This is a genomic window from Pantoea sp. BS_8, assembly GCF_041954965.1.
Lineage (GTDB): Bacteria > Pseudomonadota > Gammaproteobacteria > Enterobacterales > Enterobacteriaceae > Pantoea > Pantoea stewartii.
The window spans coordinates 400,241-457,911 of record NZ_JAVAXU010000001.1; the positions used below are offsets into that span (position 1 = coordinate 400,241).

Sequence of the window (57,671 nt, forward strand, 5' to 3'; positions counted from 1 at the left end):
AAAATCCTAACGTCAAATTAACAAACGAAGTCTGTACGCCCTGGCATTAACGTTGGGTCATCCGCGTGCTCACTTACAGAGCTTTACACAGCACGCTTTCTGCAGCAGGGTTTTTAAAGTGATGCATCAATGCATTGATATAAATGATTTTTATCCGTTACGCTGAAAGCGATGGTCAGACAGGGGGGAAACAGAGGGGGATTTTCTTCATAAAACTGTCACACGTCGCCGTAATACTGCGCAGCCATCAATGTTACAAACAGACATTGTTTGACATGGGTTGAAACCTGGCTTGTCTGTCAGGGGCTTGCCGCAATAATAGGGAGAGTTTTATGTCACGCAAACCACGTCTTTACCGTACCGCTGCCGCGTTTTCTCTGGGTAAACTCAGTCTGCTTATGCTGGCAATGGGCGGTATGACCGTCAGCTCTGCCGTGCTGGCGGCAGAAGTGAAAGCCAAAAATGTGATTATCATGATTAATGACGGGGCAGGCTGGGGCACCTGGGATGCAACAGCCTACTGGCAGTATGGCAGCCGTGAAAGTACGCCGTATGCTGCGTTTCCGGCAAAATATGCCATGACAACCTATCCCCTGAATGCCTCAAAAAAAGCCACGCACAATAATGTCTCTCTGGTTAATTACGATCCGCAGAAAGCCTGGGATACAACCCGAACAGATAACAAGGATCTGCCGTTCAGGGGTTACGACTATCTGGCGGTGAATCCAACGGACAGCGCCGCCGCCGGCACAGCGCTGGCGTCAGGAATTAAAACCTATAACAATGCCATCAACGTCGATAACAACGGACAACCGGTTGATTTTGTCACACTAACGGCGAAAGCCATGGGCAAAGCGACAGGCGTCGTCACCAGCGTGCCATTCTCTCACGCCACGCCCGCCGCCTTTGGCGCACAAAACGCGTCGCGTAACGATTATCACGCGATTGCGAAACAAATGCTGACGTCAGGGAAACTGGATCTGATTATGGGAACCGGTTTGCCGGGCTTTAACGCCAACGGCACCGACTGTCAGCATCTGGCTTCAAACGAAACCACCGTGGGGTGCGGAGAAGATGCGCACCGTTACCTGTCTGAAGCTGACTGGACATTGCTCAATGCTGGCAAGCTGGCCCCTGCGGGTGGTCAGCCGTGGAAAGTGGTGCGCAGTACTGAGGCGTTTGCCCGCCTCGCCAGTGGCGCGCTGGTTCATAGCGGCCCGTTACTGGGATCGCCGAACGTTGCCCCCAACGGCACGTTGCAGCAGGGCCGTCAGGCCGCCATTGTTGGTAAAGATGCGGCGAATCCGTCCGGGGATGCGTTTATTGCCACGGTACCGACCCTGAATACGATGACCCGGGGAGCCATTCAGCACCTGAGTAAAAACCCCGACGGCTTTTTTATGATGGTCGAAGGCGGTGCGACTGACTGGTCCGCGCATACCAGCAATGCATGCAGTGAAAAAGGCGATTGGGGGAATTCCTACAACCCCAACTGCGTCGGCGTGGAATATGGTCGCCTGATTGAAGAAAGTGCAGACTTCAACAACGCTGTTGCCTCCGTGATTGAATGGGTAGAGAAAAACAGTAACTGGAACGAGACGCTATTGATCGTGACGACCGATCACGACAACGGCATGCCAATGGGACCCGATGCGCAGAACATCCCTTTCCAGGCCGTCATTAATAAAGGGAAAGGCATGGTGCCCGGCATCTCATTCCGTCCAACCGGCAACCATTCCAACGCGCTTGTGCCGCTGTGGGCAAAAGGCGTTGGGGCCGATGCCTTTGCGGAGCGCGTGCGTGGCATCGATGCGGGCTATGCTAAGCATGTAGGCTACAACCAGGGCGACTATATTGATAACACCGACGTTTTTACCGTTGTAAAGGCGGTGCTTGAAGGCAGGGCGGTCGAAAAAGTGACGCCTGACCACGTAAGTAAATCATGATGTGACGTTGTCACCATGAGCGGGATTTTCGGTCCCGTGGTTTTTACCTCTTGCCCGTTGCCGGTCGGCCTGTGCTGATCGGCAGCGCGGTTTATGCCAGACCTGACCGCCACCTTCCACACTCAACAAATTTTTTTTAACGAGCCAGCAATATTTTGCGGGCTCATTCGTCTACCTCATCATGTTAATCACTGCTGAGGTCATACAACTATGAGAAATGTCGATAATCACCCGTTTCACCCTTCTCGCGGCATGGGCAGGCACCGCCTGCCAAAGGCGTTCATTGTCGGGGCCGTGTTAATTGTCGTGCTGTGTCTGCTGGTCATGACACTATGGAATGCCATACTGCCTGCCATCACAGGCGTTAAAACAATTGGTTTTTGGCAGGCCGCCGGACTGCTGCTGCTGTGCCGGATTCTGTTTGGCGGCCTGGGCATCAGACCGGGGATGTTTGGCAAGGCGCGGCGGCGCATGCATGAGCGCTGGATGCAGATGACACCGGAAGAACGGGATGAATTTATGAAGCAACGGCGTGAAGGGTTCGGCCATCGTGCTCACCACCGTCGGGACAGATGCCGGGAAGAGCAGCAACCGTCTGCGGACACTCACTCTGACACCCGGACAGAGTAATGACGATGAAGGCCAGCGCATTGCAAACCGCATCACTGGTAAAAGCGCTTGAACGCTGCAAAACAAAACTCCACGCTTTTATCCGGGGTCGCATCGCCGTTCGCGATGAGGCTGAGGATATTTTGCAGGAAGTGACCTGTCAGCTGATCGGGGTAGAACAACCTGTAGAGAATATCTCGGCGTGGTTGTTTCGGGCGGCGCGTAATGAAATGACCGACCGGGCGCGTAAGAAACGAGAACTGCCGCTTTTTCCTTATGAGCAGGATGATGAGGAGGAGGAGGCGGTAGACGTCGAACTGGCGGAAACCCTGTTTGGCACGCCGCAAACGCCCGAAGACGATTATCTCCGGGGGCTGCTTTGGGAAGCCCTGGAAGCGGCACTGTCTGAACTGCCGCCAGCGCAGTTTGAGGTGTTCGATAAAACAGAGCTGCAGGGCATAAGTTACAAAGCACTGTCTCACGCCACCGGCGTAAGCGTTCAGACTCTGTTGTCGCGCAAGCACAAAGCCGTGCTGTATCTGCGTATGCGCCTGCGTGCCGTTTATGACGATCTGACAGACGACAATTAAAAAAGGCGGCCAGTGGCCGCCAACACGAGCACAGCAGTGGCAAATGATGAAGCCGTCAGCCTTTAACGCCACCGGCGGTCAGGCCATTAACCAGCCAGCGTTGCGCCAGCAAAAACACCAGGGTAATCGGAATGGCAGAGAGCACGGCAGCGGCAGCAAAATCCCCCCACAGATAATTTTGCGGATTGAGGTACTGCTGCATCCCGACGGCCAGCGTATAGCTGTTCACGTCGCGCAGCAGTAAAGACGCTACCGGCACTTCCGTCACGGCGGCAATAAAAGCCAGAATAAACACGACGGCTAAAATGGGCATGGACAGCGGCAGCAGCACCAGACGAAATGCCTGCCACGGCGTGGCACCGTCAAGGGCAGCGGCCTCCTCCAGTGATCGGTCAATCGTTTCGAAATAGCCCTTAATCGTCCAGACATGCAGCGCAATACCTCCCAGATAGGCGAAAATCACACCGCCGTGAGTATTCAGGCCGATAAACGGCACGTATTGTCCAATGCGATCAAACAGGGCATAGAGCGCCACCAGGGACAGTACCGCCGGGAACATCTGAAAAATCAGCATGCCTTTCAACAGACTGGCGCGGCCTTTAAAGCGCATACGGGCAAAGGCATAGGCGCAGGTGGTGGACAACGCCACAATGCCCAGTGCGCTGATCGCGGCAATTTTCACGGAGTTCCAGAGCCACAACAGCACCGGAAAGGGCGGCGGCGTAACGGGACCGTCGGCGTGCTGGACGCTGAACCCCAGCGCCAGTCGCCAGTGCTCCCAGGAGATCTGATCGGGGATCAGGCTGCCGGTGGCAAAGTTACCGGCGCGCAGCGAGATGGCCACGACCATCAGCAGCGGAAAGACGATTGCCGCGATAAACGTCAGCAGCAGCAGATGCGTCAGAAGCAGACGCAACCGTTGCGATTTGGGTTGCACCATAGCCATAACGTCTCCTTAATCAAATTTCATTCGGACAGCTTTCAGATTCAGCACCGCCAGAGCGCCAACCAACAGGAAAATCAGGGTCGCAATCGCGGCCGCCAGACCAAAATCCTGCCCGCCGCCGCCTTCAAACGCGATGCGCCATGTGTAGTTCACCAGCAGGTCGGTGTAACCGGCCGGTGTGGTCGTGCCGAGTCGGTCAGGTGCGCCATTGGTCAGCAACTGAACCAGTACAAAGTTATTAAAGTTAAAGGCAAAACTGGCAATCATCAGCGGCGTTAACGGCTTCAGCAGCAGCGGCACCGTAATTAAAAAGAAATTTTGCAGCGGGCCCGCACCGTCCATCGCAGAGGCTTCATACAAATCCTCTGGGATCGCTTTCAGCAGTCCCATGCACAGGATCATCATGTAGGGGTAACCCAGCCAGGTATTCACAATGATCAGCATCGTGCGGGCCAGCGTCGGATCGCTAAACCATGCCGGTTTGATCCCAAACAGCGTACTGAGCAGCACATTGATTTCGCCGAAGCTCTGATTAAACAGCCCTTTGAAAATCAGGATGGAGATAAACGCAGGCACGGCATACGGCAGAATCAGCAGGACGCGATAAATCGCTTTGCCTTTCAGCGCCTCCCATTGCACCAGACAGGCCAGCACCATGCCGACAGCGACCGTCAACACCACCGTCAGTAAGGAAAAGATCATCGTCCAGCCGAAAATCGCCAGGAAGGGCTTTTGAATCCCCTCATCGGTAAACACCCGCACAAAGTTTTTCCAGCCCGCGCTTACGGTGAAGCCGGGACTTAACTGTTCATTTCCCCATTGCCCCTGCGCAGTGATCGCCTGGTAGAACCCCGTTTCGGGGTTTGCCCGATAGCGAAGGCCGCTTTGCTGATTTTTCAGCGTGTCACGATCCACCACCTGATACAGCGGACGTGTGCCGGAAAACTGACGCAGCGAACTCATCACCAGTTCACGCCCATCCGGCATTTCAGCGCGGATCTTCCCCAGGGCCTGGCGATGCGTCGTAATGACACGGAGCGACGCGCGCGTTCCTTCTGGAATCGGCCCACTGACCATCTTCAGGTTTCCGACCGCCGCAAACGAAAAGGGCGCGGAAACCCAGGACTGATTATCTGCGCTGTTCGTCAGGACCAGCTGCCAGCGATCGTTTACCGCAAACAGCGAAAAATTCAGACCTGCGCCGTCCTGATAGTGTCGGCTGAGTAAAACCTGCTCCGCCCGTTCCTGACTCAGCTGATGGGTGCTGCTGTAGTTGGTGAAAGCAATGCCCACCGTGCAGGCTAGGGGAAACAACACAAACAGTGTCATTCCGGCCAGGCCCGGATAAACATAGCGCCAGGCGTAAGCCCGGCGCTGGCTGTAAATCCCGAGCCCCAGTCCGCTGATCACCAGCGTGAGCAGGGCGAACAGATATTCCCCCTGGGCGTACATCAGCACTAACAGGTAGCCGACCAGCAGGCAGCACATGCCCACCACCAGACCTTTCAACAAAGAACGATGCCGTCCCGCTTGCGGTTTTTCTGACATGACCCGATTTCCTCAACGGCAAGAGGCGGACCCGTTTTACCGGCCCGCTTTATAAGGTTTATTTATTCAGACGTGACTGCGCATCCTTCAGCGCGGCATCGACGGTTTGCCGACCGCTGAGGGCGTTAAGCGTGGCGGTGCGCATGGCGTACCAGAAGGCCGCCATCTGCGGAATATTGGGCATAATCTCGCCGTTTTGCGCATTGTTCATGGTAGCGGCGATACGGGTGTCTTTTTCCAGTTTTTGCTGAAAAGACTTCAGCGCCACCGCGCCCAGGGGTTTGTCTTTGTTGACGGTTTCCAGACCCGCATCCGTCAGCAGGTAGTTTTCCAGAAATTCTTTTGCCAGCTCTTTATTCGGGCTGGCCGCATTGATGCCGGCGCTCAGCACGCCAACGAAAGGTTTAGACGGTTTACCGTTTAACGTTGGCAATGCCGCAACGCCGTAGTGAATACCGCTTTTATCAATATTGCTCCAGGCCCAGGGGCCGTTAATCGTCATGGCCGTCTGGCCTTTATTAAAGGCGGCTTCAGCAATGGAATAGTCGGTATCCGCATTCAGGACCTTTGCCTTGACCTGATCGACCAGAAACTGCAAACCGGCTTTCGCCCCGGCACTGTCGACGCCCGTGTTGTTGACATCGTAATGGCCCGCGTTTCCTTGATAGGCATAAGCGCCACCGGCGGCCAGCAGAGGCCAGGTGAAATAGGGTTCCTGCAAATTAAACATGATGGCGCTTTTGCCTTTTGCGCGCAGTTGCTTATCCAGCGCGGCCATCTCTTCCCATGTTTTCGGCGGCGTTGGCAACAGATCTTTGTTATAAATCAGCGACAGTGATTCCACCGAGACCGGATAGCCGATCAATTTGCCATTGTAGCGAACCGCATCCCAGGTGAAGGGGAAGATCGTTTGCTGAAAGGTCGCGTCCGGCGTGACTTCGGCTAATAAACCCGACTGGGCATAGCCGCCAAAGCGATCGTGCGCCCAGAAAATAATATCCGGGCCATCACCCGTTGCGGCAACCTGGGGGAATTTTTCTTCCATCTTATCCGGATGTTCGACGGTGACGTGAATACCGGTTTCCTGCTCAAACTTTTTCCCCACCTCGGCCAGGCCGTTATAGCCTTTGTCACCGTTGATCCAGATGACCAGTTTGCCTTCTTCAATTTTTGCCATGGCTGAGGCCGAGTACAGCACAGCCGCAAGGGCTGACAGAGTCAAAATCTTTGCGCCGGTTTTCATCTTTAACACTCCATCCTGTTAGCGGAAACACATCTGTTACCTGCGCCACATTGTGGGTGTTCTGTCGGGCTTCTCATCCTCCTGCGGTCTACGCCTGCGCCAGCCGGGCCGTGATCGCCGTAGCAAAATAAGCGCGTTATCACGGTACAGCTCACACAATGGCTCCCACCAGACTGCGTTATCCATCACAAAAAACGGCGCGGCGGCACGCAGTTCGTCAAGGTCGCCATGTTCTCCTCCTCCCGGCTCCTCCCCCAGCAAAAGCGCGTTTGCGGAGGATGTGACGGGGTAAGGCTCTGCGCATAGTAAACGCCAGAATTTTCCGCTGCCGTGCAGGCCGCATTTGTGAGTGAGAGGAAAGCACTATGGCAAGCGTCGTATTACGCAATGTCACCAAAGCCTGGGGCGACACGGTGGTGTCGAAGAACATTAACCTGGAGATGGCTGAAGGGGAGTTCGTGGTCTTTGTCGGGCCGTCGGGGTGCGGCAAATCCACACTGTTACGCATGATCGCCGGGCTGGAAACCATCACCAGTGGAGAATTGTTGATCGGAGATCGGCGAATGAATGATGTCCCACCCGCTGAACGCGGGATCGGGATGGTGTTTCAGTCCTATGCGCTTTATCCCCATCTCTCTGTCGCTGAAAACATGTCTTTCGGCCTGAAGCTTGCGGGCGTGAAGAAAGCGGACATTGAACAGCGCGTGACGCAGGTCGCCGAAGTGCTGCAACTGGCACATCTGCTTGACCGCCGCCCCAAAGCGCTCTCCGGCGGGCAACGTCAACGTGTGGCCATTGGCCGCACTCTGGTGGCAGAGCCGCGCGTCTTTTTGCTGGATGAACCGCTCTCTAATCTGGATGCCGCGCTGCGGGTGCAGATGCGCATCGAGATCGCCCGTCTGCATAAGCGCCTCGGACGCACGATGATTTATGTCACCCACGATCAAATCGAAGCGATGACGCTGGCCGACAAGATCGTCGTGCTGGACGCCGGACGCGTCGCACAGGTTGGCCGACCGCTGGAGCTGTATCACTATCCGGCCAACCGCTTTGTCGCAGGGTTTATCGGCTCGCCCAAAATGAACTTTCTGCCCGTCAAGGTCACGGCGACCGCCATTGAGCAGGTGCAGGTGCGCCTGCCCAATAACCAATTTGTATGGCTGCCGGTCGACAGCACCGGTGTGCAGGTCGGCAGCAACATGTCTCTGGGCATCCGTCCCGAACACCTTCTCTCCAGCGAGATCGCCGACGTTACGCTGGAAGGTGAAGTCCAGGTTGTCGAGCAACTGGGACATGAAACGCAGATCCACATCCAAATCCCCGCCATCCGTCAAAACCTGGTGTACCGCCAGGAGGACGTGGTGTTGGTAAAAGAGGGCACCACGATGGGTATTGGCTTGCCGCCCGAGCGTTGTCACCTGTTCCGCGAGGACGGAAGCGCGTGCCGCAGGCTGCATCAGGAACCCGGTGTTGAGCCCGCCAAATACAAAAAGCAATAACCTCAGGAGATCGAAAATGTTAACTCTGCGCAAGCTTTCCCTCGCCGTGGCCGTGGCGACAGGCACGCTGTCTGCGCCGCTTATGGCGGTGGATTTTTCCGGTTATGCGCGCTCCGGCATCGGCTGGACCGGTAGCGGCGGCGAGCAGCAATGCTTTCAGGCAACCGGTGCACAAAGTAAATACCGCCTCGGCAACGAATGCGAAACCTACGCGGAACTGAAGCTGGGTCAGGAAGTGTGGAAAGAGGGCGATAAGAGCTTCTATTTTGACACCAACGTGGCGTACTCGGTTTCTCAGCAAAATGACTGGGAATCCACCTCACCGGCGTTTCGTGAGGCCAATGTCAAAGGCAAGAACCTGATTGATGCGCTGCCGGGTTCTACGATCTGGGCCGGTAAGCGTTTTTATCAACGCCACGATGTACACATGATCGACTTCTACTACTGGGATATTTCGGGACCGGGGGCGGGCCTGGAAGATGTCGATCTGGGATTTGGAAAGCTTTCTTTTGCGGCAACCCGTTCCTCAGAAGCGGGCGGTTCGTATACCTTCTCCAGCGATCGAATCCGCAATTACGCCACCAGCACAGCTGACGATGTCTTTGACGTGCGGCTGGCCGGACTGGAAACCAACCCCAATGGCGTGCTTGAGCTGGGCGTGGACTATGGTCGTGCCAATGCCCGTGACGGTTATCGCCTGGACGAGGGCGCCTCAAAAGATGGCTGGCTGTTCACCGCAGAACATACCCAGAGCATGCTGAAGGGCTACAACAAGTTTGTGCTCCAGTACGCCACGGACGCGCTGACGTCACAGGGCAAAGGGTTAGCGCAGGGCAGCAATATCAATAACAACGGCCGGCTGTACCGGATCCTGGATCACGGCGCGATCTCGCTGGCAGAGCGCTGGGACATGATGTACGTCGCGATGTACCAGAACACCGACCTCGATAACAACCGGGGCAACGAGTGGTACACCGTGGGCGTGCGGCCAATGTACAAATGGACACCGATCATGAGCACCCTGCTGGAAGTCGGCTATGACAACGTGAAGTCTCAGGAGGTCGGCGAGCGCAATGGCCAGTACAAAATCACGCTTGCCCAGCAATGGCAGGCAGGTGACAGCATCTGGTCGCGCCCGGCGCTGCGTCTGTTTGCGACCTATGCCAAATGGGACGAGAAGTGGGGCTACAGCAAAGATGCGGCGGGCGATCTCACTACGCTGGCCGCACGTGACAGCAGTGGCAACGGCCTGTTCACCAACAGTCGTGGCAACAATGACGAGTGGACCTTTGGCGCCCAGATGGAAATCTGGTGGTAAGGCGATCCCCGGTTAACGTTCTCTAACCGCATTCTTTTTTTCTGGTAGCGGCTGCTATTGCCTGGCGGTGCCGCTGCCGGTTATGCGAGGTTCACAATGAAAATGCATAAAGTCGGATTAGCGCTGAGCCTGAGCGCAATGCTGCTGGCAGGGCACAGCGCTACAGTCCGCGCCGAAATCAATCTGATGCCGCAGGATGTCTCTGCCGCACCACACTTTTCACAAACCAGTCTGCAAAGCCTGACCTGGCAGCCGCTGGATACTTCACGCGCTCAGGTGACAGTGCTTGATGGCAGCCATTCACGATGGAATGTCCCGGGGATGACGGGCCCGGTCGCGGCTTACAGCCTGCCTGCGACGCTGGGAGAGCTGACCATTACCCTGAGCAGCGAGGTGCAGGATAACCAGGTATTTGCCCCCAATGTGCTTGTCCTGGATGAACATCTCCGTCCGGCCGCCTGGTTTCCGAGCCGCTGGTTTACCTATCAGCAACCCGGCGTAATGGCCGCTGACCGGCTTGAAGGCGTAATGAAACTGACGCCCGTGCCGGGGCAGCAGAAAATCTATCTGTTAGTGTTCACCACAGAAAAGGATCTGACACAAACCACTACGCTGTTGGATCCGGCAAAAGCCTATGCCAGGGGAACCGGCCACGCGGTGCCGGATATTCCCGATCCCGTTGCCCGCCATAGCCTCTCAGGCAGGCTAAAAATCAACGTCAGCACCAGTTCCGCCTCCTCAATACTGGTCGGGCCGCTGTTTGGCGCTTCCCGTTCAACGCCCGTGACGGTCGGACAAACACAACCTGCCGTGCAGGCCGCGCAACCCACTGCTGCGCCTGACACAAAATCGCAGCCCCTTGTCACCGATACCGAAAGCTATTTTAACCAGAGCATCAGGCAGGCAGTGGCCCAGGGCAATATTGATAAAGCGCTTAAACTGCTCGACGAAGCAGAGCGGCTCGGTTCACCTTCCGCACGAAAAACATTTATCAGCAGTGTTAAAGGCAAGGAGTAATCACTCCACAGTGCTGATTTGCTCCACCTGGTGCGCTGAGGCGCACCTTTTTTTGTCAGTCAGAGAAGTAAATACGAATGTCGGCCGGAAAATTGAACGACTATTCGAAATGATGACATGTTAAGCCATGCTGAAATACTCTCGATGTGTTGTCTTTTTCTGAGGCGGGCCTGCAACTTTCACAATAACTTTGAAGACCTTGAGGATTATTTATCGTTTCACGCGCGGGTGTGGTTCCAAAGTGATTAGGCGTCTGAAAGTAAATATGCTGCCGTCCGTGTGTCACAGAGCATTTCGGGCAACTTTTATATTCAACGTTGTTTTTGACTTTGGGAAGCCCCCTGTTTAAAGCAAGACCGCAACACTCACAGCAACCGATCATCGCACCCTCTCAATATATTAATAAATCTGATTAATATCTTTGCCAGTGTGCAAGTTTCGGTCCAAAGGTAAATTGAACCCGGCCACAGAAATGACATATGAAGCGTAGCCAACACCCAAATTCATTTAACAGTCCATATCGGCATTGTATTTTGGTTGATATGGACCGCATTATTTTCTTATCCGCGCTTCTGCGTCATGGTCGCCAGCAGCCCGTTAATCCGCGCATCGGCAAACATCGCCTCCAGCGGCAGGCTGAGCTTACGTCGCCAGTTCGGATAGGTCTCCACCGTGCCGGGTACATTGACCGGAGAAGCCATATCCAGCCAGTCTTCGGGCTGCAAGCCCAGCAGGGCGCTGTTGCAGTCAGCCAGATAGCAATGAAGCGCGGTATTCAACACCAGACTCATGCGCGGGCTGTTGGCCTGCACCAGTGCGCCGTTCTTCAGATAACCCTGGCGCTGCAGGCTCTGCAACAGCGCCGCGCGGGCTGTCCTGCGCTGGCGATGGAGCCCGGCCAGCACCGCGTTGTCAGGATAGAGCCCCAACTGGCTGCCGAGCGTCAGATCGTCGTGTTGCCACCAGCCGCGCAGCGTTGGCATATCATGGGTGGTGGCTACCGCCATGGCCTGCGCAGGCCATGCGGCAGGCGGACGAAAGGCGCGTTCAGCGGTTCGTTCAAAGTAGAGCACTTTGTAGGAGTAAACGCCGGCATCACGCAGTTTCGCCACGATGGTGTCCGGTACTGTACCCAGATCTTCTCCGATCACCATGCAGCGGTGACGCTGGCTTTCCAGCGCCAGAATGGCCAGCAAATCGTCGACAGGATAGGTCACATAGGCACCTTCCGCTGCCGTTTCACCCGCCGGAATCCACCACAGACGCAGTAACGCCATCACATGGTCAATACGCAGTGCGCCACAGTCACGCATATTCGCACGCAGCAGGGTTATCCAGGGTTCGTATGCCCGGTCATACAATTCCCCGGGATGCAGCGGCGGTAATCCCCAGTTCTGGCCGAGCGGTCCCAGAACATCCGGCGGCGCGCCCACGCTGGCCGCCAGGCAATACAAGGCGCGCTGGCTCCAGGTTTCAGCCCCATTCGCGGCCACGCCGACGGCGAGATCCCGATAAAGTCCCAACGTCATCTGTAGCCGCTGGCTGTCCTGCCAGCACGCCGCAAACTGTCGGGCGGCAAGCCATTGTAACCACTGATAAAAACGGATCTCATCGCCGTGTTCGATGCGAAAGGCGTGCACGGCGGCGCTGTCCGGCTGTTGATACGCAGCGGGCCAGGTATCCCAGCCGTGACAGGTTGGATCCTGACCCACAACCCAGGCCTGTAAGGCATCGAAAATGCCCTGATGCAGCAGGCTTTCACCACCCTGAAGGACAAACGCATCGAATGCGACAACCTCACTGTCCTCTTTATCACGCTGCAAAAACTGCGCCCACGCAAACCGCAGTGCGGTGAGCTTGAGCGACGCGACAGCGGGATAATCCACCCACTGTGCCGCGCGGGCGCGCTGGAGAACGTCCTGTGTTTCTGCCGTGAGCCACCAGGCCTGTGCGGCGGCGCTCAGCGTAAAATCAGCCACATCGGGCACGCTGATATACAACACATTCAGCCAGCGCCGGGAAGAGGGACTGTAAGGACTGACCTGATCGGGCAGCGCGGGGAACAGCGCATGTAACGGATTCAGGCCGATAAAGGCGCCGCCTCGCTGACCGGTCTCGTTCACCAGTTGCCGCAGATCGGCAAAGTCGCCTATGCCCCAGTTGCCCGCTGAGCGCAACGAATAGAGCTGCACACAGGTTCCCCAGCGCCTGCGCCCCTTAAGCAACGCCTCCGGCGCATAGCAACGTGACGGCGTCACAATTATCTGGCAGATAACCCGTTGCGTGCCTTGCGTCAGGCGCAATTGATGGTAGCCGTCAGGCAGTTCCGGTAAGCACAACGGTTTATCCGGCTCACATTGCCCCGACCAGTGCTGCCCGTATTCGCTCGTTAACTGCCAGCGCGTGGGACCGGTCAGCACAGGCGTTAACACTATCGGTTTGCCCTGCGCGATAACCCATGCGGGGGGCAATGGTGTGGATGGGGCCGACTCGCGCGCCATCGCCGTCAGCAAACGCTGACGCGTCAGGGCAGAAACCGTCTGCACCGTTCCATGCGCATCCACATATTCCGTTGCAATGCGGCCCGTCTCCTGAGGTGGGTGAAAAGGCGTCATTGTAATTATCCTTTACGCTGCCAGATGCGCTGCTGGTAATGGCGAATCGCACGGTCCGCGCTGAACATTCCGCAGCGGGCGGTATTCAGGATGGCTGCGCGCGTCCACGCCTGCTTATCGGCCCATAAGGCTTCGGCACGTTGCTGAGCATTCAGATAGTGACGGAAGTCAGCCAGCACCCGCCAGGGATCGCCGTTCTCAGGACCGAGACTGTTTAACAGCAGGTCAAACGTGTGCGTATCGCCCGCGCTAAAGGTGCCGTTTTCCAGCGCCTGTAAGGCCTGGTCGAGTTGGACGTCGTTGGTGCGCCACTGAACAGGATCGTAATGCCCGGCCTTCAGCGCCTGCACCTGCTCCACGGTGTGGCCAAAGATAAAGATATTGTCTTCACCGACCTGTTCGGCAATTTCGACGTTGGCACCATCGAGCGTACCTATCGTAAGCGCGCCGTTCAGGGCCAGCTTCATATTGCCGGTGCCGGACGCTTCTTTGCCCGCCGTTGATATCTGCTCTGACAGGTCCGCGGCAGGGATCAGCCGTTCAGCAACAGAAACGTTATAGTCCGGAATAAACACCACTTTCAGGCGATCGGCCACGCGCGGATCGTGATTTATGACCTCAGCAACCTGATTAATGGCGTAAATGATGTTTTTGGCCAGCGCATAACCGGGTGCCGCTTTGGCCCCGAAGATCACCACGCGCGGACACAGGTTCGCCTGCGGATCGCGACACAGCATCTGCCAGAGGGCGATGATATGCAGCAGCGTCAGATGCTGCCGTTTGTATTCATGCAGTCGCTTGATTTGCACATCGAACATCGCCGCGGGATTAACGACAATGTCGGTCCGCTCAGCAATCCACGCGGCCAAATCCTGCTTGTTTTGCTGCTTGATCTGCTGATAGTCGGCACAAAAACCGGCGTCATCCACCCAGTTTTCCAGAGAGGCGAGCGCGTCCAGATCGTTGATCCACGGCCGCTTCAGCGTGTGGCTTATCAGGCGGGCAAGGCGGGGATTACACTGGTTGATCCAGCGGCGTGGTGTAATGCCGTTAGTGACGTTATGAAACTTATCAGGCCATAGTGCCACGTATTCCGGGAACAGCTCCTCTTTGACGAGTCGGGAGTGCAGCGCGGCGACGCCGTTTACGGCAAAGCAACTCACTACACACAGGTTAGCCATGCGGAGTTGCTTATGATGTACGATAGCCAGTCGGGCCCAGACCGCGTCATCGCCCGGCCAGCGTGCATCCACTTCTGCCTTTAGCTGGGCATTGAGGCGGTGGATGATCAGCATATGGCGCGGCAGCAGGGCGCGGACGATGCCGGTATCCCAGCACTCCAGCGCTTCAGGCAACAAAGTATGGTTGGTATAGGCAAATGTGCGCTGGGTGAGGGCCCAGGCGCTGTCCCAGCTGAATTGGTGCTCATCGATCAGCAGTCGCATCAGTTCGGGGATCGCCAGCGTGGGATGCGTGTCGTTTAGCTGAATCACTTCGAAATCGGTTAGGCTGTCGAGCGAACGGCCCGCCTGCAGGTGGCGGCGAAGGATATCAGCCAGCGAACAGGCGCACTGAAAATACTGCTGCATCAGGCGGAGTTTTTTGCCGGCCTGATGATGGTCGTTAGGGTAAAGGACTTTCGTCAGCTTCGCCGCATCCATGCCCTGTTTTTCAGCCCGCATAAACGCCCCGTTGTTGAAGGTTTGCAGGTCAAATGGCTGCGCATGCGTGGCCTGCCACAGCCGCAACGGCTGCGTCACGCCGTTTTCAAAGCCCACCACCGGCAGATCCCAGGCTTCGCCCTTGAGGTAAAACGCGGGCTGCCAGCGGATTGTGCCGTTTTCGTTGCTGACTCTGCCGCCTAAGCCCACCTGGACATCCCGCCGGGCATTGTACGTAAACCAGGGATAACGCTCGCGCTGCCAGTCGTCGGGTTGTTCATCCTGCGCGCCGTCGACAAAACGCTGACGAAACAGACCGTACTGGTAATTGAGGCCATAGCCGGTAGCGGGCTGACCGACAGTGGCCATCGCGTCCAGAAAGCAGGCTGCCAGACGCCCTAAACCGCCATTACCCAGCGCCGGATCGCGCTCGTTTTCCAGTACGTCACTGAGTGACACATCCCATTGCGATAAGGCGGCAGTGACGGCGTTATACCAGCCCAGGTTGAGGAGGTTATTGCCGGTCAGTCGTCCGGTCAGAAACTCCATCGACAGATAATTGACATGGCGTTGATCGCCGGAAGCGGGCCGGGCAGGGAGCGCGCGCAGCATTTCAGCCAGCGCACCACTCAGTGCGTGCCACCACTGATGCGGCGTCATCTCGTGTGCCTCTTGCAGGCCAAACTGTTGCCACTGGCGCGCCAGCGCAGCGTTAAAAAGCGATTGATCAAAGGGATGCTGTGTCATAGCCGAAAATCCTGTTTTAAGGAGAAAAGGGAATAACCCACAGTGTGCTTTTGCGTTTCGGCGCGCGCCTCCTCCCGGCAGAATTTCGCGCAGGCGGAGCCGCAGGGTGGAGAGCCTGAGGGAAGTCCGAAAGTTTTACTTAAGTGTGATTAGATTCGCTTTTGTGAAGATTCACTTAAGCGTCTGCTTGCTTTATCAGGAGGGATAGCTGAACGTGTGAAGAATAATTACGAAGCGTAAAAAAATGATGCGCCGAAGCAAATGGAGAAGCGTGCGTCTATGTTAATTCCCTCAAAACTCAGCCGTCCTGTCCGGCATGAAACCACGGTGAAACGCGAGCGACTGATACGAAAATTATCCGCCGCCGGTAACTATCGCCTGGTGCTGGTGACCAGCCCCGCTGGCTACGGTAAAACCACCTTGATCTCCCACTGGGCAGCCGATAAAGCCGAGCTGGGCTGGTATTCCCTGGATGAAAGCGACAACCAGACGGAGCGCTTTGCGGATTATCTGGTGGCGGCCCTGCAGCAGGCCACGCAGGGATGCTGCCGCCGTAGTGAAGTGCTGGCGCAGAAGCGGCAGTACGTCAACCTTAACGCACTCTTTACCCAACTCTTTAACGATTTGCAGGAATGGCATAAGCCGCTGTGGCTGATCATTGATGATTACCATCACATCACCAATCCGGCGATTCATGATGCCATGCGCTTCTTTCTACGCCATCAACCTGAAAACGTCACTCTGGTCGTGCTCTCGCGTAATCTGCCGCAGTTAGGCATTGCCAATCTGCGCGTGCGCGAACAGCTGCTGGAACTCAGCAGCCAGCAACTGGCCTTTACCCATCAGGAAGCGCAGGCGTTTTTTGCTGCCCGGTTGCCCGCACCGCTGGCGTCCGACGAAACCGGGCGCCTGTGCGATGACGTCGCAGGCTGGGCAACGGCTCTGCAGCTGATCGCCCTGTCGGCCCGGCAGGGCGCAGGCGCGGCGCAGCATTCGGCCCGACGTCTGTCGGGTATTAATGCCAGTCACTTAAACGACTATCTGGTCGAGGAAGTGCTGGATAACGTGACGTTGCCCACCCGCCATTTCCTGTTAAAAAGCGCGCTGCTACGTTCGCTCAATGCGGCGCTGATCGCCGAAGTCACCGGTGAGGAGAACGGCCAACACTGGCTGGAGGAGATTGAGCGCCAGGGGCTGTTTCTGCAACGCATGGATGATTCCGGCCAGTGGTTCAGCTATCACCCGTTATTTGGCAGCTTCCTGCAACAGCGCTGCCAGTGGGAGCTGGCTGCAGAGCTTCCCGCCCTGCATCGTGCGGCGGCAACCAACTGGATGGCGCAGGGCTTTCCGGGTGAAGCCATTCATCATGCGCGCGCCTCAGGCGATGCTGAGATGCTGCGGGACGTGCTCATTGAGCACGCCTGGTCTCTGTTTAACCAGAGCGAGCTGCCGTTACTGGAATCGTCGTTGAAAGCACTGCCCTGGAGTATGCTGCTGGCGCATCCCAACCTGGTGTTATTGCAGGCCTGGCTGATGCAGAGCCAGCACCGCTTCACAGAGGTGAACAGCCTGTTGGCCCGGTTTGAGCAGGAGAGCCGTTGCGAAATCGATGCGGTCCTGCGCGGCGAGTTTAACGCGCTGCTGGCGCAGGTGGCGATCAATGACGGTAATGCGGATGAGGCCGAGCGTCTGGCGATGCTGGCGCTGGACGCACTGCCTGAAAGCCGCCACTACAGCCGGATTGTCGCGACCTCGGTGCACGGTGAAATTCTGCATTGTAAAGGCGAACTCAGTAACTCGCTGGCGCTGATGCGCCAGACGGAGCATATGGCTCGCCGGGAAGATGCCTGGCACTATGTGCTGTGGAGCCTGATTCAGCAAAGCGAGATTCTGTTTGCCCAGGGCTTTCTGCAAACCGCGTATGAAACCCAGGAGCGGGCCTTCGCGCTGGTAAAGGCACAGCATTTGTCTCACTTCCCGTTGCATGAGTTTCTGCTGCGCATCCGCGCCCAACTGTTATGGGCCTGGGGACGGCTGGATGAGGCGGAGCAGGCCGCGCGCGACGGCATGAAAGTCTTACAGGGTTTTCAGCCGCAGCAGCAGATCCAGTGCCTGGGTTTACTGGTGCAGAGCGCCATCGCCCGTGGCAACCTTGATAACGCGCGCACCTTATTAAATCGCCTGGAGAACCTGCTGAACAACGGCCGCTGGCATCATGACTGGCTGGCCAATGCAGATAAAGTGCGGGTGCTGTACTGGCAGATGACCGGCGACTTGCAAAGCGCGCGTGACTGGCTGCGTCAGACGCCAAAACCGGCCAGTGCCAGTAACCATTTTTTACAGGGCCAGTGGCGTAACGTGGCGCGGGCGCAGATTCTGCTGGGGCAGTACACTCAGGCCGAGGTGATTCTGGACGAGCTGAATGACAACGCCCGGGCGTTGCAGCTAATGAGCGATCTCAACCGCAATTTGCTGTTGCTGAATCAGATCTACTGGGAAACGGATCAGCGCGCAAGGGCGCAGCAGGCTTTACTCAGTGCGCTCAATCTGGCACGCAGCACCGGCTTTATCAGCCATTTCGTTGTGCAGGGTGAAACCATGGCGCAGCAGCTCCGTCAGCTGTTACAGCTGAATACACTTGATGAGCTGGATCACCATCGGGCGCGGCGCATCCTGAACGAGATCAATAAATACCACCGCCACAAGTTTGCGCATTTTGATGAAGGCTTTGTCAGCCGGTTGCTGAACCATCCGGACGTACCGGAGCTGATCCGCACCAGCCCACTGACGCAACGTGAATGGCAGGTGCTGGGATTAATCTATTCCGGCTACAGCAACGAGCAGATCGCGGCTGAGCTGGATGTGGCCGCCACCACCATCAAAACCCATATCCGCAACCTGTATCAAAAACTGGGCATCACCCATCGGGCGGAAGCGATGACGCAGGCGCAGTCGATGCTGAAAATGATGGGGTACGTGTAGGGAAAGCAACAGGCAGCCGGGTGCTGCCTGGGCGTTTTACGCTTTTTTGTTTCGCGTGTCAGGCATCAGTAAGGTCACAAAGCCAAGCAGCGGTAAAAAGCCACAGGCGTTGTATACCGTGGTAATACCGTACCAGTCCGCAAATTTCCCCAGTGCGGCCGCGGCGATACCGCCAATCCCAAACATCGTGCCAAACATGATCCCGGCCACCATGCCCGTGCGGCCCGGCAGCACCTCCTGGGCATAGACGACCAGCGCGGCAAACGCCGATGAAAACACCAGGCCAATGCAAACGGTTAACACCGCGGTCCAGAACAGGTTGGCGTGCGGCATCAGGAGCGAGAAGGGAATGACGCCCAGGAAAGAGATCCAGACCACCGCCTTACGTCCGATACGATCGCCCACCGGGCCGCCAACCAGCGTCCCAATCGCCACCGCGGCCAGAAAGGTAAACAGGTAAATCTGGGCTTCCGGCACCGGTAACTGGAAGCGCTCGACCAGATAAAAAATGTAGTAGTTGCTGATCGAGGCGATATAGGTGAATTTAGCCAGTAACAGCACGCCCACAACGGACAGCGCCAGCTTCACATCGCGCGACGACAGGGCGCGCAGTGACCGCTGGTTGTGCTTTTTCATGTGGGCATGGCCGTGCTTCACCGTCCAGCGGCTGATACCTGACAGAATGATGACCGCAAACAGCGCGATCAGCATCAGCCAGCCCACCGCCAGCTGTCCGTGCGGGATGATCAGCATCGCGGCGACCAGCGGCGCAAAAGCGGTACCGACATAGCCGCCGACCTGGAAGGTTGATTGTGCCGTCCCAAATTGCCCGCCCGAAGCCATCCGTGCCACACGCGACGCTTCCGGATGAAACGTGGCTGAACCTACGCCGATAAGCGCCGATGCCATCAACACCACTGAGAAATGCGGCGCGATGGCCAGCAGCCCGATGCCGATGAGCGTCGCAACCATACCGGACGGCAGCAGCCAGGGCTTGGGATGTTTGTCGGTATACAGGCCAATCCACGGCTGCAGCAGCGAGGCGGTCATCTGATAAATCAGCGTGATCAACCCAATCTGGGCGTAGCTGAGCGCGAAGTTGGTTTTCAGCAGCGGATAAATGGACGGCAGCATGGCCTGGATAAAGTCATTACAGCAGTGGGAAAAGGCCACTGCGCCCAGTATCGACATCACAATTTTCTGACTGTCATCAACGTTGGCGGCCAGTCCGGGCTGACTGGTTTTCACTTCACTTGAGTATTGAGACATGCGCATTTCCGTGTGGGAGGACTTTACGTTTATTCACGTATATTACGCCACGCAGCGAATGCGGTGCTGACAAAAGTGCTATTTTGGGCTGAACAGTAAAATATTTGTTAATGATTTGCGTCAGAGGGCTTTGATCAGACACACAGAAGCGGGCTTATCGACATAAGCGCCGTAAGGTGCGGTTTCCTGAAAATGGCAACGATGATAAAACGCCACTGCGCGGGTATTCACCCGGCGCGTTGAGCACCGCAGCGCGCGATAGCCGCGCGCGCGGGCAATCTGCTCAAGCGCGGCCAGCACGGCCGCGCCCGTACCGGGGATATCGCGGGTGGAAAACATGCGCTTCAGTTCGGCTGTCTCAGGAGAGACATGCACCAGCGCCCCACAGCCAATTGCCTTGCCCTGGCTGTCACGGGCCAGCACCCAGGTCGCCGCCTCAGGCGCGCTGAAGTGCTGTGTCCCGGCATCGCCAGTAAGGGCAGACAGTTCCGCTGACAGCCGTGCCGTCAGGACCTGTAACGCCGGGGTTGCTGCCTCGACAACCGCCACGGTTATCACGGCTGTTGCCCCCAGCGGCTGCGCAGGTAATTCACTGCTGGCTGCGTTTGTGGCTGATTCAGGTAGTCTTCCCGGAACAAAATCGTGCCGCTGACCTGCGGCAGGGAGGCGTTAAGGTCAAGCTGACGTTTCAGTTCCGGTACGCCGCCCTGAATCGTCCATTCCGGCTCGTTTTTGGCGGGCACCCCGACTTTGTATAAGGCGATACCGATATACAGACGCGTTTTAGTCGGCTTAACAACGTTAGCCCACCAGTTCGCCAGCACATCGTAACGGGCGGCGCTGCGTGAGAAGGGCCAGTAAATCTGGGGCGCAATATAATCCAGTAAGCCGTCCTGTACCCAGCGGCGCGTATCCGCATAGGACTCATCGTAGGCCGCCGCGCCGCGCGTATCTGAGCCGGCAGCATCGTGCGAACGGTTACGCCAGACGCCCGCCGGGCTGACGCCAAACTCCACCTGCGGCTTGAGCTGCTTGATCGTGTGAGAAACCTGCTCGATCAACAACTGTGTATTATGCCTGCGCCAGTCTGCCTTCGAGGCAAAGCCCTGACCGTATCGAATAAACGTCTGACTGTCGTTCAGGGGCGAGCCGGGCGACTCGGCGTAGAAGTAATCATCAAACTGCACGCCATCGATATCGTAGTGTTTTACAACTTCAGCCACGATGCTGGTTATCCAGTCACGCACATCCGGAATGCCGGGATCGAGCACGTAACGATTCCCCGACGTGCGAATCCAGTCACGATGCAGAACAAAGACGCTGGCAGGCTGCTGTGACAGGGTGCGGTTCAGCTCGGCGACCGTTGAGGGTTTGGTATTCACGGAAACGCGGTAGGGATTAAACCAGGCATGCACGCGCATACCGCGCTTATGGGCTTCATCCAGCATAAACTGCAGCGGATCAAAGCCTGGGTTCTGACCTGTTTCGCCTGTCATCATGTCTGACCAGGGCAGGATCTTCGATGCCCACAGTGCGGTGCCATCCGGTTTGACCTGAAAGAACACCGTATTGATTCCCAGGCTTTTCAGCTTGTCGAGTTTATCGGTCAGCGCACGCTTTTGCTGACTGACGCGCAGCGCCTCATCGCGGATATTCACCGAGGCGATCGGTGGCCAGTCGAGACGGGAAACCGTCGTCAGCCAGACGCCGCGTACAGGCACATTCTCCCGCACCGGTTGGCTGGTTACCGGCGGTTTACTGACGGTCGGAAAGGGCGTGACCAGCGATTTTGGCGGTTCCGACGAACAGCTGGCTAATAACAAAGCCGAGGCGGCGAACAGGCCGGCTCGGCGTCCCGTACGGGCGCGATAAACGTCGCGAAAAGTGGCGATGATAAACTCCGTGTCGCGTAGTCCTTAACTGGAACAGTATTCTGATCCTATTTGGCGTAAAGTCAATCAACCCGGCCTGTCTATACTTATCACCTGATGACAGGAGGCAGACGATGCACACTTTTAAAGGAAATAAACAGGCGCTTCCGGTGCGCTACTGCAGGCAGTGCCATAAACCCATGACCTGGCGTAAAAAGTGGGCAAAATGCTGGGATCAGGTACTGTACTGCTCTGAACGTTGCAGGCGACAGCGTCGAAATACCGCTGACGGAGCATAACATTTTCGCGCGCCGCCTGGCTTTGCCGCCTCGGTGAAACATTTAGCAAAAGTTAACCTGAATTTTACACGACTGTTCTCACGCGCCGTTGCGATTACTGTACCAGGCTTAATAAAAACAAAAACAGTCAGTCTGGAGCAGCAATGAAAGAGCAAAACAGGACGGAAGGTGTGAAACCCTATGATGGCGCAGCGGGCGGCTGGGGTGCCCTGAAAGCGGTAGCAGGGGCGATTCGTGGTCAGATGGCCGTGAAACAGGACGTGATTGCCTTATTTAAAGTTAACCAGCCTGAAGGCTTTGACTGTCCCGGCTGTGCCTGGCCCGATCCCAAACACACGTCCTCCTTTGAGTTCTGTGAAAACGGCGCGAAAGCGGTGTCATGGGAAGCCACCAGTAAACGCACAACACCTGAGTTTTTCGCGGCCCATCCGGTCAGCGAATTGTGGCAGCGCAGCGCTTACGAGCTTGAAGGCGAAGGCAGGCTGACGCATCCAATGAAATACGATCCGGTAACGGATACCTATCAGCCCATCGAGTGGCAAACCGCCTTCAATGAAATTGGTGAGCGGCTGCGCAGTTATCACAATCCCGACAGCGTGGAATTTTATACCTCAGGACGTGCTTCCAACGAGGCCGCCTTTCTGTGGCAGCTGTTTGCCCGCGAATTTGGCACCAATAACTTCCCCGACTGTTCCAATATGTGCCACGAGCCAACCAGCGTCGGCTTACCTGAATCGATTGGCATCGGCAAAGGCACGGTAGAGCTGGATGATTTTGACCATTGCGATCTGGTGATCTGTATCGGTCATAACCCCGGTACAAACCATCCGCGCATGCTGGCCACGTTGCAGGAGGTGTCGAAACGCGGTGCGAAAATCGTCGCGATCAATCCGTTGCGCGAACGGGGACTTGAGCGTTTTACCGCCCCGCAAAATCCGGTACAGATGGTGACGCTGAGTTCAACGGAACTGGCGTCAACCTATTACAAAATCCGGGTTGGCGGTGATGCAGCCATGCTTAAAGGCGTGATGAAGTGCCTGATGGCGATGGATGAAGAGGCCAAAACCCGCGGCAATCCTGGCGTGTTTGACGCCGCGTTTATCGCTGAACATACGCAGGGCCTGGATGCCTTAAAAGCCGACCTTGAGGCGACGGACTGGGCGCATATTCTTAACGTTTCGGGTATGTCACGCGAACAGATTGAGCATATCGCGCAGCTTTACGCTAATGCTGAACGCACGATCATTTGCTATGGCATGGGAATTACTCAGCATCAGTATGGCACGCAGAACGTGCAACAAATTGCGAATCTGCTGCTGTTACGCGGCAATATGGGCAAGAAGGGCGCGGGCATTTGTCCGTTACGCGGTCACTCGAATGTGCAGGGCGATCGTACCGTTGGCATCACCGAAGTTCCCTCCGAAAGCCTGCTGAAGCGTATCGAAGCGGTCTTTGGTTTCACACCACCAACAAAACACGGACACAGTGCCGTTAAGGCCGTTCAGGCCATTCGCGATGGTGAGATAAACGCACTGCTGTGCCTGGGCGGTAATCTGGCCGAAGCCATGTCGGATCCACAGCAAACCTTTGCTGCGATGCGCAAGCTGGATATGGTGGTGCACATGGCCACCAAACTGAACCGCTCGCATTTGTTGCTGGCAAAACACAGCTATCTGTTCCCGGTGCTTGGCCGCACCGAGATTGACCAGCAACAGTCTGGTGCACAGAGCGTGACGGTTGAAGATTCCATGTCGATGGTACACGCCTCACGCGGCACGCTCGATCCGGCGTCGCCTCATCTGAAATCCGAACCCGCGCTCATCGCGGGCCTGGCCAAAGCCACGTTGCCGGACACGGTCGTGGACTGGGACACGTTGACAGGCGACTACAGCCTGATTCGTGACGCCATCGAAGCGGTGATTCCGGGTTTTGACAACTTCAACGAACGTATTCAGCAGCCGGGCGGGTTCCGTTTACCGAATGGCGCGTCTGAACGTGTCTGGCATACGCCATCGGGCAAAGCACAATTCCTGGTGATGGAGGGCATCAATGAAGATCCGCGCTCGTTGAAATGTCATGATCTCGTTCTGACGACACTGCGCAGTCACGATCAGTACAACACCACGCTCTACGGGCTGGATGACCGCTATCGCGGCGTTTCAGGCCGCCGCGACATTCTGTTTATCAGTGAAAACGAGGCGGAGAAAAAGGGTGTTCGCATGGGCGATCAGGTTAACATCATTGCGCTGGACCCGGACGGCAATCCCACTCATCGCCGTCTCGATAATCTGACCATCGCAGTGCATGATATGGCCGAAGGATCGGTAGCGGCCTATTATCCTGAAGCTAACGTGTTGATTCCTCTAGACAGTTACGACACAAAAAGCGGTATTCCCTCCTATAAAAGCACACCGGTGAGGATGGAGCTGGCCCGCGCCGACGTGCCGGTTGAGGCGTCCGCAACGCGCCGTTAAACGTCCGTCCAGCTAAACCAATCCTGAACGAAGCGCCATCTGAGTGGAAATCCGCCCTCAGATGGCTATACAATCGCCGCGAATTTTACGCAAGAGGCAACCTACATTGGACACAAGTCCCGAACGATTACACCAGGCTTCTGCAGTAAGATAGTTTTGGCTGTCTTAACTGCACGTTAAGATGGCGGCTGTATCAACATCCTTCCCTGACGTGATGCGCTTTGCATCAACGCCCGCTGTGATCCATTTTATTCATCTTTGTTTTTCCGTACTGCGCCAGCTGCGCGGCGGAGAGAGGTTTATCATGGACTGGAAAATCTTTTTACTGCGCGTATCGGCCGCGCTGATTCTGGGTGCGCTCATCGGTAGCGAACGTCAGCTGCGTCAACGCATGACCGGTTTACGTACTAACGCGCTGGTCAGCACCGGCGCCTGTCTGTTCGTTCTGATGACGCAGTGTGTTCCCGGCATTGCCACCGACGCCACTCGCGTTGCCGCCTATGTGGTTTCCGGTATCGGCTTCCTGGGTGGCGGTGTGATTATGCGCGACGGATTAAACGTTCGCGGCCTGAATACCGCCGCCACCTTGTGGTGTACCGCGGCCGTCGGCGTCCTGTGTAGCATGGGGTTGTTACTCGAAGCCGCGATAGGTTGCATGGTGATTCTCTGTGCCAACATTCTGTTGCGTGAACTGGCGCTGGGCATTAATCGCCAGTCCATCGTGTCGGCCGACGAGGCAGTACAACATTACAAAGTGCAGATCGTCTGTCTGGCGCAGGATGAAGTTCAGGTGCGCAGTTTGATGCTGCATAGCCTGGGCAACAGCGGCCTGCGCCTGCAATCGCTCCACAGTGAAGATTTGGATCCGCCACATCGCATGGAAGTGAATGCCGAAGTGATGGGCCAACCCAGCATGACCGGACAGCTGGAAAGTCTGGTAAGCCGCATTAGCCTGGAGAAAGGGGTCAGTTCGGTGCGCTGGCAGGTATGCGGTCTGGATGCGAGCGAAAACGGATAGCACAAAAAACAGGCGCCGCTACGTGAATTCTGATAAAAGAGCAGGGGAGTTATGCGTCAGATTTCGCGTAGCGTTGTTATTTATTCGCGAAAATCCATTTCCAGGTGCGCTTTTTTACGCTATATAAAGAGAGCCTGCCGTTTGAGTGTAAGGTTAAGTAAAGCAGAGCGTAGATATTTCTATAAGCGATTGAATGGGTTATAAAAGCCCTTAGCGTTGCTCACCTTGTTATCTTTACTGTGCGGATTATTCGATGAAGCGTAAAACCTCATTCTTTTTTCTTTCCGGCCTTATGCTCCTGCTTTCTGGTTGCAGTCATCATCATTCAGATGAACCCAAGGACACCACCGCCGCTGACGCATCGCAAAACCCGGATTTGATTCCTATCGTCGCGGCGTTGCATGACCAAATGCACACCTGGCATGATACGCCGTACCAATGGGGCGGCACACAGCTGTCTGGCGTGGATTGCTCGGGCTACGTCTGGCGAACCTTGCACGATCGTTTCAATCTGCCAATGGACCGCGTCACCACAGCCGATCTGCTACATATGGGCGTTCGTGTCACACCGGAACATCTGCAACCAGGCGATCTGGTGTTTTTCCGCATTGGTGGCGGCATGCACGTTGGCTTCTACGATACGGATAATCAGTTTATTCACGCGTCGGCCAGCAAGGGCGTGATTCGCTCATCACTGAACAACCCATACTGGAAATCGGTTTATTACCAGGCGCGTCGTCTGACGCGAGAATACGGGGCGCAGGTAACACTGAACAGAGCCAGCTAAACGTGAATTATACCAGGCAACGCTACGTGAAATCTGCCAATCCAGCACAGGGATAAGCGCCAGTTTTTTTCGTAGCGTTGTTGTGATTTATGGGTACAGAAGCGGACAAAAAGAAGCGGTGAGGCAGGAAAGGCGTAAACGGGCTGGCTGAGTGCGTAACCGGATATCTTATTTAACATAATATACATTATGCGTACTTTTATACATCAGGATTCGATATGGGTTGTTCTGCGTCTTTTCCGGTTTTGCACCATTTTCTCTGCTTTTTCGCTTTGTCTTCGCTTCGCCTGTTTATGTGCTCTCATATCTCGTCTTCAGGCCACATCAAAATCTGATGCCGTGCGCGTTGCCAGTTTAAGCAGATAACCGAGTCACCACTGCAACTCATGTCTATCACCCGAAACGCGCATCAGCCGTTCTTGATGACAACTCACCTGATGTTGAGAAAACATCTTACAGGCAGTGAATACCGAAAAGCGGCGACGTGATGTTTTGCCTGGTTCCATCGCTGAGGCTGATCAGCCACGAACTGACGTCTGCAACCTGAACTGACGCGGCTACGTAAAAATTAGCGTACTGAGGTACCGAAATCCCCACAACATTCACCCATATCGATTAATACGAAACGCTGTCTGATATCGGTACCCACAGATCTATGATGCCTGATGAAGGATATTAAAAGCCAACCCAGGGCCCGGCCCCGAATTTAGCAGTTTGCAAGGTGCTCACGTTGACTATTAACTTCCCCATTGGCCTTCCAGGCAATGAATATTTAAGGATGTTTGAAAATTTGCGTCACATAAAACTGCGCGGATAATTGCGAGACGGGTTGCGGCAAAAGCGGATCAAAAAACAGACCATCGTGGTAAGCAATCCAGTGACGTGTCCCGGTTTTAACGTTATTCCAGCGACCATGAAAGATACCACAATCCGTCGGTACGCTGGCCCCGTTGTGTCTTTTATACGATACGTTCTCTAATCCCTTATAACCCAGAAATCTTTTCATTTGCGCGAGATTGACACGTTTCTTCTTGTCGCAGAAGCCATTTTCCATAGCAATTGACAACATCTCATCATAACTTTTTTGATGTAATCGGGCCATAACCGCGATACCACATCCTTCGTCGTCTGATGGCTGTTTAATATGCAAATACGTCATTTTAGGTTCTCCTTAACGCAATAGCTGATGTGAATTAACTAATATCGGCTTCTAAAGACGTTTCTTGAAAAAAATAACGATGCCGCGGTGTAATCACAACGCGCGTTATCAAAATATGGCGTGCCTCGAAAAAAGACCGCCCTTTTCTTTTTTATTCTGCTTTTAATGAGCCTGGAGAGTGATGGTCGGTCTCAATTAACGTTACCTGACAAAGCAAGTGCCTGTTTAAGGCCGATGCACGCTGTTCTCAAATATCGCCAGGTTTTCCTTCGCTTCCGCGTACTGATAAGACGTCAGTTCAATCTGATTTCCGTCAGGATCGGAAAAATAAACGGACATCGACACCTGATGATCGCTGACTGTATAAGGTATGGATTGCGCGACCAGGATGCGTAATAACTGACAGAAACACGTGGCATCCAGGCTAAATGCCACGGTGTTACCCGGCGGCTGATGGGTTCTTAAAAACAGCGATATTACGGCAGCATTATTTTTCAGCACCAGTGGACCGCCCTGCGTAAACCAAAACAGCAACGATTCATCGCGTGAAAAACCCAGCACCCGTTTATACCAGTGTTCTGCTTTCTTCAGGTCATGCACATAAATATGGACGTGGTCGATCTTGAGTAAGTTCACTTTCACCTCTTTGGTCAGGCGTAAAGAGAACCAGCATTAAACAGATTATGCCGTGATGCAAAAGCACGCGCACATAATAGCCTGCTATTTAACATAAATCAGAATTGCAAAAAAAACGAGGCGAATTAATCAGAGCCGGTCAGAATGCATTCAGGTATATTGCAGAGGCAATAGGCTCATAATATTGGCGGGATAAACCGTTTCGGTTGTTTCACTGAGTGCTTTGACGGTCCACCAGCGCGAACTGGCAATGACTGATTTCTCATTTTCACTCCAGCCCAGTGTGTTAATTTCGTTCCCTGCGGCAGTAACAATAAAGAACCGCTCATGTGCCTGCACGATCTCGCCCGAAGGCAGCGTCATGGCAAAGCATCGCTCACCGACAGACGGACCCACATCGGCACGGTGAATGCCAGTTTCTTCATACAGTTCCCTGACCGCCGCCTGCTCAAAAGATTCGCCCTGCTCTACGCCGCCGCCGGGCGTTGCCCAGTATGCGCTGCCCGCCAGCGCATCCTGCGAATGCACAAAACGAAACAGCAACACCTCATGGGAAGCATTCAGGATCAGTAACCGGGCCGAGCGGCGCGTGCGCATATTCTCTTCCTTTTATTGGGGGCGTGCTCACGGATAAAGATTTTTCAACGGGGCCGCAAAAAATCCTGCCAGCGGCGCGTCAGATAGTTATGTTCATCCATCACGGCGTTCCAGACGGCAATGTGGCTCATCCGTTGCTCGTAACTTCCGCCATCGCGCACTTCCCCCTGGGGAATCAGCGGTGCGCCCCAGGCATCCAGCAGCACTTCGCGTGCGGGTTGACCACCGTACCAGAAATCCCATTCCGCTGCCGACAGATGCGTCCGGCTGCGTTCCGCGTTAGAAATGTAATAACCCTGCCGCGCCATGACCGCACCGGGCCAGCCAGACTGCCACCAGTTAAGGTAGTCGTAGGCCGCCTCTTTGATTTTGCCGGTCGCACAGCGTGAAAGCGACATGCCGCCGTACCACGCACGGTAGCCTTCACGTGGTCGCGCCATTTTATAGCCGCGCTGATGGAAATGATGACGAAAATAGATGGGTGCCCAGAGACTTTGTACTTCAACCTGCTGATTGGCAATCAGGTCGCATGCCTCATCCTGCGATGCCCAGAAGGCCGCAAAATGGCCGTTACGGTGAAGGCGCGCCAGCTGTTGTGTTAACAGGTCGATCTCATCAAGCGTCAGATTACCTATATTCGCAAAGCGTGCCAGCCCGGCCCCCTGCATGGCCAGCGCCGCATCAATACCGCCCATGGCCGCATCTTCCTGTAGCGCCACCTGCCCCGTCAGCGAAGGATGTACCAGCCAGCCCCAGCTCTCTTCCTGCTGTTGCAGCACCGCAGGCAGCCGGTCTGCATGATAGGCAAAACTGTCCACGTTATGGGTAAGCGGCAACATGCTGATATGGTCACTCGCGTGGCTGCCTAAATGCATATCGCGCTGAACATACAGTCGCTCCGAAGGTACACTGCCATCGGCTAACGGCAGATCGGGACCTAGCCTGCCGGTTTTGGCCAGCGGCGTAATCTCGTCCCAGTATTTCAGTCGCTTGATTTCCAGCGGCTGGATTGCCCGGGCAGGCCAGACAAAATCGATATTGTGAAACCACTGATCGTAAAGGTCATAACTTTCCGGATGCATGACCGCAATGCGCTGGGCATCTTCCACGCTGTGCAGCAGATACTCGATGCGAATGCCCAGATCGCTTTCCGCACGGACACGCAACATTTCAAGCAGCGTGACCGAGGTGCCCAGTACGCGCAATGTCAGTTGATCGTTAACTTTCGCCGCAGCGTTCATTGTTTTACTTATCCTTTACCGCCTGCTGAAAACGGCTGAATCCCTGTTTCAGTCGCTCGGGATCCAGTCCGCGCAGAATAAACACCAGTTTTGAGGTATCAACATCGCCGGGCCAGTCATTCAGGTGAACGGGCGGATGTAACGTATGCTGCACGCCATGAATCACCACGGGTGAGCTGCTGCCGCTGAAACGTAAGATGCCTTTCATTCTCAATACAGACTGACCATGGCTATGTAACAGCATTGACAACCAGATAGCAAACGCGGGCCAGTTCAGGGCGTTCTCTAAGGTGATCACGCAGGTTTGCGTAAGCGGATGCGGATTCTCGTCATGAGGTGCAAGACGATAACCGGACGCACCGGCTGCGCCAAGCCAGCGAAACCGCTGTTGCCCGCTGCCTTTTGCCAGGCGCAGGCCAAATAAGGGGTCCGGATCGGCCAGCGCCTGCACGGTGTCACTCAATTCCGCCATAGGGTTCAGCCCGGCAATCCAGGCCTGAAGCGCCACGCGTTCGGTCTGTCCGATACGGTCGCATTTGCTGAGCAACAGCTTATCCGCCGCGCTGACCTGGGCTATCCATTCCGGTTGATGCATCGACTGCTGCCGGGCATGCTCTGCATCGACCAGCGTCACCAGCGTGCCCTGACTGAAGTGATGTTTAAGCTGGGGATCGTGCAGCAATGTTGACAGTATGGGCGCAGGATCGGCAAGGCCGGTGGTTTCCAGAATGACCTGGCTGAACGGCGGCAGCATGCCGCGCACCCGCCGTTCATAGAGATCCAGTAACGCCGTTTTCAGTTCGCCGCGAATCTGGCAACAGACGCAGCCGCTGGGCAGCAGCACCGTATCGGGCGCGACTTCATTCAGCAGATGATGGTCGATGCCCACCTCACCAAATTCATTAACCAGCAATGCAACGTCGTTCAGATCTTGCTGCGCCAGCCAGCCTTTCAGCAGCGTGGTTTTGCCGCTTCCCAGGAAACCGCTAAGGATATGCAGCGGCAGTTTTTTATCGTGCAGCATAGCCGCTCCTCTTGTATGCCTTACAGCGCCGCCAGCCAGGCTTCATCCAGTGGATCAAGCGGGCGTTTGGTGATCTTCTCGACCTCTTTCCACAACAGGTCCAGTGAATTCACCATCACCTGCTGACCGGTTGGGCTGGAGAGCACCCAACTGGCATAAAACTCAGTCAGCGTGAGCCGCCAGGGTTTAAGCGTTCGGTTGAGCAGCGCCAGCTGCTTTAACCGCAACTGGCGCTGGGGCAGATCGTTTTGTAGCGCATCGCTCCATTGCGGACCGCTGTCCAGTAAACCACAAACGCCGCACATATCGGCTTCTCCTCAGGGCATGACATCGCCGGAATTAGGGCCAAGCGTCTGGCCAACAAACAGGTTACCGCCGGGCTCACTTGCCAGCAGTAACGCTACCGGCGCGACCTCTTCCGCCCGGCCAAAACGTCCCAGCGGCAGTTCGGCTGCCTTGGCCGTTTTCCATGCCTGATTGATGCCATCGATAAGCGGCGTTTCAATCGGACCGGGCGCGATGGCGTTCACCAGCACATTATCTGCGGACACCTCCAGCCCCAGCGATCGGGTAAAGCCTAATACGCCGGCTTTGGCCGCCGCATAATGGCTGAGTTCGGCACCGCCTTTGATACCGAGCTGCGACGCGATGTTGATCACTCTGCCCCAGCGCTGCGCCAGCATGGACGGCAACGCCCGTTGCGTCGCCAGGAAGACACTGCGTAAATCCACAGCCATCATCTCTTCCCACATGGGCAGCGTGATATCGGTACAGCGCGCCTGGGTCAGCATTCCGGCGTTATTCACCAGAATATCGATTCCGTCGAACTGCGCCAGGCAGGCATCCACGCCCGCCGTGGCGCCTTCCACCTCGCCGACATCGGCCACAATGCCAAAACACGGCACGCCAGACTGGCGACAGTGATCAACCACCGTCTTGAGCTTTGTACTGTCGCGGTCAGTGAGTATCAGATGGGCACCTTCGCGGGCGAACAGCATCGCGATGGCCGCCCCGATGCCGCTGGCCGCGCCGCTGATTACACAACGTTTCATCCTGAGTTGCATGGGTTCTCCTTAATCCGGCCAGCGAACGGTGAGTCCACCGTCGACAATCAGACTCTGTCCGGTGAGGTAACTGCTCTCGTCGCTGGTGAGAAACGCGATGACTTTCGCCACTTCCTCGGCGCGTCCGACGCGGCCCAGCGGAATCGCCTTCGCCGCCTTCGCCAGCCCTTCCGGGCCAAGCGAATTATCCTTATCCAGCGACTGCGGCGTTTCAATCAGCCCGGGGATGATGGCATTACATCGCACCCCGCGCGGCGCGAGTTCGATGGCCAGCGAGCGGCAAATGCCGGGCACCGCCGCCTTCGCGGCGGCATAGTGCGCATGCGCCTGCCAGCCATATACACCGCCCGCAATCGACGACACCGCAACCAGGCTGGCCCCCGACTGAAGGTGGGCGGCAGCGGCACGGAACAGGCGCATCACGCCGGTCAGATCGACATTGAGCATCTCATCCCAGCGTGCGTCGCTCATCTCCTCAATCTCTGCCCGACGCAGAATGCCCGCATTGGCGACGACCGCGTCAAGCCGTCCAAAGTGCTGTACGCCTTGCGCAATAAACGCGTCCACCGAGTCGGTGGATCCGACGTTAAGCGGCAGCCAGAGCGCGTCACCGCCCGCCGCTTCAATCTGCGCGGCCGCGACGGCCGGATCGTGGGGATCCTGCGGATAATAGCCCGCTATCACCCGCACGCCTCTCTGGGCATACAGCGTTGCCAGCGCCAGTCCAATCCCACTTGCGGCTCCGCTGATCGCGGCAACCGGGGCTGTGTTTGCATTCTGCATAGGGTTTCCTTAGGCCTGAGGTTGAGTGGAGGCGGCGGCGATGTGCGTATTCAGTTGCGTGACCGGCCGGGCGAACAGAATAATGATGCCCGAGACAAAGCACGGAACCGCACCAAACCACAGTGCCGCCTCCTGCCAGTGTCCACCCTGACTCAGCACTGAGGTGGTGCCGACACCGGCCACAATTGCGCCCACCGGCCCCATCGCCATAATTAATGCGCCCGCAGTAGCACGAATGGCGGTCGGGAAACTTTCACTGATAAAGAACAGTGCGGCCGCATACGGACCAATCAGGAAAAACAGACCGACGCTGTACAGGGCCACGATGATGGCAAAGTTGTCCGGGCAGAACAGCATCGCGGCAAAGGCGATACCGCCCAGCATCCAGCCGGCCGCGATGGTGTTGCGACGACCGATGCGGTCACCGAGCCAGCCGTGTGCCAGATAGCCGCAATAGCCCACCAGGTTAGACAGAATCAGGATCAATAAAGAGTTATTGAACGAGACCGCGTGGGTTTTGGTAATTACCGTGGTGCCCAGCACGCTGAAGATCTGAATGGCGAACCAGTTCAGCAAAATGGCAATACCCAGTACCAAGGTTGAGCGCAACGCCGTGCCGCGAAATGCCGAGGCAAAACCTGACTTCGGCTGATCTTCATACGGAACCTGATAGTCGGCCGCGACCTGGCGTGCATCTTTCTCTTTACCCTGCTCCCGCAGCGTTTTGATTTTCTTCTGTACTTCAAACTGAGGCGTTTCTTTCAGCTTCAGCGCCAGCAGCGCGATCACCAGCGACGGAAAGGCTGCGAAGATAAAGCTGCCCTGCCAGCCGATAATCGGCAGCAGAATCGCGGTCAGCGCCGAGGCCACCAGCGCACCGACCGGCCATCCGCCCTGCACCAGGCTGTAGACAAATCCCTTCCGTTTGTTGAGTTTGGGATCGTCCAGCGCAGTATAGAGTTCTGATAAATAGGTGGCGTTAACCGTTTGCTCTGCATAACCCAGACCGGCAACGGAGCGAATGGCGGTCAATGCGCCCTTACCCCATAATCCCCCTATTGCGGTCAGCAGCGAACACAGGGCCGCGCCTCCCACGGTAATAACGATGCCCATGCGCCGTCCCAGGCGATCCACCAGCGGGCCAATGGCCAGAGCGATCACTGCCCCACCAAACGCGACCCAGGTAGCAATTTCAGACTGTTCGACTTCGCTCCAGCCAAAATGACCGCCGATCTCCGGCAGCAAGGTGCCGAAAAGGATGAAGTCATAGACGGCGAAGATCCAGGCGAAGAAGGCGATCCATGTAGCGAATTTGACATCCCTGGTGGTTAACTGCTGGGGCTGCCAGCCGTTAACGGATTTTTTTTTGTAGATGCTCATGTCGTGATCACTCTGCAAGAGGAAAAGGCTTAACGCGGTTGGCGCGCTAAGAAGTCGTCGGCAATTTCGTCGAAAGTGACGAAACGCACGCCCTGGTGACTCTGGATGTACTTAATCAGGCGCTCCAGCATCAGCAGCACCTGCGGACGGCCTGATACGTCGGGATGAATCGTCATGGTAAAGACGGCATAGTCGTTTTCGCGATATACCCAGTCGAACTGATCGCGCCAGATCTCCTCCAGATGGCGCGGATTGACAAAACCGTGGCTGTTCGGTGACTTCTTGATAAACATCATGGGTGGCAGATCATCCAGATACCAGTTAGCGGGGATCTCTACCAGGTCGGTCTCTTCGCCGCGCATCAGCGGCTTCATCCAGGTGTCCGGATGCTGGCTGTAGTCAATTTTGGTCCAGCTGTCGCCTACGCGAACGTAGTAAGGATGAAAGTCGTTGTGCATCAGGCTGTGATCGTATTTGATGCCTTTTTTCAGCAGCAGCTCATTGGTCACATTGCTGAATTCCCACCAGGGCGCGACGTAACCGGTTGGACGTTTACCCGCAAGCTGCGTCACCAGTTCAATACTGCGGTCCAGCACCGCCTCTTCCTGCGCGGGCGTCATGGCAATCGGGTTTTCATGGCTGTAGCCATGCACGCCAATCTCGTGGCCAGCGTCAACCACCGCTTTCATCTGCGCCGGGAAGGTTTCGATTGAGTGGCCGGGAATAAACCAGGTGGTGCGCAGATTATGTTCAGCAAACATTTTCAGCAAACGCGGTGCGCCCACTTCTCCGGCGAACAGCCCGCGAGAGATATCGTCAGGGGAATCTTCCCCGCCGTAAGAGCCGAGCCAGCCGGCAACAGCATCCACATCCACACCAAATGCACATAAGATTTCTTTCGCCATCTTTTCTTCCTCTGGAGCGTTAAGCGCAGACCGAATCGTCTGCGGTAAAAAGACCTGCCAGTCGGCTGGCAGCGTGAAGAAGCCGGCGATCTTCGCCAGCCGGTAGAGAGAAAAGCAGACTGGTATGCAACCCACGGTCATCGGTACCGCTCGGCAGGGCGATGCCCGGCATATCCAGCAGACTGCCCGGCATGGTCAGGCGCAGCGTGGCCACGTTGTTCTGGGCGAACAGCGCGCTGTCCTGCATCAGCGGACCGAGTTCCGGTGCGGTATGGGCCACCGTGGGGGTGATCAGTATTGCGCCCGCCAGCTCCGCCGCCAGGGCCTGTTGCCACTGCTGACGTTGGGTCAGAAAGGTATCGAGCACGGCCGGGTCCTGCTCGCTGGCGGCAAGCAGACGTTCGCGCACTCTGGCATCCATGCGTTCTGCGTCAGGTGAGGCTAATAAGAGGCGATGCAGCAACCAGGCTTCGCGCCCACCCGGCCAGCCTTTTTCAGCGATCCAGTCAAGCGCCTGCGTAAACGCGGTAAGCGGCTGGCGGTCAATGGCAAAGCCGGCCGCGTCGAGGCGATCCAGCATTCTCAGGCCGTTATCGCGAACGGCGGGCTGGCATGTCATGAGGAGCGCGTCGTCAACCCGGAAACGGGGTTCAGGAAAGGCGGTGGTATCCGGACCGCACAGGATGTCATCAAGAGCGATAGCATCCCGGACGCTGCGGCATAACGGGCCGAGGGTATCCAGCGAGCGGGCGAGCGGAAAAACGGCGTCCATGGCATAACGGCCACGGCTGGCGCGGTAGCCCGTAATGCCGCTGAATGCGGCCGGGATACGAATGGATCCGCCGGTATCGGTGCCAAACGCGATACCGGCCAGGCCTTCCGCGATTGCCCTGCCTGCCCCGCTGGACGATCCGCCCGGCGCGTGCAGGCTGCCCGCTGATGACCGGATAACCGGTGTACCAAACGCGGGATTCAGGCCGAGTCCGGAAAACGCAAATTCGCTGAGATTGGTTTTGCCGATCGTGACCATGCCCGCCGCCGCGCACCGGGCAACGACGGGTGCATCCTGTCGGGCGGGCGAAACGTGTTCCCGGGTGGCTGAACCGGCGGTGGTCTGGCAGTCCTGAAGGTCGAACAGGTCTTTCCAGGCCACCGGAATTCCATCCAGTGGACTCAACGGCTGGCCCTGCCGCCAGCGCTGCATAGAGGCTTCGGCCTCTTCACGGGCGCGCGCCGGGGTGAGCGAAATAAACACCGAAGGTACATTTTCTGCGGCGGTCAGGCAGGCCTCCGTAAACGCCAGAGGTGAAAGGCGGTGCTGTGCATAAAGCGCACTGATTCCCAGCGCATCGATCTGACCCTGAATGTATAACTGACGGACGGTTTCTGGCTGCACACGCTTACCTTTAAATGTATATTGCAATTTAATGTACATTTGAAGATAGCAATAACAATGCCAGGAAAAGGACTGTTAAGTTACATATTTGTGATCTTATCGATCATAAAATAATTTAAATCAGCAATAACAAAAGGTTAAATTTGGGGTGGTGACGGACATTTGTGCAGGCGGAGTAAAATCCTGTCTTTGTATTAAATGTACTAATTTATTTATGATCCATTTTAGAGCGCTGTGCACTAACGCAGTGCTGTGCGCGGGCAGCCGTCGTTATTTCCTCAGATGTGATAATCTGGCGGGCAGGATGGGAGCGGAAAAAGACAATGCGAAACATAATGAATGGAGCAGACATGGATGACGCCGGTTCTGCGCGTTATGAAATCATCCGCCAGGTGCTGCTTAACGTGCTGCAGCAAAACGCTGTTCCTAAAGGCCTGGTGTTGCTGGAAGGTCCGTTAGCACAGCTGTTCGGCACCAGCCGCGTGCCGGTCAGGCGGGCATTAAGTATGCTGCATGAAGAAGGCTGGATTGCCCGCTTTGAAGGCCGGGGCTTTATCGTGGCCCGCGACGACGAAGACGTCGAACCCGTGCGCATTGCCCTGACGCGCGAACTGTTGGGGCTGGCGCATCATGAGGAACTGGTCGACACCCGCAGTACGGGTGAAAAAGTGCTGGAGCACCTCCAGGGTGTGCTGTCGACCGCGATGATCTTTGGTTGCTATCAGGTGGATGAGCAGGACGCGGCACACTATTACACCACCAGCCGGGGCGTGATTCGTGAGAGCTTAATGCGCCTGCGTGATAAAGGCCTGGTGGAAAAAGAACCCTATTCCCAGTGGCTTACCGGTCCGTTAACGGCGCGCGAGCTGGGCGACCATTTTGAAATCCGGGCCAATCTTGAACCCGCAGCGCTGCGTAAAGCAGGCGAACGGCTGGACGTCGACTGGCTGAAGTCGCGGCTGGATAACGCGAAAAAATCGCAGGGTAAGCAGTTAACGGCCATTGAACTGGAAACCCTGGAAGAAGATCTGCACATTCGCTGCCTGGAGCCTGCCGGTAACAAGCTGATGATGCAGATACTGCGACAACACCAGTCGCCCTTCATCGTCACGCGCATTTTCTATGACCTGCTGCGTATCCCTGTCGACAGTGCCATGCTGGATGAACACTGCCTGGTCTATGAATTTTTGCTGAAACGGAACTGGGAACTGGCGGCCGCCTGCATGAAGGATCATCTGGAGCGCGCGCAGGTTCGCACGTTGCAGCGGCTGAAAGTGTTATCTGTGCTGCCTGTTCCGGCCTTTCCGGATTTTATGGCACGGCGCTAGTCGCTTATAAAGGTGACGCTGTCACGTAAAAAGCGATGTCTTCTCCTTCTGTCACACTAGCCCGTCACCGGTTCCCTCTTCAGCGCTGAACGCGTCATGTCGGACATGGTGACTCAGCCTCTTTACCGACGCGCGTAAAACGCTTGAAAAGCAGTCACCGGTGCGCTGACCGCCAGCGGCTGAAGCGGAAAACCGGTCGCCAGGCGGGAAGGATGAAACTCGCCCTGAATATGCTGATACAAGTGCGACGCACGTTCTGCTCTGAGGCTACTGTCCCAGCGCAAAAACTGTCCCCAGAGCGGCATATTACGGTAGCGGTCCTTGACCGGTATGGCCGAACGCAGGTACGCGGGCGGAAACAGCCGACGATAGCGGTGATGATGGTAGAGCCACGACAGCCCACGAAGGGTTTTTACCGCGGGCGTGAGAGTCACTATCTGCGCCAGTAAACCGCACAATTCGCGCTGACGCGCGGCGACCTCGCTGTCACACAGGGGCGAAACCGTTCCGTCAGTGGGCTCAAAATGAATGCGTGCGGACCGATCCGTTTCCAGACTGAATGAGAAACAGCCCGAACGCCCCACCACATCGGGTGGGGCAACAGGCGGCCGGGATTGCCAGACAGCCAGCGTATACTCAGCATCTTTATCGGGGTTGTGCCGCAGGCCGCGAATATAGTCTGACCAGGCGGGAAGCTGAGGATCGAACCGCCGCCCGCACCCCAGACGAATAAAAATGTTGGTGTAATCCATAATCGCGTTGGCCAGCGGCATGCCTGTGCCTGACGCCACCCAGGCCGCGAAACAGAGTTGTATCCTGAAGAATTCAGCGGTGAGCTTCATGCCTGGCGGCCTTCTCCTGACGAGCATATGCGCATTTTACCATCCCTTACGGCGACGCGCCGCGGGCAAAGCGCGCCGTTCAACGCGTCTGCACCGCCGTCGCTTCAATCTCTAACAGGACACCATAATGCAGTCCGGAAACCGGCACCACAGCGCGGGCGGGTTTCCAGCTCCCCAGCCACTGCGCGTAAAGCGCATTAAAATCATCCCATAATGCGATGTCAGCCAGATAGACTCTGACCATCACCAGTTGTGATCGGGTAAGATTCTCCTGGAGCAGGCAGGTATCCAGACTGGCAAAGACCTGCAGGACCTGATCGGCAAAGGGCGCGGCGCTGAGCATCTCCCCTGCGGGCGTGGCCGGTAACAGACCCGAAATAAACATCATTCCTGCCCCCAGACAATAGTGGGAGTAATGACCGGGATGCGGCTGGTCATTGATATCTCGCGCCTGCAATCGCTGAAGCATATTTTCTCCTTACATCATGCCGGGTTGTTTCAGGGCGCTGCCATCGCGGAAACGGCTGTAACGGAACGCCGTGGGGTCCACGATGGGATCATCACCGGTCACCAGATCGGCCGTCAGGCGGCCGGCACCGGGACCGATGCCAAAGCCATGCCCACTGTAGCCCGCCGACAGAACCAGACCGGGAAGCTGTGGCACGGTGGAGATGACCGGTATATCGTCAGGCATACAGTCGATGACGCCGCCCCAGGCCTGCGTGACTCGCAGCCCGGCCAGCGCAGGATACTCACGGCCGATGGCCATCAGCCCCTTTTCCACCACGCCGTCCGACACCGTCGGGTCCAGAATGCGGATTTTTTCAAAGGGGGACGGGCGCTCCATTGACCAGCGCGCCAGCGACTCCGGTCCCTGTAGAAAGTAGGTCAGGCGGATTTTGGTTTCCAGATTGAGCCGACGTGCTTTGTATAACGGGAAGAACTGACGGGCATATTTCAGCCCCTGAATGCCGGGCTCAAGACGACCCGTGCCGGACAGTGCGATGGTATAACCGCCGTCCGATCGTGGCCGACAGGCAAACGCATCCGTATAGAAAGGCCGGGTAATCACCTGTTCGACGGGATAAGTACGAAACGCACTGCCGATGACATTACCCGCAGGTAAATCGATGCCGTGCCGGCGACAAAACAGCGATGTCCAGGCACCTGCGGCGCAGACCACGCGCGAGGTTTTAATCAGACCTCTTTCCGTGATCACCCCGCTCACCTGACCTGCCGAAATATCCAGCCCGCGCACCGCACAGCGCTGAAACAGAAAGGCGCCCTTTTTCACCGCTGCCTCCATCAGGCCTGGCGCGGCAAGCGCGGGATCGGCATAACCGTCATCGGGTGAATGCACGCCGCCTTTCCACGCTGTGCGGCTGCCGGGCGTCATGGCTTTTGCCTCTGCGGCATTGAGAATCTGGCTACGAATGCCGTACTGCTTCGCCATTTTCCCCCAGTTATCCCAGTTGCGGATGTCCTTTTCCGTGCACGTTGCATAGACCAGCCCGGAGGCGCGGAACCCCACGTCCATGCCGATTTCCTTGCTCAGCTCATGCCAGCGTTGCAGCGCATGCAGGATCAGCGGGATCTCCCGTTCATCCCGGTTAAGCTGGCGGCACCAGCCCCAGTTACGGCTTGACTGTTCAGCCCCGACCAGGCCCTTTTCGATCACCGCCACCCGATAGCCTTTTTGGGTGAGCGCCCAGCAGGTTGCCGCGCCGACAATGCCTGCCCCAATAATCACTACATCCACCGAGTCGGGAAAATGCGTACTGTCCTGAACCAGCCTGAGCGGTGCGGGCATAATATCTGCTCTCCAGCGAAAGATTAAAAATCGATTAATACACTTTTATAGCGCTGACAGGCTTCAAAGGCCTGGCGGCCCAGATCTTTACCAAAGCCGGATCCCTGAAAACCGCCGGTAGGGATAATGAAATCCCAGGTGCGGCGATAGCGGTTAACCCACACCGTTCCGCTGTCCAGCGCGCGCATTAAGCGCATCGCCCGTGGCATGTTCAACGTGTGGACGCCCGCGCACAGGCCAAAGACCGCATGCTGCGCCAGCGCCAGGGCTTCTTCCTCATCGGTAAAGGTCTGAATGGTCAGCACCGGTCCAAAAATCTCTTCGTGCAACGCCACGTTATTCGGGCCGACGTTCTCCAGCAGTGTGGGCTGCCAGAACCAGCCTTCTTTCGTATTGTCGTAGCGTTTTCCACCCACCAGCACCCGCGCCCCCTGAGCGACGGACTGCGCAATAATCGTGGCCACTTTTTCACCCTGGCGTGCGTCAATCAGCGGACAATACCGTGTTGACGCGTGCCAGGTCATGCCGGGCACGGGTTTCTGACAGCGTGCAATCAGCTTTTCTGTCACACGTTCAGCAATGCCTTTCTGAATAATCAAACGTGTTCCGGACACGCAGGCCTGACCGGCATTCACTGTGAATCCCAGAAAGAGGCGCTCGGCAATCTCGTCGGCGTCGCCGGCGTCATCAAAGACCAGCTGCGGGCTTTTGCCGCCCAGCTCCAGCGTGACCGGTTTAGTGCCGTGCAGGGCCGCCTGGCTCATAATCGCCGCACCGGTGGCAGTGGAGCCGGTAAAGGAGACCTTGCGCACCAGCGGATGCGTTACCAGCGCATTACCGGTGACCTTGCCGCTGCCCTGGATCACATTCAGCACACCGGATGGGATCCCCGCCTGCACCGCCAGTTCGGCCAGACGGGCCGTTGAAAACGGCGTCAGTTCAGACGGCTTCAGCACCACCGCGTTACCTGCCGCCAGAGCCGGGCCGCATTTCCAGGAAGCCATCGACAGGGGAAAATTCCACGGCGTGATTGCGCCGATCACCCCATAGGGCTCAGGCACCAGCATGCCCAGGCTACTGTGCTGCGTTGGAAACACGTCACCGCTGTATTTGTCCGCGCATTCGGCATAAAAACGCAGGGCCGCCGCGGTAAAGGGCACTTCGATATTGCGTGCATCGGTGACGGGCCGGGTCGATCCGACGGCTTCCAGCTGCGCCAGGTATTCGCTGTCTTTTTCGATTAAGTCTGCCCAGCGCGAGAGGGCTGCACCCCGTTCTCGTGGCGAACAACCCGACCAGCCGCTGCTGATGCGCCGTGCTTCTGCCACGGTCACGGCATCGTCGACGGTACGGGCGTCCGCCTCATGGATCTCTGCATAATGCTGACCGTCAGAAGGCCGTTTAATGCCCATAGCCTGACCGCTGGCGGATACAAATTGTCCGTCGATAAAGTGTCCGCTGGACAAGTGAACGTCATCGGGATTGAAATCAGTCATACGTGCCTCTTAAAAAAAGAAAGGAGCGCGACATCACCAGCCGGTGACGCGATGCCAGACTTCGTGTTCCCCGCCCTGGCTGTCCATCACCTCATACCGGGTGTGCATTCCGGCAGTGGCGCAGGCGTGATTGGGCAAAATCCGCAGCCGGGTCCCGAGCGAGAAATCCGTGACCTGGTGACCGCTGTCGGGCGGAATGGCGATAATGCCGTGTTCCTGATTGGTGGACGACAGCAGGAGTCCGGTGGATCGCCCTTCGCTGTCACATACCAGGCCGTAGCCATAGTCGGTTTTTTGCGAGGCGGTGCCGCGGTCGCGCGACATCGCCATCCAGCCTGCATCGACAAACAGCCAGCCTTTTTCAGCGTTGTGGCCAATTACCGTGGTGACAACAGAAAGCGCGATATCGTCGGCGGTGCAGACGCCGAGGTTGGTCATAAACAGATCGAAAGTGGAAAACACCCCGGCGCGCACTTCCGTTACCCCGTCTAAATCCCTTACGGCATGGGCCGTGGGCGTCGATCCCACGCTCACCACCGGACAGCTCACGCCAGCCGCGCGAAGGCGCTTAGCCGCTTTGATGGCGGCCTGGCACTCCGCCCGTGCCGCCTGTGCAATCTCGTCCTGCGTACGACAGTGATACGATTCCCCCGCGTGAGTTAACACTCCTTCGACATGCATTCCGTTCTGCTGCAAATACGCGCCAATGTCGGTCAGGGCGCTGTCGTCCGGTTTTATGCCGCCCCGATGACCATCGCAGTCAATCTCGATAAACACGCTAAAGGCCACCTGATGCTGCTGCCCGTATGCAGATACGGCCTGCGCCTGTGTCAGACTGTCGAGCAGAAGATGCACCTGGGCACCCTGACGAAGACAGGCCGCGATGCGCGGCAGCTTGTCCGGCGCAATCCCCACGGCATAAAGGATATTGCGGTAACCTGCGGCAGCAAACGCCTCGGCTTCAGCCAGTGTGGACACCGTGGCCGGTGAAGCCCGGTCACGCAGTAGCCAGGGGGCCGACTGTACCGTGCGTAGCGTTTTCAGATGGGGGCGAATCTGACAGTGCAGGCTATCAATATGATCGTAGAGCCTGCGGATATTCCGCCTGAACTTCACTTTGTCCAGCAGCAGATACGGCGTTGTCAGTGAGGGATCGTTAAGCATCATTGTCTGTCCTGAGGGGTTTACTGGATGCTCTCATCAATGCATTTAGTTTAAAATGCAGACACACCCAATTAATGATTAGGTTTGAACCTAATGATCAACAGTGACGATCTGCGGTTTTTTCAGGTGATCTCCGCCAGCGCGACCCTGGCCGCCGCCGCCCGCTATCTGGATATCACGCCACCGTCCGTGACCCAGCGGCTGCAGCACATTGAACAAAAAATGGGCATTAAGCTTATTTTGCGTCCGGCAAAACGGATCATTCTGACCGACGAAGGTGAAGCGTTATTAGCACGCGCGCGGCTGATTTTGCATGAGCTGGACCAGCTACAGGATGTGATTGACCAGACCCGAAACCGGATAAGCGGCACGTTGCGGGTACTGGCTCCGCTGGGCTTTGGCTCGGAACATATCGCGCCCTTGCTCTCCGATTATGTTGACCAGCATCCCGATCTCAGCGTGGATCTGATGCTGTCAGACAATCCGAACTGGATGCAGGCCGATAAATGGGACGTGGCGATCTATATTGGCAACCTGCGGGACTCGTCGTTGTACAGCACCCGAATTGCACCTAACCGCCGCGTGCTGTGCGCTTCGCCGGATTATCTGCAGCGCCACGGTGTGCCCACGCATCCCGCTGAACTCACGCAGCACCACTGTCTGGTTATCCGTGAAAATGCTGAGGACGTGACTCGTTGGGTGTTTGCGCATCAGCATGACCCGGTCACCGTCAAAATTACGCCCCGTCTGGCAAGTAACGATGGTCGGGTGATTAAACGCTGGGCGCTGCAAGGCAAAGGGATTATGGTGCGCTCAATCTGGGACATCAGCAGTGAAATTAAACAGGGGCGACTGGTCCCACTCCTGCCTGAATTTATGCTGCCGCCCGCCGACATTGCCGCGCTGACCAGCATGCCAGAAATCAAACGCCTGCCCCGTACTCAGGGCTTTATTACGTTACTGAAAACCACCTTTAGCGCGCCGCCGTGGATGCAGAACGAACAGTAGCCACAGGTCTTGTTGGGGGGGACAGGTGTGCTTCGCGGTCCATAAGTCTTATCAGCCGCCCACGCCAGCTGTTGCGAACGGCATGAGGTCTGAAGCACACAGGAAACGGGTTGAGTGTGCTTCAAACGCTTTGTGTTAGTGACGGTATCGCCAGGCCGGACAGCCCGTGAAAATTGTGCTTAAACGGCCAGGCGTGCTTGACCGTACCCGTGCGCCCGCCTCCAGCGGATAAATCTTCGTAAAAAAATTATTTTTTTCTGCATCCAGTGACGACCCTGCTCTCGTATCTCTCTTTGCAAGACACTTACCCACTCTCTCTTATGAGGATTTACGATGAAAAAGTTCTTCGCTGTTGCCGTAGTTTCAAGCGCATTCCTGTTTACTGCCGCCTCATTTGCCGCAATGGAGTCGGGCTCCGTGATGGTCGGTGGCGCTGCGATGTACCCTCAGAAAAATATCGTTGAGAATGCGGTGAATTCGAAAGATCACACCACGCTGGTGGCGGCGGTGAAGGCGGCCGGTCTGGTTGACACACTACAGGGTAAAGGGCCGTTTACCGTCTTTGCCCCAACCAATGCCGCGTTCGCGAAACTGCCCGCCGGTACCGTCGATAATCTGCTTAAGCCGGAAAACAAAGCGCAGTTGACCAGCGTCCTGACCTACCATGTTGTGGCAGGCAAATACGACATGAAAGCGCTGGAGAACAAGATTAAGCAAGGCGGCGGTCATGCTGAACTGAAAACCGTTAACGGCCAGCCGTTGTGGATTATGAATAATGGCCCACACAATATTCAGCTGAAAGATGCACAGGGTAACGTGGCCAATATCAGTACGTATGACGTCAACCAGAAAAACGGCGTGATAGATGTGATTGATACCGTATTAATGCCGAAGTAATTCTCTATACTCAAACGGAAAATCACATCATTCAGGATGATTATGGACAAGGTGCGGGCAGTGGAGCAGGTAACCCTGATGCAGGCGATCGTGAAAGGCGATCGCCTGGCGTTCGAAAAACTGTATCGGCAAACCTCGCCGCACCTTTTTGCCATTGCCTTACGGATGTTGCGCCATCGCCCCTGGGCGGAAGAAGTGCTGCATGACTGCTTTCTCACCATCTGGAGCAAAGCGGAGACCTATGATCCAGCGCTGAGCGCGCCGATGACCTGGATGACGCAGATCGTTCGTCATCGTTGTATTGACTGGTTACGTAGCGGACAGGCGCGCATGGCCAGTACAGAAGAACCGCATGATGATGCCCTGCTGGTCGTCGATGCCGACGAACCGGACAGCAGGCCCGATGATGCCCAGGCTGCGCGCCTGCGTCGCTGTATGGAAAACCTAAGCAGCGAGCAACGGCAGAGCGTTACGCTGGCCTATTATCAGGGCATGTCACACAGCGATATTGCTCACTGGCTACAGCAGCCGGTGGGTTCGGTGAAAAGCTGGATCCGCCGTGCCATGGCCCACCTTCGGGAATGTGTCGGACTATGAACAGACAACAACGTGACGATGCACTCTCTGCCGAGTACGCCATTGGTACGCTGCGTGGCCCTGCCCGGTTACGCTTTCAGACGCGCCTGCTGACCGAGCCAGAGCTGGCCGAACAGGTTGCCAAATGGCAAACGTTACTCGCTGGGCTGGACAGTCAACTGATACCCGAAATCCCGCCGGATCGGGTCTGGAAGAAAATTGTCCTGAATCTGCCCGCAAAACCCTCTGCCCGCCCTGCCCGCCGCGCCGCACTGGGCTGGATGGTAGCGGCGGCCATTGCGGTCCTTGCCCTTTTTTCCTGGCGCATGTTTTACGTGCCAGAGTTTACCCCGCTTACCGTCATGAGTGACGCTCAGCAACACAGCCAATGGGTGGTCAGCGCCGACCACGATTTAACCCAGCTACGGGTGACGCCATTGCAGCCGGTAACGGCTGACAGCCACACCAGCCTGCAGTTATGGCTGATTCCAACAGGCAGTCGTCCCATTTCGCTGGGGTTACTTAACGCTGAACAGGCCACCCAACTGGCACTGAAACGGCAAGATTCCCTGAAAAACGCGGTGGTCGCCATCAGCCGGGAGCCGCGGGGCGGCTCACCGACGGGGCAACCCACCGGGCCCGTACTTTACAGTGGTAAAATATAGGCCCGACATGCAGTGGCAGTCCTGTCACTGCGTGTCACCGACACATCAGAAATGTTGCCAGTTTGCGTCCTGATTTGATGCCGATGCGCTCGCCATCGCGAAGGCGGGTTTGAGCGGCGCCACCGTGCGCGCCTGTACATCGGGAGCCTCGGTCAGCACGAAGGCGGCAACAAGATCATTCAGTGCGCCTGCCTGATCCATCAGCGAGCGCGATGCTGATGACGCTTCCTGCACCAGCGCGGCGTTCTGTTGCGTAACGTCATCCATCTGATGCACAGCCTGATGGACCTGACTGATGCCCAGCGACTGCTCCTGAGACGCAATGGCAATCTCATCAACCAGATCGGTGACCTGGCGAATTGCATCATTCATGCGCCCCATATTTTCCCCGACCTGCTCTGCCTGGCTGACGCCCGTTTCCACATAACGCATCGACGATTCGATCAGATCTTTAATCTCCCGTGCGGAAGCCGACGAGCGTTGGGCAAGATTACGCACTTCACCGGCCACCACGGCAAAGCCACGCCCCTGCTCGCCGGCACGGGCGGCCTCAACGGCGGCGTTGAGTGCCAGGATATTGGTCTGAAACGCCACACCTTCAATCAGCGCGATGATGGCGGTGATTTTCTCCGAACTCTGTTTTATATCGGTCATGGTGCCTAACATGGTGTGCACTTTGTCAGAGCTGTCACTGGATATCTCACGCGCGTTTTTAGACAACTTGCTGGCAAGACGGGTATTTTCAGCCGTCTGACGAACCGTTTCGCTCAGTTCAGACATGCTGGCCGCCGTTTCCTCAAGCGACGCGGCCTGCTGTTCGGTTCGTGAGGAGAGATCTTCGTTACCGGCTGAAATTTGCGACGAGGCCGTGCTGACCGAGTGGGCGGACCGTTCGACGGCAGACAAAGACTGCGCCACATTCTCCACCAAAGCATTAAATGCTTTTGCCGTTAACCCGATTTCATCTTTACGTGTGTCATCGGCACGCAGCGTTAAATCAAGCCGCTCGCTGGCGTGCTCCATGGTTGTGCGCATACCATTCAGATGGCGACGAATGCTTAATATAGTACGAACAGATAACGCGCCCAATATCAGGATAATGACGCTGGAACCGGCGATTAAGGCCCATAAGGTTTGATGATAAACGCGGTTATTCTCTTTTTGAAAAGCCGCGCCCACCTGCACATTAAACTGCAGTTGGTTCTGATAACTCTCAATGAGATCACGGATAGACTGCCCCACACCGTCCGGGCCTTGCAACGCGGAAAGAGAATGAGCGTCATCATGCGAACGCGAGTATTCAAGGAAGGCAGGTAAGCGCGTCTGGATCTGTTTAATCAGTGCCAGCGCATGTTCACTTAACTGCTTATCCTGATCGTTGGTAATTTCATTTTTTAAATAGAACAGGGTCAGGCCTTTCAGCGTATCCATCTTCGCAGCGATTTCTTTTTCGAACTCAACCTGCTTAGCCGAATCTTTGGCACTCTGGTGGCGATAAAGCGATACGTTAACCCGATTACTGCCGTTGACCATTTTATCAAGGTCTACAATTGAAGGTAGCGTGTTGTCTTGCACGTACTGAAAACGCGACTGAAAGCCTGCTAACACCATGATGACGATCACTACCATCGCGACCATAGCGGCGGAGAGTAGAGAAAACGTCAGGAAAAGTCGCTGTGTAATAGTCATATTAAAACCCCGAATATTAAGACGGTAATTCTGTAAGTAATGCTGAATAACGCCAGCAATAAATATATCGACGCTTCAGGCATTAGCATTAATGTCAGATGGTGCTGTGTCGCAAAGATATCAGGACAAAACGTTTATTTTCATAAAAACCGATTAGCCCGCTGAATGAGAGTTTGACTATTAAAGGCAGAAAGGAAAATTAAAAAGAAGAAGTGATAATGATTAAAAATAAACAAAATTTATTTTCAGCCATCGTTTATCCAACCTTATTTAAAACGACACACGACATTAATCAGTAAAAGTTGGCTAAAGACAGCGCAAAATCGTCTTCACCCCCTGTCCACGACACCGTATTTGTCTTTTATTTTTTGAAATTAATTAGCCTTAAAAAATCGCCTGCCGCATTAATCATAAATAAGGACTATTAAAAAATATTTTTTTAAAACGGCAGAGGCTGCGTGGTGTTTCCTGTACGGGCTGATTACACTTTGAGGAACTGTTCTGAGCGTGCACGGACGCGTCCGCATGCTGTTACGAGGGAGGCAGCGTTGAGATGAGACCTTATCCGCGTGTGTTGACCTGGCAGGCGAATCACGCGTCAGGGGGAAACGGTAGCGGTAAAGGGTCAGCGTCAGGCCTCACTGCCGGATAAATCGACAGTTGTATAAAAATGCCGTAAAAATAAAGCGCAAAGCTGTAAAAATGCAGTACATAACATCACCAGCTACTCCCTAATTCACAGCAAAACGCGTAATGTCATGCTCAGCGTCAACCGGTGTAACTGTCGGTTTGAAGCTTATGATGACGTGAAATACAACAGGACATTAAATGGCCCAGTCTGAAAAGCAATCCCTTCCAGCCGGTATGCTGGCAGCAGCAGGGATCGTATTTGGTGATATCGGTACCAGCCCGCTTTATACCTTAAAAGAGTGTCTTTCTATCCTTCCTTCTGGCGCGGTCACCGAAGAAGCCGTGATGGGCTTTCTGTCGCTGATCTTCTGGGGACTGATGCTGATTGTGACGGTGAAATATGTCATGTTCATCATGCGCGCCGATCACGATGGCGAAGGGGGAATACTGACCTTAATGTCGCTGGCCCGGCAAAATGTTGGCGCCACGCTCAGCCGCATCATTGTGCTTGCCGGTTTGACGGGCGGCGCCTTTTTTTACGGCGACGGCATTATCACGCCGGCCATCTCAGTGCTGTCTGCCGTTGAGGGGATCGAGGTTGTTGCACCCGCGCTGGATCGCTATATCGTGCCGCTGGCTGTGGTGATTCTGACTCTGTTATTTGTGATTCAAAAACACGGCACTGAACGGGTCAGCCGCGTCTTTGGGCCGATTATGCTGGTGTGGTTTATCACCCTGGCGATACTGGGCGTGCACGGAATTCTGATGAATCCCCATGTTCTTCATGCGCTCAACCCGGCATTTGCGCTGAAATTTCTGCTGAATCATGAAGCCCTGTCTTTCGCAGCTTTGGGCATGGTGGTGCTGGCGGTGACCGGTGCGGAGGCCCTGTATGCTGACATGGGGCATTTGGGGAAAACCCCCATCAGGCTGGCGTGGCTGATCATTGCCCTGCCTGCTCTGGTGCTGAACTATTTCGGTCAGGGGGCGCTGGTGCTGGCCAGTCCCGGCGCGATACAAAACCCGTTTTATATCCTGGCCCCGGTCTGGGCGCAGATTCCGTTAATCATCCTGTCGACGCTGGCCACCGTTATTGCGGCTCAGGCGATCATTAGTGGGGTTTATACCCTGACACATCAGGCAATTCGTCAGGGCTTTTTGCCGCCGATGCGCGTCATTTTCACCTCGGCAACCGAATCGGGGCAAATCTACATTCCGGTAGTGAACTGGTTACTTTTCGGTGCGGTGACCGTCGTCATCCTGGCCTTCCGTCAGTCCTCGGCCCTCTCTTCGGCGTACGGCATCGTGGTGACCGGCACCATGGTTCTGACAGCCTGCCTGGCCGGTATCGTCGCCTTTAAAAACTGGAAATGGCCGCTGCCCGTGGCGCTGGTTTTCCTGCTCTGTATGTTGGCGATCGACGTTCCGTTGTTTATTTCCAACCTGATGAAACTGCTGTCGGGCGGCTGGGTTCCCGTGTTGCTGGCGATGACGATGCTGATGCTGATGCTGATCTGGAGCGGAGAGCGTTCAAGGCTCATTCGTCGTCTGACTGACGATCCCGTCAGGTTAAAAGCCCTGATTAGCTCGCTGGAGGCTTCGCCCCCGATGCGGGTTGGCGGTACGGCAATTTTTCTGACCCGCAAAGAGTATGAAATTCCGCAGGCGCTGCTGCATAACCTGAAACACAACCGGGTGCTGCATGAGCGGACGGTTCTTCTGCATATAAAAACGGTTGACCTGCCGCGTGTTCATAACCAGAAGCGCATCGCGCTACGTCAGCTTTCGCCGTCCTTCTGGCAGGTGACGGCCGAATACGGCTGGCATGAACGGCCTTCCATGAAAGATGTGTTGCACCTGTGCGGGCTGGAAGGATTTGGCTGTACGTTAAATGAGGCGTCGTTTTTCACCTCTCACGACACGCTGGTGATGAAGAAACGACGCGGTCTGGCACATGCCCGTGGTGCCATCTTCCATTTCTTCCAGCGCAATGCGTTACGTGCCCATGAACAGTTTATGATCCCGCCAAACCGCGTCATTGAGCTGGGTGGGCAAAAAGAGTTTTGATTGACGTACCCGGGCAGCGTCTTCATGTGACGCTGCCCGGTTTATTCCCTCCTCAGCCTTTACGCACCGTGGTGACGGGTCAGTACGTCTGGCCGGAAGCGGCTCAGCCAGTCCTGAGCAAAGCGCGCATAATCCGCATACGCACCGCCCTGGGCAGCCAGTTGCTGGAAAACATTAAGCTGTTCGGGTGGACGGCGATGCTGCCCAAGCTTCAGCGTGCCGCTGATGTGGCTAATCTCTATCCTGACACCGGTGATGCCCTGCATCAGTTTTTGTTGATAATCATCGGGAAGCCGTTGTTTATCCTGCCTCAGGCCCGGTTGAAACGCGGCTAACATTCTGTCCAGCGACTGGCCCAGTTCCGCCTGCGTCATCAGCCTGCTGATGCCTTTCACGCTGACGGCGGCATAGTTCCAGGTTGGAACGGCAGGTGACGCCAGATAGTAATCCGTACTGATAAAGGCATGCGGACCCAGAACGCTCAGCAGGCACGGCTGCTGCGCCAGCGCAACCCGTTGCGGATTATTGCGTGCCAGATGTGTTTCAAGAACGTTTTCACCGTTGAAGCAAAACGGAATATGGCTGATTTGCAGATCGCTGCTCACCAGCGTTCCAAACGTGTGCTGCGTGAGAAAATGTCTGCACTCTTCCGGCGTCATGCTGGTGTCTTTTACGTTAAGCATTCACAATATCCTGGCTGAATTCCCTTTCGTCTTTATGCCATTAACCCCTCACCTCTGTCACGCTGCGAAACGTGACAGGATGAAAAAGGAGCAAGCGATGTCAGAAATCACTTCAGGACAGTGCCACTGTGGTGCGGTTGCGTTTACTGTTGAACTGCTGGATGGACTGAATACGGCCCGACGCTGTAACTGTTCATTTTGCCGGATGCGCGGTGCCGTGGTGGTGTTTGCCCTTGCTTCGGGGCTGACGATCCACAAAGGGAAAGCGGCGCTGAGTGAATACCGCTTTAATTCCGGACAGGCGGTGCATTATTTCTGCTCGGTTTGTGGTATTTACACCTTCCACCAGAGCCGCTCTAATCCCGAACAGTTCGGGGTTAACGCGGCGTGCCTGACAGGCGTTTCCCCTTTTGATTTCGCCTCCGTTCCCGTGACGGATGGCATGAACCATCCCAAAGATGGGGGCAAAGGCGGCGTGGCGGGACATCTGATTTACCAGCCGGAAACGTCATGATCCCTTCAGGTCAGCGAACGGACCTGTTCGAGCATCAGCAATGAATGGCTGAAAATCGCATCGGCCACCACCAGAGAAACCTCTTCTGGCAGGCTGTCACGTACCCGGATCATCGCAGCCGGTAAAGCAGATACAAAGCCATTCAGGATAGCGTGCATCTGCTCCTCACTGAACCGCATGCTGCGGGCACTGGCCAGAAAGTGTGAGGGCGCGATCTGCGTGATGCGATGCAGCTTGCCCGCCGGGCCTGTGACACCAAGGGGTAACTGGATGTCATCGCGGTCCATTTTGCGCTGAGAGAGCGCGGGCCAGGCGGAGACCAGACACCGAAACGGTGCCAGCCGAAAACTCCCCTCGCGCTCGATGAACAATCTGATATGTCGGGCATCCAGACTGGTGATGCCTGTTAACCACTGAAATACCAGGCAACGCATTATCGCTTCGCGATCTGTAAGCGCGCTGCGCGATCCCATCAGTAATCCCATCAGTGCCTCAAGGCCCGGACCGCCCGATTGTTCATGACTGCACGCGGGCGGGAATCCCAGCGCCTGGCACAGGTTTTCGGTGGGAAGGCGGTAGCACTGCGTCCGGTCCGCATTCCAGCGACGGTCGTCACGCGTGATGCACAATTGCCTGCCCCCGCCTTCCTGGTGAAGCGGCCTGGCATCCGGTACAGGCAGGCCCAGTTCACGCGCCAGCGCAAGACACAGAAAGGCGTTGTCGCTGTCGGCATGTGCGCTGGCCATATCGGACATTATGGATTCGTCATCCAGCTCAACGGGCTGCTGGTTTACCGGCAGCATGATAAGTGCACCCGGTAACCGGTGTCCCACTTTTTGCAATACGGCGAAAACCCCACAGGATTTTGTCTGGAAAGCATGATTCTTTTCCTTTTCTGTCAATGGGATAGGTCTTAGCAGGTTTTCGAAGAAATAGCTCACCCTGACTGAGTGGTGGGCGGCACGTTGCAGCGGCAGTGACAGTGAGAGAGGCCGGGTGAGCGGATGCTGAAGCCAGCTGGCAGCGTACTGGAAGCTCAGCGTCCCGTCATGATGCTGCATTAACGTTCCGACCCGCTCACCGTTCATCCAGGCGATGAGTTTTGCCATTACCAGGCATCCTCCGCTGGCGTGGTCGGGGGCGTTTTGATCTGCAGCGCCAGAGCAATATCCAGCGCCTGCAAAATTTTAAACAGCGTTTCCAGTGAGGTAGACTCAGGATAATTTTCAAAATGAGACAGCGTTGCCTGTTTCAGGCCCACGCGTTTGGCCAGGTCGGTTTGGGTCCAGCCCTGCTGCTGACGCAGGCGTTTCAGCTGATTGGCTAACTGCCGGGGACTGTAAATCATCTTGCGCGCTCCATCATTCATCAGAATTTATCCCTTGGAGGGGATATTTATAGCGTAGATGCCCCTTTTGATAACGGCAATATTATCCCTTACAGGGGATATAAGGACAAAAAATGAGCAGGCCCGTTAACACCACTTTTTCGCTGACCGTGACTCACACGCTGAGTGAGCAGGACAAGCAGGATCTCTTTACCGGGCTGCGTGCCTGGAATCATCAGTTTATTGACACGGCGTTATGGGGACCGCTGTCGGTCATGTGTCGTCACGATCAGGGGCCGTTACAAGGCGGGCTGGCTGGCAGCATTAAAGGCCGCTGGCTGTGTATTGATTACCTGTGGGTCAGTGAAGCCCAACGTGGTGCGGGCCTGGGCGGTGAGCTGATTCGAGCTGCGGAACAGGCAGCTGTGGCCAGAGGCTGCCACAGCGCACAAGTGGATACCTTTAGCTTTCAGGCCCTGCCCTTTTACCAGAAACAGGGCTATGTCCTGAAAATGTCGCTGCCGGATTTTCTCGAAGCCGGTATGCAGCGTCATTACCTGACGAAAACGTTGTGCGAGCACACCTAAACGCGCCTGCCCATCCGCTTAATGGGCAGGCGAAGGCCTCAGTCGGCAACATTGACCGAGCAGGTGCTTAACATCCGCCAGTGTGTCGGCAGCACACGCGTTTCTCCCGTTACCGTTACGGTGCTGACGCCATGAATATCACGGCACGAGGAACCTGTCTGCAACTCGAACTCTCCCGGTTCGACAATACGTTTACCATCGCCACGGGTAAAGTTGAGCATATCGACAGGAAGCGTAAAGCACAGTTCGGCTGACGCGCCTGGCGCCAGCGTGACGCGCTGAAACGCTTTCAGTTCCTGAAGCGGGCGTACCCGGCTGGCGATTCGGTCACGAACATAGAGCTGGATCACTTCGCTGCCCTGCCGTTCCCCCCGATTGGTCACGGTGATCCGCAGGCGGATCTCGCCATCGATCGCGACCTGATCCTGTTCAGGCTGAGGCGCGCCCCAGTCGAACGTCGTCCAGCCCAGACCGAAGCCAAACGGATAGCGTGCGCCAAAATGAAACGCGATGGGCGTTCCACCGCTTTTCAGTTTGTGGTTGTAATAGAACGGCATCGCGCCGACGTTTTTCGGGATACTGACCACCAGTCGCCCCTGCGGTTCTGCCCGCCCCGTCAGCACATCGGCAATCGCCCAGCCGCCTTCCTGGCCCGGCGCCCAGGCGAGCATAAAGGCCGCGACGCGCTCCTCCATTCCTTGCAGGTTGTAAGGTCGCCCACCCGTCATCACCACAATCAGGGGCTTACCTGTGGCGGCCAGCGCCTCCAGCAGCGGCTGCTGAACGCCGGGCAGAGTCAGGCTGTCGGTATCCGATCCTTCGCCTACGGTGCCGCTTTGAAACAGCCCCGCCAGATCCCCCACGCAGGCAATCACGACATCGCTTTGTCGGGCAACCTCAACCGCCTCGTCAATCAACCCGGTATCCTGAGACACCGGCGACTGCTGCATTGGTTTCGCCCCGCTGTCCCCCGGGAAAACCGGCGCACCGGCGGTGCGGGTTTCAATGATATGGCACCCTTTGGCATAGCGGACCTGCTGCTCACCCAGATAGTGTTGCAGTGCGGCCAGCGGCGTGGTGACCTGCGATGTTTCTTCCAGCATATCGCTGATGATCAGGTGAACCGGAAAACTGTAGCCGCTCAGCAAAGCCAGCGGATCGTCAGCACAGGGCCCGACTACCGCCACGCGCGCGCCGGTTTTCAGCGGCAGAATCCCGTTATTTTCCAGCAGCGTAATTGACTGTGTGGCGACCGTACGCGCTACCTGACGGGTTTCCTCGTGCTGAAGACAAATGTCCGCTTCACGGATGTACGGATCGTCGAATAACCCCAGGCGAAATTTTTCTGTCAGGATACGGCTGACAATACGGTCAATCGTCTCCATCGACAGCAGTTGACGGGATACCGCCTCGGCCAGATGACGCGCGCAGTCATCCTTAGGCAGTTCGACATCCAGACCGGCATTAAACGCCAGTGCCGCCGACTCCGCCGCATCCTGCGAAATGCCGTGATGCTGATGTAGCAAACTGACGCCGCCATAGTCCGCCACGATAAGGCCATCGAATCCCCACTGCTCCCGAAGCACGTCGGTCAGTAAAAAACGATCGCTGTGGCTGGGTTGATTATCGATGTCATGGTAAGCGGGCATGACCGAGCCGGCATTAGCCAGCTTTACGGCCATTTCGAACGGCAGCAGGAACGTGTCGTTCAGTTCGCAAAAACCGAGATGGACAGGCGCATGATTGCGCGCACCTTCGCTAAATGAATGGCCTGCATAGTGTTTGAGCGTAGCCAGCAGATCGCGCCGCTCGCCCTGTAAACCTTCGACATAGGCCGTTGCCATCACGCCCACCAGCCAGGGATCTTCTCCAAAGGTTTCTTCCGTTCTGCCCCAGCGGACATCCCGTGACACATCCAGTACCGGAGCCAGCCCCTGCTTACAGCCAACGGACCGCGCTTCGGCACCGATATGCTGTGCCGCCCGTTTCACCAGCCCGGCATCCCAGGTAGAACCGTAGTTAAGCGAGGACGGAAAGAGCGTAGCGCCTTTGCAGAGTAAACCCACGAGGCACTCCTCATGAAACAGGGCCGGGATGCCAAGGCGCGAGCCTTCAACCAGGTCGCGTTGTAAACGGTTCGCGGCACGCACGCCAGTGACGGCATCAACAATGTGCGTGCCCAAAGGACGGGTAATCTGACCGACGCCGTGCGTTAACTGCGCCTTCAGGATGGTGTGTTCGCTGACGCCCGTGAAGTCATCGCTCAAATCGCTTCGCGGCTGATGATTGCCCTGTTCATCCAGGATGAGCCAGTAGGCGTGCATCTGGGCGAACTTCTCTTCGGCCGTCATGCGCGACAACAGATCGTCTACGCGTACGTCAATGGGCTGATGAGGATCCTTATACATCTCGGTCATGTTTCTCTCCTTTCGCTGAGATCAAATTGTGTTTTCAGCATCGTGTCGGGCTTCTGCGGCGCGTTTTGCCGCCAGCGCTTCGGCAATCGCATTGACTCGCGGGCTGTTAAGTTGATAGAAAAAAAGCAGAAGCAGCATGGCGATAAACAGCACGCCGGGGATGATGTTATGCATCAGGTTGATGGTGGTAATGACCTGGGGTGACTGTGCAGCGACGCCGGGTTGGTAGTGCACCAGACCGAGGATCCAGCCCACGACGGCACCGCCCATGGCCAGGCCAAATTTGATGGCAAATAAGGCGGTCGAGAAAACCAGGCCGTCGAGACGTCTGCCGCTGCGATGTTCTTCATAATCCACGACGTCAGAAAACATATTCCATTGAACAGGCGTGGTCAGATTCTGAACAAAGCCAAAAACAATATTTAACCCAATGATTAACCAGACCTGGGACGGTGGAATTAAATAAATGACCGTCAGAAAGAAAACAAAACTGACAAGACAGACCTGATAAGCACGAATGCGGTCGAATTTTCCTAATATACGTTCTGATAAAAATGCACCGCATAATGCGGCTATCATGCCCGTCACAATAAAAGTAAAGACCAGGTCAGGTCGCCGTAAGACATAATTCATGTAATACAGGGTCGATGAGCCGCGCGTCACGACGGCGGTCAGGAGCAGGATGTTAAAAATAATAATGATGCGCCACTGATTGTTTTTAGCGAGCAGCTTGAGATCCGACCACATTGACCCCGCTGTATCGTTGTGGGGTAAATAACGCTCACGCGTCATAAAGAAGCAGCAGTAGATTAACACCACGCCCAGAAATCCCATCAGGCCCATGGCGTAAAGGTAACCCTTTGCCTTGTCTCCCTGCCCCAGCCATTCGACCAGCGGCAGGCCGATCACCGTGACCACCAGTCCGCCGATAAACGCACAGGCAAACCGCCAGGATTGCAGCGAATGGCGCTCGCGTGGATCCAGGGTCAAGGCTCCGGGCATCGCGCAGTAAGGCACATTGACAGCAGAATAAATAAAACTGAGAATTGCATAGGTGACGCAGGCATAGACAATTTTGGCGGTCGGGCCTGCATCCGGCACGTAAAAGGTGATCAGGCAACTGACGCCGAACGGAATCGCGAACCACATGAGCCACGGGCGAAAACGGCCATGACGGGTTCGGGTACGATCGACCAGTGCCCCAATACAGGGATCGACAAACGCATCGGCCAGGCGCACCACTAAAAACATGGTGCCCATAATCGCGGCCGGTAAGCCGAACACATCCGTGTAAAAATAGGCCAGAAATAAGGTGGCGGTTTGCCATACCATCGAACTGGCGGCATC

Annotated in this window: 49 protein-coding genes (1 of these 49 cut by a window edge); 19 read left to right on the forward strand and 30 right to left on the reverse strand. The window is 56.1% G+C overall.

Going from position 1 to position 57,671, the window contains the following annotated elements; all coding sequences use genetic code 11:
• The first annotated feature begins 332 nt into the window (after window positions 1-332).
• The 3 genes from RAC65_RS01870 to RAC65_RS01880 all read left to right on the forward strand — a co-directional run bounded on the left by RAC65_RS01870 (window position 333) and on the right by RAC65_RS01880 (window position 3,145).
• Window positions 333-1,946, forward strand: coding sequence for an alkaline phosphatase (locus RAC65_RS01870; RefSeq protein WP_375096296.1), 1,614 nt, complete (start codon window positions 333-335; stop codon window positions 1,944-1,946).
• A 210-nt stretch (window positions 1,947-2,156) separates the two neighbouring features.
• Complete coding sequence (locus tag RAC65_RS01875; RefSeq protein WP_375096297.1) at window positions 2,157-2,576, forward strand: hypothetical protein; 420 nt, start codon at window positions 2,157-2,159, stop codon at window positions 2,574-2,576.
• Window positions 2,577-2,581: 5 nt separating this feature from the next.
• Complete coding sequence (locus tag RAC65_RS01880; RefSeq protein ID WP_058702019.1) at window positions 2,582-3,145, forward strand: RNA polymerase sigma factor; 564 nt, start codon at window positions 2,582-2,584, stop codon at window positions 3,143-3,145.
• A 55-nt stretch (window positions 3,146-3,200) separates the two neighbouring features.
• Here the strand turns inward: RAC65_RS01880 and malG are convergent, their stop codons facing one another.
• The 3 genes from malG to malE are packed head-to-tail and all read right to left on the reverse strand — an operon-like array spanning window position 3,201 to window position 6,882.
• A complete protein-coding gene (malG, locus tag RAC65_RS01885) occupies window positions 3,201-4,091 on the reverse strand; it encodes a maltose ABC transporter permease MalG (RefSeq protein WP_058701903.1) in 891 nt (296 codons plus the stop codon).
• Window positions 4,092-4,100: 9 nt separating this feature from the next.
• Window positions 4,101-5,639 carry a maltose ABC transporter permease MalF gene (malF, locus tag RAC65_RS01890; protein ID WP_058701902.1) on the reverse strand — a complete coding sequence of 513 codons (1,539 nt, stop codon included), beginning with the start codon at window positions 5,637-5,639 and terminating at the stop codon, window positions 4,101-4,103.
• Window positions 5,640-5,697: 58 nt separating this feature from the next.
• The gene (malE, locus tag RAC65_RS01895; RefSeq protein WP_058701901.1) at window positions 5,698-6,882 is read right to left on the reverse strand and encodes a maltose/maltodextrin ABC transporter substrate-binding protein MalE; all 1,185 of its coding nucleotides are present in this window, start codon (window positions 6,880-6,882) and stop codon (window positions 5,698-5,700) included.
• Between the two features lie 365 nt (window positions 6,883-7,247).
• Here malE and malK point away from each other — a divergent pair, with 365 nt between their 5' ends.
• The 3 genes from malK to malM all read left to right on the forward strand — a co-directional run bounded on the left by malK (window position 7,248) and on the right by malM (window position 10,716).
• Entirely contained in the window at window positions 7,248-8,381 is a 1,134-nt protein-coding gene (gene malK, locus RAC65_RS01900) for a maltose/maltodextrin ABC transporter ATP-binding protein MalK (RefSeq protein ID WP_039340343.1), read from the forward strand.
• 16 nt (window positions 8,382-8,397) lie between these two features.
• Window positions 8,398-9,699 carry a maltoporin gene (locus RAC65_RS01905; protein WP_039340341.1) on the forward strand — a complete coding sequence of 434 codons (1,302 nt, stop codon included), beginning with the start codon at window positions 8,398-8,400 and terminating at the stop codon, window positions 9,697-9,699.
• 96 nt (window positions 9,700-9,795) lie between these two features.
• Window positions 9,796-10,716 (forward strand): maltose operon protein MalM, encoded by a 921-nt coding sequence (gene malM / locus RAC65_RS01910; RefSeq protein WP_058701900.1) that lies wholly within the window; start codon window positions 9,796-9,798, stop codon window positions 10,714-10,716.
• Between the two features lie 560 nt (window positions 10,717-11,276).
• Here the strand turns inward: malM and malQ are convergent.
• Window positions 11,277-13,331, reverse strand: coding sequence for a 4-alpha-glucanotransferase (gene malQ, locus RAC65_RS01915; protein ID WP_058701899.1), 2,055 nt, complete (start codon window positions 13,329-13,331; stop codon window positions 11,277-11,279).
• A gap of 5 nt (window positions 13,332-13,336) precedes the next feature.
• Window positions 13,337-15,739, reverse strand: coding sequence for a maltodextrin phosphorylase (malP, locus tag RAC65_RS01920; RefSeq protein ID WP_375096298.1), 2,403 nt, complete (start codon window positions 15,737-15,739; stop codon window positions 13,337-13,339).
• 279 nt (window positions 15,740-16,018) lie between these two features.
• Here malP and malT point away from each other — a divergent pair, with 279 nt between their 5' ends.
• Window positions 16,019-18,721, forward strand: a complete 2,703-nt coding sequence (malT, locus tag RAC65_RS01925) for an HTH-type transcriptional regulator MalT (protein WP_375096299.1) — start codon at window positions 16,019-16,021, stop codon at window positions 18,719-18,721.
• A gap of 36 nt (window positions 18,722-18,757) precedes the next feature.
• On the opposite strand, the gene RAC65_RS01930 is transcribed toward malT, so the two are convergent.
• The 3 genes from RAC65_RS01930 to RAC65_RS01940 all read right to left on the reverse strand — a co-directional run bounded on the left by RAC65_RS01930 (window position 18,758) and on the right by RAC65_RS01940 (window position 21,882).
• The gene (locus tag RAC65_RS01930; protein WP_058701896.1) at window positions 18,758-19,990 is read right to left on the reverse strand and encodes an MFS transporter; all 1,233 of its coding nucleotides are present in this window, start codon (window positions 19,988-19,990) and stop codon (window positions 18,758-18,760) included.
• A gap of 120 nt (window positions 19,991-20,110) precedes the next feature.
• Window positions 20,111-20,548: a GNAT family N-acetyltransferase gene (locus RAC65_RS01935; protein WP_033741672.1), complete on the reverse strand. Its 438-nt coding sequence runs from the start codon at window positions 20,546-20,548 to the stop codon at window positions 20,111-20,113.
• A complete protein-coding gene (locus RAC65_RS01940; RefSeq protein ID WP_193751022.1) occupies window positions 20,545-21,882 on the reverse strand; it encodes a glycoside hydrolase family 10 protein in 1,338 nt (445 codons plus the stop codon). The genes RAC65_RS01935 and RAC65_RS01940 overlap by 4 nt, the downstream gene beginning before the upstream one ends.
• Before the next feature lie 113 nt (window positions 21,883-21,995).
• Between RAC65_RS01940 and RAC65_RS01945 the strand changes: the two genes are divergently transcribed.
• The 4 genes from RAC65_RS01945 (at window position 21,996) to RAC65_RS01960 (ending at window position 26,439) form a co-directional block, all read left to right on the forward strand.
• Entirely contained in the window at window positions 21,996-22,160 is a 165-nt protein-coding gene (locus tag RAC65_RS01945; protein WP_072021698.1) for a DUF2256 domain-containing protein, read from the forward strand.
• Between the two features lie 143 nt (window positions 22,161-22,303).
• On the forward strand, window positions 22,304-24,634 hold the full coding sequence (locus RAC65_RS01950; protein WP_033741674.1) for an FdhF/YdeP family oxidoreductase: 2,331 nt from the start codon (window positions 22,304-22,306) through the stop codon (window positions 24,632-24,634).
• 304 nt (window positions 24,635-24,938) lie between these two features.
• A complete protein-coding gene (locus RAC65_RS01955) occupies window positions 24,939-25,652 on the forward strand; it encodes an MgtC/SapB family protein (RefSeq protein WP_033741675.1) in 714 nt (237 codons plus the stop codon).
• Between the two features lie 253 nt (window positions 25,653-25,905).
• Window positions 25,906-26,439, forward strand: a complete 534-nt coding sequence (locus RAC65_RS01960; RefSeq protein WP_058708142.1) for a C40 family peptidase — start codon at window positions 25,906-25,908, stop codon at window positions 26,437-26,439.
• A 772-nt stretch (window positions 26,440-27,211) separates the two neighbouring features.
• On the opposite strand, the gene RAC65_RS01965 is transcribed toward RAC65_RS01960, so the two are convergent.
• The 11 genes from RAC65_RS01965 to RAC65_RS02015 all read right to left on the reverse strand — a co-directional run bounded on the left by RAC65_RS01965 (window position 27,212) and on the right by RAC65_RS02015 (window position 36,624).
• Complete coding sequence (locus tag RAC65_RS01965; RefSeq protein WP_058701894.1) at window positions 27,212-27,598, reverse strand: hypothetical protein; 387 nt, start codon at window positions 27,596-27,598, stop codon at window positions 27,212-27,214.
• Between the two features lie 225 nt (window positions 27,599-27,823).
• The gene (locus tag RAC65_RS01970) at window positions 27,824-28,234 is read right to left on the reverse strand and encodes a VOC family protein (RefSeq protein WP_375092479.1); all 411 of its coding nucleotides are present in this window, start codon (window positions 28,232-28,234) and stop codon (window positions 27,824-27,826) included.
• A 150-nt stretch (window positions 28,235-28,384) separates the two neighbouring features.
• The gene (locus tag RAC65_RS01975) at window positions 28,385-28,831 is read right to left on the reverse strand and encodes an NUDIX hydrolase (RefSeq protein ID WP_033741683.1); all 447 of its coding nucleotides are present in this window, start codon (window positions 28,829-28,831) and stop codon (window positions 28,385-28,387) included.
• A gap of 44 nt (window positions 28,832-28,875) precedes the next feature.
• Window positions 28,876-30,072 carry a PotD/PotF family extracellular solute-binding protein gene (locus tag RAC65_RS01980; RefSeq protein ID WP_058708140.1) on the reverse strand — a complete coding sequence of 399 codons (1,197 nt, stop codon included), beginning with the start codon at window positions 30,070-30,072 and terminating at the stop codon, window positions 28,876-28,878.
• 4 nt (window positions 30,073-30,076) lie between these two features.
• Window positions 30,077-31,096: a GTP-binding protein gene (locus RAC65_RS01985; RefSeq protein WP_058708139.1), complete on the reverse strand. Its 1,020-nt coding sequence runs from the start codon at window positions 31,094-31,096 to the stop codon at window positions 30,077-30,079.
• A gap of 20 nt (window positions 31,097-31,116) precedes the next feature.
• Entirely contained in the window at window positions 31,117-31,401 is a 285-nt protein-coding gene (locus RAC65_RS01990; RefSeq protein ID WP_058708138.1) for a hypothetical protein, read from the reverse strand.
• A 12-nt stretch (window positions 31,402-31,413) separates the two neighbouring features.
• Window positions 31,414-32,160 carry an SDR family NAD(P)-dependent oxidoreductase gene (locus tag RAC65_RS01995; RefSeq protein WP_033741687.1) on the reverse strand — a complete coding sequence of 249 codons (747 nt, stop codon included), beginning with the start codon at window positions 32,158-32,160 and terminating at the stop codon, window positions 31,414-31,416.
• 9 nt (window positions 32,161-32,169) lie between these two features.
• Window positions 32,170-32,943 carry an SDR family NAD(P)-dependent oxidoreductase gene (locus RAC65_RS02000; RefSeq protein ID WP_375096300.1) on the reverse strand — a complete coding sequence of 258 codons (774 nt, stop codon included), beginning with the start codon at window positions 32,941-32,943 and terminating at the stop codon, window positions 32,170-32,172.
• Window positions 32,944-32,952: 9 nt separating this feature from the next.
• Window positions 32,953-34,323 carry an MFS transporter gene (locus RAC65_RS02005; RefSeq protein WP_375096301.1) on the reverse strand — a complete coding sequence of 457 codons (1,371 nt, stop codon included), beginning with the start codon at window positions 34,321-34,323 and terminating at the stop codon, window positions 32,953-32,955.
• A gap of 29 nt (window positions 34,324-34,352) precedes the next feature.
• Entirely contained in the window at window positions 34,353-35,228 is an 876-nt protein-coding gene (locus RAC65_RS02010) for a polysaccharide deacetylase (RefSeq protein WP_033741691.1), read from the reverse strand.
• Between the two features lie 19 nt (window positions 35,229-35,247).
• On the reverse strand, window positions 35,248-36,624 hold the full coding sequence (locus RAC65_RS02015; protein ID WP_375096302.1) for an amidase family protein: 1,377 nt from the start codon (window positions 36,622-36,624) through the stop codon (window positions 35,248-35,250).
• A gap of 284 nt (window positions 36,625-36,908) precedes the next feature.
• Here RAC65_RS02015 and RAC65_RS02020 point away from each other — a divergent pair, with 284 nt between their 5' ends.
• Complete coding sequence (locus tag RAC65_RS02020) at window positions 36,909-37,952, forward strand: GntR family transcriptional regulator (protein WP_039340319.1); 1,044 nt, start codon at window positions 36,909-36,911, stop codon at window positions 37,950-37,952.
• 122 nt (window positions 37,953-38,074) lie between these two features.
• Here the strand turns inward: RAC65_RS02020 and RAC65_RS02025 are convergent, their stop codons facing one another.
• The 5 genes from RAC65_RS02025 to RAC65_RS02045 all read right to left on the reverse strand — a co-directional run bounded on the left by RAC65_RS02025 (window position 38,075) and on the right by RAC65_RS02045 (window position 43,264).
• Entirely contained in the window at window positions 38,075-38,794 is a 720-nt protein-coding gene (locus tag RAC65_RS02025) for a hypothetical protein (RefSeq protein ID WP_375096303.1), read from the reverse strand.
• 79 nt (window positions 38,795-38,873) lie between these two features.
• Complete coding sequence (locus RAC65_RS02030) at window positions 38,874-39,263, reverse strand: RidA family protein (protein WP_367143020.1); 390 nt, start codon at window positions 39,261-39,263, stop codon at window positions 38,874-38,876.
• 9 nt (window positions 39,264-39,272) lie between these two features.
• Window positions 39,273-40,604, reverse strand: a complete 1,332-nt coding sequence (locus RAC65_RS02035) for an NAD(P)/FAD-dependent oxidoreductase (protein ID WP_375096304.1) — start codon at window positions 40,602-40,604, stop codon at window positions 39,273-39,275.
• Between the two features lie 23 nt (window positions 40,605-40,627).
• Window positions 40,628-42,100 (reverse strand): aldehyde dehydrogenase, encoded by a 1,473-nt coding sequence (locus RAC65_RS02040; RefSeq protein WP_367143018.1) that lies wholly within the window; start codon window positions 42,098-42,100, stop codon window positions 40,628-40,630.
• 33 nt (window positions 42,101-42,133) lie between these two features.
• The gene (locus RAC65_RS02045) at window positions 42,134-43,264 is read right to left on the reverse strand and encodes an alanine racemase (protein WP_375096453.1); all 1,131 of its coding nucleotides are present in this window, start codon (window positions 43,262-43,264) and stop codon (window positions 42,134-42,136) included.
• 93 nt (window positions 43,265-43,357) lie between these two features.
• Here RAC65_RS02045 and RAC65_RS02050 point away from each other — a divergent pair, with 93 nt between their 5' ends.
• The 4 genes from RAC65_RS02050 (at window position 43,358) to RAC65_RS02065 (ending at window position 46,410) form a co-directional block, all read left to right on the forward strand.
• Window positions 43,358-44,272, forward strand: coding sequence for a LysR substrate-binding domain-containing protein (locus RAC65_RS02050; RefSeq protein ID WP_375096305.1), 915 nt, complete (start codon window positions 43,358-43,360; stop codon window positions 44,270-44,272).
• Between the two features lie 333 nt (window positions 44,273-44,605).
• On the forward strand, window positions 44,606-45,169 hold the full coding sequence (locus RAC65_RS02055) for a fasciclin domain-containing protein (protein ID WP_006119170.1): 564 nt from the start codon (window positions 44,606-44,608) through the stop codon (window positions 45,167-45,169).
• 42 nt (window positions 45,170-45,211) lie between these two features.
• Entirely contained in the window at window positions 45,212-45,766 is a 555-nt protein-coding gene (locus tag RAC65_RS02060; RefSeq protein ID WP_006119174.1) for an RNA polymerase sigma factor, read from the forward strand.
• Window positions 45,763-46,410: an anti-sigma factor domain-containing protein gene (locus RAC65_RS02065; protein WP_039340315.1), complete on the forward strand. Its 648-nt coding sequence runs from the start codon at window positions 45,763-45,765 to the stop codon at window positions 46,408-46,410. The genes RAC65_RS02060 and RAC65_RS02065 overlap by 4 nt, the downstream gene beginning before the upstream one ends.
• Before the next feature lie 45 nt (window positions 46,411-46,455).
• Here RAC65_RS02065 and RAC65_RS02070 read toward each other — a convergent pair whose 3' ends face one another.
• Window positions 46,456-48,099, reverse strand: coding sequence for a methyl-accepting chemotaxis protein (locus RAC65_RS02070; RefSeq protein ID WP_375096306.1), 1,644 nt, complete (start codon window positions 48,097-48,099; stop codon window positions 46,456-46,458).
• A gap of 828 nt (window positions 48,100-48,927) precedes the next feature.
• On the opposite strand from RAC65_RS02070, the gene kup reads away from it, so the two are divergent.
• On the forward strand, window positions 48,928-50,796 hold the full coding sequence (gene kup / locus RAC65_RS02075; protein ID WP_205956469.1) for a low affinity potassium transporter Kup: 1,869 nt from the start codon (window positions 48,928-48,930) through the stop codon (window positions 50,794-50,796).
• 59 nt (window positions 50,797-50,855) lie between these two features.
• On the opposite strand, the gene RAC65_RS02080 is transcribed toward kup, so the two are convergent.
• Window positions 50,856-51,479, reverse strand: coding sequence for an FMN-binding negative transcriptional regulator (locus RAC65_RS02080; RefSeq protein ID WP_050504986.1), 624 nt, complete (start codon window positions 51,477-51,479; stop codon window positions 50,856-50,858).
• A 97-nt stretch (window positions 51,480-51,576) separates the two neighbouring features.
• Between RAC65_RS02080 and RAC65_RS02085 the strand changes: the two genes are divergently transcribed.
• Window positions 51,577-51,993: a GFA family protein gene (locus tag RAC65_RS02085; RefSeq protein ID WP_324028424.1), complete on the forward strand. Its 417-nt coding sequence runs from the start codon at window positions 51,577-51,579 to the stop codon at window positions 51,991-51,993.
• Between the two features lie 5 nt (window positions 51,994-51,998).
• Here the strand turns inward: RAC65_RS02085 and RAC65_RS02090 are convergent, their stop codons facing one another.
• Window positions 51,999-53,102 (reverse strand): HipA domain-containing protein, encoded by a 1,104-nt coding sequence (locus RAC65_RS02090; protein WP_375096307.1) that lies wholly within the window; start codon window positions 53,100-53,102, stop codon window positions 51,999-52,001.
• Window positions 53,102-53,341, reverse strand: a complete 240-nt coding sequence (gene hipB, locus RAC65_RS02095; protein WP_033741710.1) for a type II toxin-antitoxin system antitoxin HipB — start codon at window positions 53,339-53,341, stop codon at window positions 53,102-53,104. Before hipB ends, RAC65_RS02090 begins: the two co-directional genes overlap by 1 nt.
• A gap of 113 nt (window positions 53,342-53,454) precedes the next feature.
• On the opposite strand from hipB, the gene RAC65_RS02100 reads away from it, so the two are divergent.
• The gene (locus RAC65_RS02100; protein WP_375096308.1) at window positions 53,455-53,907 is read left to right on the forward strand and encodes a GNAT family N-acetyltransferase; all 453 of its coding nucleotides are present in this window, start codon (window positions 53,455-53,457) and stop codon (window positions 53,905-53,907) included.
• Between the two features lie 38 nt (window positions 53,908-53,945).
• On the opposite strand, the gene RAC65_RS02105 is transcribed toward RAC65_RS02100, so the two are convergent.
• Together RAC65_RS02105 and RAC65_RS02110 are read right to left on the reverse strand one after the other, a co-directional pair.
• On the reverse strand, window positions 53,946-56,324 hold the full coding sequence (locus RAC65_RS02105) for a glycoside hydrolase family 3 N-terminal domain-containing protein (RefSeq protein ID WP_324028421.1): 2,379 nt from the start codon (window positions 56,322-56,324) through the stop codon (window positions 53,946-53,948).
• A 21-nt stretch (window positions 56,325-56,345) separates the two neighbouring features.
• Window positions 56,346-57,671, reverse strand: the 3' portion of a protein-coding gene (locus RAC65_RS02110) for an MFS transporter (protein WP_164481968.1). 54 nt of this gene lie beyond the right edge of the window; the window shows 1,326 of its 1,380 coding nt (coding positions 55-1,380); its start codon lies beyond the right edge, outside the window; it ends in the stop codon at window positions 56,346-56,348.

Excerpts from the sequence above, each read along its gene's own strand:
- RAC65_RS01960 (WP_058708142.1), top strand. The coding sequence starts at position 25,906 with ATGAAGCGTAAAACCTCATTCTTTTTTCTTTCCGGCCTTATGCTCCTG.
- RAC65_RS01945 (WP_072021698.1), top strand. The coding sequence starts at position 21,996 with ATGCACACTTTTAAAGGAAATAAACAGGCGCTTCCGGTGCGCTACTGC.
- RAC65_RS01875 (WP_375096297.1), top strand. The coding sequence starts at position 2,157 with ATGAGAAATGTCGATAATCACCCGTTTCACCCTTCTCGCGGCATGGGC.
- RAC65_RS02045 (WP_375096453.1), bottom strand. The coding sequence starts at position 43,264 with ATGCTTAACGATCCCTCACTGACAACGCCGTATCTGCTGCTGGACAAA.
- RAC65_RS02005 (WP_375096301.1), bottom strand. The coding sequence starts at position 34,323 with ATGAGCATCTACAAAAAAAAATCCGTTAACGGCTGGCAGCCCCAGCAG.
- RAC65_RS02090 (WP_375096307.1), bottom strand. The coding sequence starts at position 53,102 with ATGGCAAAACTCATCGCCTGGATGAACGGTGAGCGGGTCGGAACGTTA.
- RAC65_RS01955 (WP_033741675.1), top strand. The coding sequence starts at position 24,939 with ATGGACTGGAAAATCTTTTTACTGCGCGTATCGGCCGCGCTGATTCTG.
- malP (WP_375096298.1), bottom strand. The coding sequence starts at position 15,739 with ATGACACAGCATCCCTTTGATCAATCGCTTTTTAACGCTGCGCTGGCG.
- RAC65_RS01950 (WP_033741674.1), top strand. The coding sequence starts at position 22,304 with ATGAAAGAGCAAAACAGGACGGAAGGTGTGAAACCCTATGATGGCGCA.
- RAC65_RS02000 (WP_375096300.1), bottom strand. The coding sequence starts at position 32,943 with ATGCAGAATGCAAACACAGCCCCGGTTGCCGCGATCAGCGGAGCCGCA.
- malK (WP_039340343.1), top strand. The coding sequence starts at position 7,248 with ATGGCAAGCGTCGTATTACGCAATGTCACCAAAGCCTGGGGCGACACG.
- RAC65_RS02050 (WP_375096305.1), top strand. The coding sequence starts at position 43,358 with ATGATCAACAGTGACGATCTGCGGTTTTTTCAGGTGATCTCCGCCAGC.
- RAC65_RS02040 (WP_367143018.1), bottom strand. The coding sequence starts at position 42,100 with ATGACTGATTTCAATCCCGATGACGTTCACTTGTCCAGCGGACACTTT.
- hipB (WP_033741710.1), bottom strand. The coding sequence starts at position 53,341 with ATGATTTACAGTCCCCGGCAGTTAGCCAATCAGCTGAAACGCCTGCGT.
- RAC65_RS02105 (WP_324028421.1), bottom strand. The coding sequence starts at position 56,324 with ATGACCGAGATGTATAAGGATCCTCATCAGCCCATTGACGTACGCGTA.
- RAC65_RS02010 (WP_033741691.1), bottom strand. The coding sequence starts at position 35,228 with ATGGCGAAAGAAATCTTATGTGCATTTGGTGTGGATGTGGATGCTGTT.
- kup (WP_205956469.1), top strand. The coding sequence starts at position 48,928 with ATGGCCCAGTCTGAAAAGCAATCCCTTCCAGCCGGTATGCTGGCAGCA.
- RAC65_RS01930 (WP_058701896.1), bottom strand. The coding sequence starts at position 19,990 with ATGTCTCAATACTCAAGTGAAGTGAAAACCAGTCAGCCCGGACTGGCC.
- malQ (WP_058701899.1), bottom strand. The coding sequence starts at position 13,331 with ATGACGCCTTTTCACCCACCTCAGGAGACGGGCCGCATTGCAACGGAA.
- RAC65_RS02065 (WP_039340315.1), top strand. The coding sequence starts at position 45,763 with ATGAACAGACAACAACGTGACGATGCACTCTCTGCCGAGTACGCCATT.
- RAC65_RS02070 (WP_375096306.1), bottom strand. The coding sequence starts at position 48,099 with ATGACTATTACACAGCGACTTTTCCTGACGTTTTCTCTACTCTCCGCC.
- RAC65_RS01880 (WP_058702019.1), top strand. The coding sequence starts at position 2,582 with ATGAAGGCCAGCGCATTGCAAACCGCATCACTGGTAAAAGCGCTTGAA.
- malG (WP_058701903.1), bottom strand. The coding sequence starts at position 4,091 with ATGGCTATGGTGCAACCCAAATCGCAACGGTTGCGTCTGCTTCTGACG.
- RAC65_RS02100 (WP_375096308.1), top strand. The coding sequence starts at position 53,455 with ATGAGCAGGCCCGTTAACACCACTTTTTCGCTGACCGTGACTCACACG.
- malT (WP_375096299.1), top strand. The coding sequence starts at position 16,019 with ATGTTAATTCCCTCAAAACTCAGCCGTCCTGTCCGGCATGAAACCACG.
- RAC65_RS02060 (WP_006119174.1), top strand. The coding sequence starts at position 45,212 with ATGGACAAGGTGCGGGCAGTGGAGCAGGTAACCCTGATGCAGGCGATC.
- RAC65_RS02025 (WP_375096303.1), bottom strand. The coding sequence starts at position 38,794 with ATGAAGCTCACCGCTGAATTCTTCAGGATACAACTCTGTTTCGCGGCC.
- RAC65_RS02080 (WP_050504986.1), bottom strand. The coding sequence starts at position 51,479 with ATGCTTAACGTAAAAGACACCAGCATGACGCCGGAAGAGTGCAGACAT.
- RAC65_RS01985 (WP_058708139.1), bottom strand. The coding sequence starts at position 31,096 with ATGCTGCACGATAAAAAACTGCCGCTGCATATCCTTAGCGGTTTCCTG.
- RAC65_RS01870 (WP_375096296.1), top strand. The coding sequence starts at position 333 with ATGTCACGCAAACCACGTCTTTACCGTACCGCTGCCGCGTTTTCTCTG.
- RAC65_RS02030 (WP_367143020.1), bottom strand. The coding sequence starts at position 39,263 with ATGCTTCAGCGATTGCAGGCGCGAGATATCAATGACCAGCCGCATCCC.
- RAC65_RS01965 (WP_058701894.1), bottom strand. The coding sequence starts at position 27,598 with ATGACGTATTTGCATATTAAACAGCCATCAGACGACGAAGGATGTGGT.
- malE (WP_058701901.1), bottom strand. The coding sequence starts at position 6,882 with ATGAAAACCGGCGCAAAGATTTTGACTCTGTCAGCCCTTGCGGCTGTG.
- RAC65_RS02055 (WP_006119170.1), top strand. The coding sequence starts at position 44,606 with ATGAAAAAGTTCTTCGCTGTTGCCGTAGTTTCAAGCGCATTCCTGTTT.
- RAC65_RS01990 (WP_058708138.1), bottom strand. The coding sequence starts at position 31,401 with ATGTGCGGCGTTTGTGGTTTACTGGACAGCGGTCCGCAATGGAGCGAT.
- malM (WP_058701900.1), top strand. The coding sequence starts at position 9,796 with ATGAAAATGCATAAAGTCGGATTAGCGCTGAGCCTGAGCGCAATGCTG.
- RAC65_RS02035 (WP_375096304.1), bottom strand. The coding sequence starts at position 40,604 with ATGCCCGCACCGCTCAGGCTGGTTCAGGACAGTACGCATTTTCCCGAC.
- RAC65_RS01905 (WP_039340341.1), top strand. The coding sequence starts at position 8,398 with ATGTTAACTCTGCGCAAGCTTTCCCTCGCCGTGGCCGTGGCGACAGGC.
- RAC65_RS01995 (WP_033741687.1), bottom strand. The coding sequence starts at position 32,160 with ATGCAACTCAGGATGAAACGTTGTGTAATCAGCGGCGCGGCCAGCGGC.
- RAC65_RS02085 (WP_324028424.1), top strand. The coding sequence starts at position 51,577 with ATGTCAGAAATCACTTCAGGACAGTGCCACTGTGGTGCGGTTGCGTTT.
- RAC65_RS01980 (WP_058708140.1), bottom strand. The coding sequence starts at position 30,072 with ATGAACGCTGCGGCGAAAGTTAACGATCAACTGACATTGCGCGTACTG.
- malF (WP_058701902.1), bottom strand. The coding sequence starts at position 5,639 with ATGTCAGAAAAACCGCAAGCGGGACGGCATCGTTCTTTGTTGAAAGGT.
- RAC65_RS01975 (WP_033741683.1), bottom strand. The coding sequence starts at position 28,831 with ATGCGCACGCGCCGCTCGGCCCGGTTACTGATCCTGAATGCTTCCCAT.